General features: G+C 70.5%; 50 protein-coding genes (1 of these 50 cut by a window edge). 29 read left to right on the top strand and 21 right to left on the bottom strand.

Annotation, left to right across the window (positions count from 1 at the left end; translation table 11 throughout):
- Positions 1-401 precede the first annotated feature (401 nt).
- Both BDK63_RS00005 and BDK63_RS00010 read left to right on the top strand, forming a co-directional pair.
- A complete protein-coding gene (locus tag BDK63_RS00005; protein ID WP_183329262.1) occupies positions 402-650 on the top strand; it encodes a hypothetical protein in 249 nt (82 codons plus the stop codon).
- 3 nt (positions 651-653) lie between these two features.
- Entirely contained in the window at positions 654-1613 is a 960-nt protein-coding gene (locus tag BDK63_RS00010) for a zinc metalloprotease HtpX (RefSeq protein WP_183329263.1), read from the top strand.
- Positions 1614-1635: 22 nt separating this feature from the next.
- Here the strand turns inward: BDK63_RS00010 and BDK63_RS00015 are convergent, their stop codons facing one another.
- Together BDK63_RS00015 and BDK63_RS00020 are read right to left on the bottom strand one after the other, a co-directional pair.
- Positions 1636-2865 (bottom strand): DUF4236 domain-containing protein, encoded by a 1230-nt coding sequence (locus BDK63_RS00015; RefSeq protein ID WP_183329264.1) that lies wholly within the window; start codon positions 2863-2865, stop codon positions 1636-1638.
- A gap of 152 nt (positions 2866-3017) precedes the next feature.
- Positions 3018-3485 carry a hypothetical protein gene (locus BDK63_RS00020; RefSeq protein WP_183329265.1) on the bottom strand — a complete coding sequence of 156 codons (468 nt, stop codon included), beginning with the start codon at positions 3483-3485 and terminating at the stop codon, positions 3018-3020.
- A gap of 137 nt (positions 3486-3622) precedes the next feature.
- Here BDK63_RS00020 and nfo point away from each other — a divergent pair, with 137 nt between their 5' ends.
- The 6 genes from nfo to BDK63_RS00050 all read left to right on the top strand — a co-directional run bounded on the left by nfo (position 3623) and on the right by BDK63_RS00050 (position 8140).
- Positions 3623-4474 (top strand): deoxyribonuclease IV, encoded by an 852-nt coding sequence (gene nfo, locus BDK63_RS00025; protein WP_183329266.1) that lies wholly within the window; start codon positions 3623-3625, stop codon positions 4472-4474.
- The gene (locus tag BDK63_RS00030; RefSeq protein WP_183329267.1) at positions 4471-4959 is read left to right on the top strand and encodes a GNAT family N-acetyltransferase; all 489 of its coding nucleotides are present in this window, start codon (positions 4471-4473) and stop codon (positions 4957-4959) included. Before nfo ends, BDK63_RS00030 begins: the two co-directional genes overlap by 4 nt.
- 99 nt (positions 4960-5058) lie before the next feature.
- Complete coding sequence (locus tag BDK63_RS00035) at positions 5059-6054, top strand: TRAP transporter substrate-binding protein (RefSeq protein ID WP_183329268.1); 996 nt, start codon at positions 5059-5061, stop codon at positions 6052-6054.
- Positions 6055-6597, top strand: a complete 543-nt coding sequence (locus tag BDK63_RS00040) for a TRAP transporter small permease subunit (RefSeq protein WP_183329269.1) — start codon at positions 6055-6057, stop codon at positions 6595-6597. It abuts the gene before it with no gap.
- A complete protein-coding gene (locus BDK63_RS00045) occupies positions 6594-7853 on the top strand; it encodes a TRAP transporter large permease (protein ID WP_183329270.1) in 1260 nt (419 codons plus the stop codon). Before BDK63_RS00040 ends, BDK63_RS00045 begins: the two co-directional genes overlap by 4 nt.
- 89 nt (positions 7854-7942) lie before the next feature.
- Positions 7943-8140, top strand: coding sequence for a hypothetical protein (locus BDK63_RS00050; RefSeq protein ID WP_183329271.1), 198 nt, complete (start codon positions 7943-7945; stop codon positions 8138-8140).
- Between the two features lie 31 nt (positions 8141-8171).
- On the opposite strand, the gene BDK63_RS00055 is transcribed toward BDK63_RS00050, so the two are convergent.
- From BDK63_RS00055 to BDK63_RS00070, 4 genes are all read right to left on the bottom strand, one after another.
- Positions 8172-8792 carry a DUF938 domain-containing protein gene (locus tag BDK63_RS00055; protein WP_183329272.1) on the bottom strand — a complete coding sequence of 207 codons (621 nt, stop codon included), beginning with the start codon at positions 8790-8792 and terminating at the stop codon, positions 8172-8174.
- Between the two features lie 50 nt (positions 8793-8842).
- Positions 8843-9919: a 23S rRNA pseudouridine(2604) synthase RluF gene (gene rluF / locus BDK63_RS00060; protein ID WP_183329273.1), complete on the bottom strand. Its 1077-nt coding sequence runs from the start codon at positions 9917-9919 to the stop codon at positions 8843-8845.
- Between the two features lie 151 nt (positions 9920-10070).
- The gene (locus tag BDK63_RS00065; protein ID WP_221202416.1) at positions 10071-10487 is read right to left on the bottom strand and encodes a DUF2703 domain-containing protein; all 417 of its coding nucleotides are present in this window, start codon (positions 10485-10487) and stop codon (positions 10071-10073) included.
- A gap of 25 nt (positions 10488-10512) precedes the next feature.
- On the bottom strand, positions 10513-10974 hold the full coding sequence (locus BDK63_RS00070) for a YchJ family protein (RefSeq protein ID WP_183329274.1): 462 nt from the start codon (positions 10972-10974) through the stop codon (positions 10513-10515).
- Between the two features lie 181 nt (positions 10975-11155).
- On the opposite strand from BDK63_RS00070, the gene BDK63_RS00075 reads away from it, so the two are divergent.
- Entirely contained in the window at positions 11156-13924 is a 2769-nt protein-coding gene (locus tag BDK63_RS00075) for a cation-translocating P-type ATPase (protein ID WP_183329275.1), read from the top strand.
- A gap of 2 nt (positions 13925-13926) precedes the next feature.
- Here BDK63_RS00075 and hrpB read toward each other — a convergent pair whose 3' ends face one another.
- On the bottom strand, positions 13927-16377 hold the full coding sequence (gene hrpB, locus BDK63_RS00080; protein ID WP_183329276.1) for an ATP-dependent helicase HrpB: 2451 nt from the start codon (positions 16375-16377) through the stop codon (positions 13927-13929).
- 86 nt (positions 16378-16463) lie between these two features.
- Here hrpB and BDK63_RS00085 point away from each other — a divergent pair, with 86 nt between their 5' ends.
- Together BDK63_RS00085 and arsJ are read left to right on the top strand one after the other, a co-directional pair.
- A complete protein-coding gene (locus BDK63_RS00085; protein ID WP_183329277.1) occupies positions 16464-17480 on the top strand; it encodes an ArsJ-associated glyceraldehyde-3-phosphate dehydrogenase in 1017 nt (338 codons plus the stop codon).
- Positions 17477-18694, top strand: a complete 1218-nt coding sequence (arsJ, locus tag BDK63_RS00090; protein ID WP_221202418.1) for an organoarsenical effux MFS transporter ArsJ — start codon at positions 17477-17479, stop codon at positions 18692-18694. Before BDK63_RS00085 ends, arsJ begins: the two co-directional genes overlap by 4 nt.
- Here arsJ and BDK63_RS00095 read toward each other — a convergent pair.
- Positions 18666-19346 (bottom strand): TetR/AcrR family transcriptional regulator, encoded by a 681-nt coding sequence (locus BDK63_RS00095; RefSeq protein WP_183329278.1) that lies wholly within the window; start codon positions 19344-19346, stop codon positions 18666-18668. The two genes, arsJ and BDK63_RS00095, sit on opposite strands and share 29 nt — an antisense overlap.
- Before the next feature lie 198 nt (positions 19347-19544).
- Here BDK63_RS00095 and xdhA point away from each other — a divergent pair, with 198 nt between their 5' ends.
- The 5 genes from xdhA (at position 19545) to BDK63_RS00120 (ending at position 27359) form a co-directional block, all read left to right on the top strand.
- Positions 19545-21032 carry a xanthine dehydrogenase small subunit gene (gene xdhA / locus BDK63_RS00100; protein WP_183329279.1) on the top strand — a complete coding sequence of 496 codons (1488 nt, stop codon included), beginning with the start codon at positions 19545-19547 and terminating at the stop codon, positions 21030-21032.
- The gene (xdhB, locus tag BDK63_RS00105; protein ID WP_183329280.1) at positions 21016-23568 is read left to right on the top strand and encodes a xanthine dehydrogenase molybdopterin binding subunit; all 2553 of its coding nucleotides are present in this window, start codon (positions 21016-21018) and stop codon (positions 23566-23568) included. Before xdhA ends, xdhB begins: the two co-directional genes overlap by 17 nt.
- A complete protein-coding gene (xdhC, locus tag BDK63_RS00110) occupies positions 23565-24449 on the top strand; it encodes a xanthine dehydrogenase accessory protein XdhC (RefSeq protein ID WP_183329281.1) in 885 nt (294 codons plus the stop codon). The genes xdhB and xdhC overlap by 4 nt, the downstream gene beginning before the upstream one ends.
- A 90-nt stretch (positions 24450-24539) precedes the next feature.
- Positions 24540-25865: a guanine deaminase gene (gene guaD / locus BDK63_RS00115; RefSeq protein ID WP_183329282.1), complete on the top strand. Its 1326-nt coding sequence runs from the start codon at positions 24540-24542 to the stop codon at positions 25863-25865.
- Positions 25866-25988: 123 nt separating this feature from the next.
- Complete coding sequence (locus BDK63_RS00120) at positions 25989-27359, top strand: NCS2 family permease (RefSeq protein WP_183329283.1); 1371 nt, start codon at positions 25989-25991, stop codon at positions 27357-27359.
- Between the two features lie 79 nt (positions 27360-27438).
- On the opposite strand, the gene BDK63_RS00125 is transcribed toward BDK63_RS00120, so the two are convergent.
- From BDK63_RS00125 to msrP, 3 genes are read right to left on the bottom strand one after another with little or no spacing between them, the layout of a single operon-like run.
- Positions 27439-27789, bottom strand: a complete 351-nt coding sequence (locus tag BDK63_RS00125; protein WP_183329284.1) for a c-type cytochrome — start codon at positions 27787-27789, stop codon at positions 27439-27441.
- 37 nt (positions 27790-27826) lie between these two features.
- A complete protein-coding gene (locus BDK63_RS00130) occupies positions 27827-28435 on the bottom strand; it encodes a protein-methionine-sulfoxide reductase heme-binding subunit MsrQ (protein WP_183329285.1) in 609 nt (202 codons plus the stop codon).
- 16 nt (positions 28436-28451) lie between these two features.
- A complete protein-coding gene (gene msrP, locus BDK63_RS00135) occupies positions 28452-29417 on the bottom strand; it encodes a protein-methionine-sulfoxide reductase catalytic subunit MsrP (RefSeq protein ID WP_183329286.1) in 966 nt (321 codons plus the stop codon).
- 272 nt (positions 29418-29689) lie between these two features.
- Here msrP and BDK63_RS00140 point away from each other — a divergent pair, with 272 nt between their 5' ends.
- Complete coding sequence (locus BDK63_RS00140; RefSeq protein WP_221202441.1) at positions 29690-30643, top strand: cytochrome-c peroxidase; 954 nt, start codon at positions 29690-29692, stop codon at positions 30641-30643.
- Positions 30644-30751: 108 nt separating this feature from the next.
- On the opposite strand, the gene BDK63_RS00145 is transcribed toward BDK63_RS00140, so the two are convergent.
- The 7 genes from BDK63_RS00145 to BDK63_RS00175 all read right to left on the bottom strand — a co-directional run bounded on the left by BDK63_RS00145 (position 30752) and on the right by BDK63_RS00175 (position 41157).
- Positions 30752-31747, bottom strand: coding sequence for an adenosine deaminase (locus BDK63_RS00145; RefSeq protein WP_183329288.1), 996 nt, complete (start codon positions 31745-31747; stop codon positions 30752-30754).
- A 230-nt stretch (positions 31748-31977) separates the two neighbouring features.
- The gene (locus BDK63_RS00150) at positions 31978-33915 is read right to left on the bottom strand and encodes a DUF4139 domain-containing protein (RefSeq protein WP_183329289.1); all 1938 of its coding nucleotides are present in this window, start codon (positions 33913-33915) and stop codon (positions 31978-31980) included.
- Between the two features lie 114 nt (positions 33916-34029).
- Positions 34030-35772 carry a thiol reductant ABC exporter subunit CydC gene (gene cydC, locus BDK63_RS00155; RefSeq protein WP_183329290.1) on the bottom strand — a complete coding sequence of 581 codons (1743 nt, stop codon included), beginning with the start codon at positions 35770-35772 and terminating at the stop codon, positions 34030-34032.
- A complete protein-coding gene (cydD, locus tag BDK63_RS00160; RefSeq protein ID WP_183329291.1) occupies positions 35765-37447 on the bottom strand; it encodes a thiol reductant ABC exporter subunit CydD in 1683 nt (560 codons plus the stop codon). The genes cydC and cydD overlap by 8 nt, the downstream gene beginning before the upstream one ends.
- 4 nt (positions 37448-37451) lie before the next feature.
- Positions 37452-38453, bottom strand: a complete 1002-nt coding sequence (cydB, locus tag BDK63_RS00165; protein WP_183329292.1) for a cytochrome d ubiquinol oxidase subunit II — start codon at positions 38451-38453, stop codon at positions 37452-37454.
- Positions 38454-38456: 3 nt separating this feature from the next.
- Positions 38457-39875 (bottom strand): cytochrome ubiquinol oxidase subunit I, encoded by a 1419-nt coding sequence (locus tag BDK63_RS00170; RefSeq protein WP_183329293.1) that lies wholly within the window; start codon positions 39873-39875, stop codon positions 38457-38459.
- Between the two features lie 298 nt (positions 39876-40173).
- Positions 40174-41157: a calcium/sodium antiporter gene (locus BDK63_RS00175; RefSeq protein WP_183329294.1), complete on the bottom strand. Its 984-nt coding sequence runs from the start codon at positions 41155-41157 to the stop codon at positions 40174-40176.
- 192 nt (positions 41158-41349) lie between these two features.
- On the opposite strand from BDK63_RS00175, the gene BDK63_RS00180 reads away from it, so the two are divergent.
- The 7 genes from BDK63_RS00180 to BDK63_RS00210 all read left to right on the top strand — a co-directional run bounded on the left by BDK63_RS00180 (position 41350) and on the right by BDK63_RS00210 (position 48952).
- Positions 41350-42705 carry a paraquat-inducible protein A gene (locus BDK63_RS00180; RefSeq protein WP_246385633.1) on the top strand — a complete coding sequence of 452 codons (1356 nt, stop codon included), beginning with the start codon at positions 41350-41352 and terminating at the stop codon, positions 42703-42705.
- Positions 42702-44381, top strand: a complete 1680-nt coding sequence (pqiB, locus tag BDK63_RS00185; protein ID WP_183329296.1) for an intermembrane transport protein PqiB — start codon at positions 42702-42704, stop codon at positions 44379-44381. The genes BDK63_RS00180 and pqiB overlap by 4 nt, the downstream gene beginning before the upstream one ends.
- Positions 44382-44414: 33 nt before the next feature.
- Positions 44415-45017 (top strand): PqiC family protein, encoded by a 603-nt coding sequence (locus tag BDK63_RS00190; RefSeq protein WP_246385624.1) that lies wholly within the window; start codon positions 44415-44417, stop codon positions 45015-45017.
- A 96-nt stretch (positions 45018-45113) separates the two neighbouring features.
- Entirely contained in the window at positions 45114-45641 is a 528-nt protein-coding gene (locus BDK63_RS00195) for a helix-hairpin-helix domain-containing protein (RefSeq protein WP_183329297.1), read from the top strand.
- 151 nt (positions 45642-45792) lie between these two features.
- Positions 45793-47127 (top strand): DEAD/DEAH box helicase, encoded by a 1335-nt coding sequence (locus BDK63_RS00200; protein WP_183329298.1) that lies wholly within the window; start codon positions 45793-45795, stop codon positions 47125-47127.
- 69 nt (positions 47128-47196) lie between these two features.
- On the top strand, positions 47197-47745 hold the full coding sequence (locus BDK63_RS00205) for a hypothetical protein (RefSeq protein ID WP_183329299.1): 549 nt from the start codon (positions 47197-47199) through the stop codon (positions 47743-47745).
- Between the two features lie 46 nt (positions 47746-47791).
- Positions 47792-48952: an MFS transporter gene (locus BDK63_RS00210; protein ID WP_183329461.1), complete on the top strand. Its 1161-nt coding sequence runs from the start codon at positions 47792-47794 to the stop codon at positions 48950-48952.
- Here the strand turns inward: BDK63_RS00210 and BDK63_RS00215 are convergent.
- A complete protein-coding gene (locus tag BDK63_RS00215) occupies positions 48942-49364 on the bottom strand; it encodes an acyl-CoA thioesterase (RefSeq protein ID WP_183329300.1) in 423 nt (140 codons plus the stop codon). The two genes, BDK63_RS00210 and BDK63_RS00215, sit on opposite strands and share 11 nt — an antisense overlap.
- 206 nt (positions 49365-49570) lie before the next feature.
- Between BDK63_RS00215 and BDK63_RS00220 the strand changes: the two genes are divergently transcribed.
- From BDK63_RS00220 to BDK63_RS00240, 5 genes are all read left to right on the top strand, one after another.
- On the top strand, positions 49571-50494 hold the full coding sequence (locus tag BDK63_RS00220; RefSeq protein WP_183329301.1) for a recombination-associated protein RdgC: 924 nt from the start codon (positions 49571-49573) through the stop codon (positions 50492-50494).
- A gap of 5 nt (positions 50495-50499) precedes the next feature.
- Complete coding sequence (locus BDK63_RS00225) at positions 50500-51669, top strand: 1-acyl-sn-glycerol-3-phosphate acyltransferase (RefSeq protein WP_183329302.1); 1170 nt, start codon at positions 50500-50502, stop codon at positions 51667-51669.
- Between the two features lie 17 nt (positions 51670-51686).
- Positions 51687-52871, top strand: a complete 1185-nt coding sequence (locus BDK63_RS00230) for a cation diffusion facilitator family transporter (protein WP_183329303.1) — start codon at positions 51687-51689, stop codon at positions 52869-52871.
- 74 nt (positions 52872-52945) lie between these two features.
- Positions 52946-53653 (top strand): transglutaminase-like cysteine peptidase, encoded by a 708-nt coding sequence (locus BDK63_RS00235; RefSeq protein ID WP_183329304.1) that lies wholly within the window; start codon positions 52946-52948, stop codon positions 53651-53653.
- Between the two features lie 9 nt (positions 53654-53662).
- Positions 53663-55582, top strand: a complete 1920-nt coding sequence (locus BDK63_RS00240; protein ID WP_183329305.1) for an EAL domain-containing protein — start codon at positions 53663-53665, stop codon at positions 55580-55582.
- A 296-nt stretch (positions 55583-55878) separates the two neighbouring features.
- Here BDK63_RS00240 and BDK63_RS00245 read toward each other — a convergent pair whose 3' ends face one another.
- Both BDK63_RS00245 and BDK63_RS00250 read right to left on the bottom strand, forming a co-directional pair.
- On the bottom strand, positions 55879-56217 hold the full coding sequence (locus BDK63_RS00245; RefSeq protein WP_183329306.1) for a tryptophan synthase subunit beta like protein: 339 nt from the start codon (positions 56215-56217) through the stop codon (positions 55879-55881).
- A 134-nt stretch (positions 56218-56351) separates the two neighbouring features.
- The coding region annotated (locus tag BDK63_RS00250; protein ID WP_183329307.1) for a type I secretion C-terminal target domain-containing protein crosses the window boundary (this coding region is incomplete at its 5' end): on the bottom strand, positions 56352-56521 show 170 of its 2275 nt. Its footprint extends 2105 nt past the window's final position.

Consider the following 56521-nt stretch of genomic DNA (forward strand, 5'->3'; position numbering starts at 1 on the left):
AGAGCTACCGGCTGAAGCAGAAGACGCTCAGCTGACGATCACGGGTGGGTCAATTTTGTTGACCGCTGGTGGGTCAGTTCTGATGGCCATTGACAATGGCCTCTCTCGCGGCGTGCTGTGCGATGGCGTAGGCAGCCCAGTGGCTGAGAACTTCGCTATCCAGGGCAACGGTCGGAACGTGGATGGACATGGCGTGTCTCCTCTGTATTGGCATGACCAATTAACCACGAATATCGATTTTTGTCGAGAGTCGCGACAATTTGCCACTTTTGACGCCAGAATCGTCCTGCCGGCAAGGCGCTGGGGCGATCCCTTGACCTGGCACCTCGCCATCCCGGGCCCCGCCTGCGATGCTGAAGGGGAATCCTCGCCGGACGAGGGCATCATCGGAGAGCGCTGCGATGCAGGAACACGAACGGACCCTCATCGCCCTGGACGACCTGGGGCGCGAGTACATCATCGACATGTTCGTCAGCGTGCGCGACATCAGCGACCTGGCCCATGCCGGCGCCGTCGGCGGCGGCGAACCCAGCTTCCGGACCCGCGAGGGGCATGCCGTCACCCATCTGGGCGGCGGGGAGTTCTCGGTGCAGCTGCCGGGGGAGGAGCCAGGGGTGACGGTGCGCACCGACGACCCGGAATTCGTCTGACCCATGCCCAGGGCCGCGCCGAGCCTGCTGCCCAACCGGCTGAAGAATGCCCTGCAGCACCTGCTGATCCTGGCCGGCCTGGCCCTGGTGCTCGCCGTGCCCGGCTACCTGCTGGCCGGCCTGTTCGGCGTGATCTGGTGCTTCGCGCTGGTGGCGCTGACCCTCTACCTCAGCGGCCGGGTGCCTGCCCGGGTGGTGCTGGCCAACGCCAGCGCCGGGCTGCTGCGCCGCCACCAGGCACCCGAGCTCTACCGGGTGCTCGATGCGCTCTATCGCCATGCCGGGCTGACGGCCGAGCCGCTGCTGTTCTATTCGCCCTCCCCGGGGCTGAATGCCTTCGCCGTGGGCGATCGCCATGACGGCGGCATCGCCATCACCGAGGGCCTGATCCGTACCCTCAACCTGCGCCAGCTCGGCGGGGTGCTGGCCCACGAGGTGAGCCACCTGCGCCATGGCGACACCCGGGTGATGTCCATGGCGGCCACCATGACCCGGCTGACCATCTGGGGCGCCTTCCTGGTGCAGCTCGGCCTGGTGATGATGCTGCCGCTGGTGATGGCCGGGGAGATCGACATGCCGTGGCGGGAGCTGCTGGTGGTCGGCCTGACGCCCACGCTGAGCACCCTGCTGCAGCTGGCCCTGTCGCGAAACCGCGAGTACACCGCGGACCTGGAGGCCGTGGCGCTGACCCACGACCCCCGGGGGCTGGCCTCGGCGCTGGCCGTGCTGGAGCGCCACGACAGCCTGTGGCTGACGGCCATCTTCGGCCGGCAGCCTCCCACCTGGCTGCGCTACCTGCAGACCCACCCGCCCACCCGCGAACGCATCCGCCGCCTGCTGGCCCTGGACGGGACAGCCGCGGACAGCCCGGCCCCTCGGCGCGAGCCGTCGCCGGAGGCGCCGGTGGTCATCTCGCGCCCCGATGCCCAGGGCCGACGCTACTGGATCCTCAGGCGCCGCTGAAGCGCCGCCCGATGCCAGGCGCCTAGATCAGCTTGAACGGCTCGATATCGCGGAAGATGCCGGTGCGGGTCATGTCGCGGCGCAGGGTGAAGGCCGCCAGGGCCTGGACCGGGTCCACCTCGTCGAGGCGGTCGAAGTGGATCTGCTCCCACTGGCGGCGGCTCACCTTGGCGCTGAACAGGTACTGGTCGCGCTCGCCGCCGGTGGCGGGATCGGTGACCTGGCGATACCCGGAGATCCTCGCCTCCTCGACCCGCGGCAGCCGGGCGAAGACGGCACCCAGCACCCGGAAGGCGATGCCGTGGACGTGGTCGCGGTAGAGCTTGCGCTGGCGGGTCGCGCTGAGCCGTCGCGACGAGAGCCTGAGCCGGGTCGCGGGCAGCCGCCAGAGCCGGTCGGGCATCTCTTCCTCCCCCGGCAGGTCGATGTCCACGGCGATGGTCCGAGCGTCCTCTCCCAGGTCGAAATCGACCAGCGTCTCGCGGGGCCAGTCGATCTCGGCGAGGCGCTCGGCCAGGGTCTGTTCCATGGCCGCCGGGTCTTGCCAGACGCCCTCGCCCTCGCGCTTCTCGCGCGCGAACTCGCGGGCGTCGAAGTCGGCCTTCTGCCACTCCCACTGCCGGTAGGCCTCGCCGTGGGCGGCACGTCGCTGACGGTTCTGCGCCTCGTGGCGCTGGCGGGCCGGCGGCCACAGGCGGTGCCACCAGGCAGCCTCCGGGAGGACCAGCGGCGCAGGAGGGGCCTCGGGAAAGTGACGGGCCTCGTAGCCCTGCTCGTCGGGGGACGGGGTCTGCTCATGCAGCCGGCCCAGGCGTTCGATGTCGGCATTGAGCCGTTCGCAGTGGGCCGCAAGCTCCGCCCGCAGCGCCGGCTCGGCATGGCGGCGCAGCACCCGCACCTCGTCGCGGCTCATCGGGGTGCCGTCGGCGTGGCGGTAGCGGACCTCCCCCGACGCCTCGATCTCGAGCTGCAGGGCCAGCTCGCCCCCATCGGCCAGGTGGGCCTCGAGACCGGAGGCGCCGCCGCCGTCGGTCGTGCCACCATCGGCCGAGGCACCGGGCGGCGAGGCGCGATCGAGCCTCTCGCGCCAGGCCAGGCCGGTGCCGGGAATGCCGCCATGGGCCTGGACGCCCCGCGCCCCGACGCTCAGGCTGGCGCCACGCGGCCCCACCGAGAGGCCCAGGCCCCGCTTGCTCAGGTTGAGCCTGACGCCCGGCGCAAGGCGAATGCGACGCTGGAAACGAAATCCCACGCTGACCTCCCCTGTCGAAGATGCTGTCCTGATCGCCAGCCTAGCACGGACGGCGTTCGCGGGCGCCGAGGCCAGACGCAGGAGGGCGGCGCCCGTCACCGGACGCCGCCCTCCTGGTTCCCGGGCGGCCGCCTGCCGCCCGAGGGCCCCGCCTACTGGGCGGGCTGCTGCTGTTGCTGCATCTGCTGCTGCATCTGGCGCATCTGCTCCTGACGCTCCTGGACCTGACGCTCGAGCTCGTCGCGCTGTGCCTGGGTCAGGGTCGCCTGGAGGCGAGACTGCATCAGCACGCTCTCGGCGGTCATCTCGCCGGTCAGCTCGCCGAGACGCTCGGCATCCTGGCGGATGGCGGCCTCGTCGTAGTCGTGGCCGATGCTCTGCTGCAGCTGCATCTGCACCGACTGGGCGTCGGCCTGCAGCGACTGGATGCGCTCCTGGGAGTCGGTCAGCAGTGCCACCAGCTCCTGCTCCTGGCCGGCCTCCAGCTCGATCAGCTCGCCCAGCTGGGCCACCTGATCCTGGGCGCTCGGCGGCCCGCCCTGGGGCATCTGCTGGGCCAGGGCCGGGGCCGCCAGGGCCACGGTCAGCGTTGCGACGGCAAGGGACTTCGCGAAGGACATGCAATCTCCTGATAACTCATTGGGGTGACACGACCCTAGCACGCCGCCGGGGGAGAATGGCACCCACCGGCCGGCAACGACTTGCGCTAGAATCGCAGGCCACCATCCGTGACAGCCAGGGAGCCATCGCGTTCACCATGAAATACCTCGGAGCCCATGTCAGTGCCGCCGGCGGCGTCGACCAGGCGGTGCTGCGCGCCGTGGAGATCGGCGCCGACGCCTTCGCGCTGTTCACCAGGAACCAGCGCCAGTGGAAGGCCAAGCCGCTGGATGACGCCACCATCGAGGCCTTCCGCACCGCCTGCCGCCGCCACGGCTTCGGCCCGGGGCAGATTCTTCCCCACGACAGCTACCTGATCAACCTGGGCCATCCCCAGGCCGAGGGCCTCGCGAAGTCCCGGGCGGCCTTCCTGGACGAGATGCAGCGCTGCGAGCAGCTGGGCCTGACACTGCTCAACTTCCACCCCGGCAGCCACCTCAAGGCCATCGACGAGGCCGACTGCCTGTCGCGCATCGCCGAGTCGATCAACGAGGCGCTGAGCCGCACCCGGGGCGTGACCGCGGTGATCGAGAACACCGCCGGCCAGGGCAGCAACCTGGGCTGGCGCTTCGAGCACCTGGCCGCGATCATCGAGCAGGTGGACGACCGCTCCCGCGTCGGCGTCTGCCTCGATACCTGCCACGCCTTCGCCGCCGGCTATGACCTGCGCACCGCCGAGGCCACCACCGCCACCCTGGACGAGTTCGATGCCGTGGTGGGGCTCGACTACCTGCGCGGCATGCACCTCAACGACGCCAAGAGCAAGCTCGGCAGCCGAGTCGACCGCCACCACAGCCTGGGTCAGGGCAACATCGGCCTGGCCTGCTTCACCACCCTGATGCGCGACCCGCGCATCGACGGGATCCCCATGGTGCTCGAGACCATCGACCCGTCGATCTGGGCCGAGGAGATCGCCTGGCTGCGCGCCCAGCAGGAGGTCACCCCATGATCCGCATCCGTCCCTTCCAGCCCGAGGACTGGCCGGCCCTGTGGGCCTTCATGGAACCCGTGTTCCGGGCCGGCGAGACCTACGCCGTGCCCCGCGACATCACCGAGCAGGACGCCCACCGCATGTGGATCGAGCTCCCCCGGTCGGTGCGCGTCGCCGTGGACGGGCACGGCACGCCCCTCGGCACCTACTATCTCAAGGCCAACCAGGCCGGCCCCGGCGACCATGTGGCCAACTGCGGCTATATCGTCGCGCCGGCCGCCCGCGGCCAGGGCGTCGCCGCCCGGCTCTGCGAGGACTCCCTGGCGCTGGCCCGGGAACTCGGCTTCTCGGCCATGCAGTACAACCTGGTGGTGTCGACCAACGAGACCGCGGTGCGCCTGTGGCAGGCCCATGGCTTCGCCATCGCCGGTACCCTGGCCGGGGCCTTCCGCCATCCGGCCCTGGGCCCGGTGGATGCCCATGTGATGTACCGGCGGCTGTAAGCCGGCGCCCCGGGGGCGATTGACGCTACCGACGGGCTGGGGCATGCTCGATCGCTGTTGGACACCACAAGCCGTTGACACCAATAAGGAAACAGAAAAATGAAAGGCTTACTACGCAGCACGCTGGCACTCTCCGTCTCGCTGGCCCTGGCCACCACCGCCCAGGCCTCCGAGTTCGCCGACATGGATCCGGTCACCCTGCGCCTGGCCCACGTGGTCAACGAGCAGGACGGCTTCCATATCGCCGCGGTCAAGTTCCAGGAACTGGTCGCCGAGCGCACCGAGGGCGCGGTCAGCGTCGACATCTACCCCAACGCCTCCCTGGGCGACGAGCGCACCCTGCTCGAGGGGATGCAGATCGGCACCGTGGACATGGGGGTGATCACCAATGGCCCGGTGGCCAACTTCGTCGAGGAGATGGCCGTCTTCGAACTGCCCTTCCTCTTCCCCTCCCCCGAGGCCGCCTACGCGGTGCTCGACGGCAAGATCGGCCAGGAGCTGCTCGACAAGCTGGCGGACGTCAACCTCAAGGGCCTGGCCTACGCCGAGCGCGGCTTCCGCAACCTGACCAACAGCGAGCGGCCGGTGAACTCGCCGGAGGACATGGACGGCCTGCGCATCCGCGTGATGGAGAACCCGGTCTACGTGGACACCTTCCGCGAGCTGGGCGCCAATGCCATCCCCATGGCCTGGACCGAGGCGCTCACCGCCATGCAGCAGGGCACCATCGACGGCCAGGAGAACCCGGTCAACGTCATCCACTCGTTCAAGCTCAACGAGACCCAGACCTACATGACCCTCTCGCGCCACACCTATGCACCGGCGATCTTCGTGATGGGCATGCCGGCCTGGAACCAGCTGCCGGACGCCGCCCAGGAGGTGCTGGTGCAGGCCGCCCGGGAAGCCGCCGAGCACGAGCGTCGGGTGAATGCCGAGATGGAGGCCGAGCAGCTGGCCGAGCTGCGCGCCGCCGGCATGGAGATCATCGATGACGCCGACCTCGAGGCCTTCCAGGCCGCCGTGGCGCCGGTCTACGAGAAGTACGGCGAGCAGTTCGGCGACTACCTGGAGCGCATCCAGGAGGCGCTGCAGTAAGTGCGAGCCCTTTCGCGATCCCTGCTGGGCCTGCTGCAGCGGTGTGAGCGCGCCCTCGACGCCGTCATCCAGCCCGTGGTCTTCGCGGGGATGGCGGCGTTGATCGGCGTGATCACGCTGCAGGTGGTCTCCCGGGTGCTCTTCACCGCCGTGGGCTGGACCGAGGAGGTGGCCCGCTTCCTGCTGGTGTGGATCACCTTCCTCGGCGCCACCCTGGCCTTCCAGCGCGGGCGCCACATCGCCGTGACCTTCGTGGTGGACGCCCTGCCGCTGCGCCTGCAGCAGCTGGCGCGCATCGCCGCCGTGCTGGTGGCGCTGGGCTTCACGGTGGCGCTGATCGTCATCGGCCATCGCTACATGCAGGTGCAGAGCTTCCAGAAGTCCGCCTCGCTGCGCATCTCGATGACCTGGATCTATGCCGTGATCCCGCTGAGCGGGGCCCTGATGAGCTGGTACGCGCTGGTCGACCTGCTCGAACTGATCGTCAAGGGGCCGGCGGGCAGTGACCCGGGCAGCGGCACCGCCGAGGAGCCTCCCGCATGACCGGCCTGCTGTTCGTGCTGTTCTTCGTCTTCATGCTGCTGGGGGTGCCCATCGCCCTGGCCATCGGCGCCAGCACCCTGCTGGCCCTGAATGCCCAGGGCGTGCCGCTGATGGTGGTCACCCAGCAGATGTTTCAGGGCATCAACTCCTTCGCCCTGGTGGCGGTACCCATGTTCATCCTGGCCGGCGACCTGATGGCCCAGGGCAAGGTCAGCGAGAAGCTGGTGGACTTCGCCGACTCGCTGTTCGGCTTCCTCAAGGGCGGGCTGTCGATCGTCTCGGTGGGGGCCGGCATGTTCTTCGCCGCGATCTCCGGCTCGGGGGCGGCCACCACCGCCGCGGTGGGCTCGAGCCTGGTACCGGAGCTGCGCAAGAAGGGCTACGACCCCGCCTCGGCGGCCAGCCTGATCGCCGCCAGCGGCACCATCGGGGTGGTGATCCCGCCCTCGGTGCCGATGATCATCTATGCGGTGATCGCCCAGCAGTCGGTCTCCAAGCTGTTCCTCAACGGCTTCCTGCCGGGGCTGGCCATGGGGCTCGGCCTCGCCGCCATCGCCATCGTCCAGGCCTACCGACGCAACTACCCGCGGGGCACCGCCTTCTCGCCGGCCACCATCTGGCGCACCCTGAAGAGCGCCAGCTGGGGCCTGATGACCCCGGTGATCATCCTCGGCGGCATCTTTTCGGGGGTGTTCACGCCCAGCGAAGCGGCCGTGGTGGCAGTCAACTACGCCCTGCTGGTATCGCTGTTCGTGTACCGCGACCTGCGCCTGCCCGACGTCTATCGCATCCTGATCCGCTCGGCGATCACCACCTCGGTGATCATGCTGGTCATCGCCACCTCGGCGGTGCTCAGCTGGACGCTCTCCAGCTGGCAGGTGCCCGGCGCCATCGCCCAGGCGGTACTGTCGCTCTCCACCAACCCCTACGTGATTATGCTGCTGGTGGTGGCGGTGATCCTGCTCACCGGGGTGTTCATCGAGACGGCCAGCGCCCTGATCATCCTCACCCCGGTGCTGCTGCCGCTGGTGACCCAGCTCGGCATCGACCCGGTCCACTTCGGGCTGATCATCGTCGTGGGGCTGGCCATCGGCATGATCACCCCGCCGGTGGCGATCAACCTCTACGTGGCCTCGTCGGTCACCCAGCTGCCGCTGGAACGCATCACCCGCGCTATCCTGCCCTACCTGCTGGGGCTGATCGCGGTGCTGCTGCTGGTGGTCTACGTGCCGATTCTGGCCGGCTGGTCCGGTTGAGCCCGACGCGACTTGACCCGCGAACGGCCAGCCAGCAGGCTGGCCCCACTGCCCTGTGCCATGAATATCATGCCCTCGAGGAAAGCCCCGTGATTCGATCCCGACCCCTGCTGCTGCCCGCCGCCGGCCTGGCCCTTGCCCTGCTGGCCGGCTGCACCACCTACACCTTCCCCGACGGCAGCCGCGAGACCCTGTGGGGCGTACCCACCGAGGACGAGACCAAGACCCGCGAGGAGCGCCAGGCCGAACCGCTCCAGTACCGGGTGCCCGGCGAGATGCCGGAGTGAGGCCTTTTCGGGGTCAGACCCTTAAGCGGATTTAAGGGTCTGACCCCGAACGTGGACCTGAAACGAGAACCACGCAGAGGTTGTTGGCGGGCATCACCACCACGCGCGCCGGCGCCAGGCCATGACGAGCGGCCTCGGCGGTGACCTCGGCCAGGTCGCGGATGCCCCAGCGGGGATCCCGGCGCCTGAGGTCGGCACCGAAGGCCGCATTGCTGGGCGCCGTATGGCGCCCCTCCCGCCGGAACGGCCCGTAGAGCACAAGCACGCCGCCTGGCACCAGGCAGCGCCCCGCCCCCGCCATCAGCGCCTCGGTCGCCGCCCAGGGCGAGATATGCAGCAGGTTGATGGCCACCACGGCGTCGAAGGTCCGCGGCGGCCAGTCGCCTTCCACGTCAAGCGGCACCGGTTCGCGCAGGTTGGGCAGGCCCGCGGACTCGCGCCAGGCGGCGATGGAGGCCAGGGCCCGCGGATGGGGATCGCTGGGCTGCCAGGTCCAGCCCGGCTCGGCGCTCGCGAAGTGGACGGCATGCTCGCCGCTGCCGCTGGCGATCTCCAGCACCCGCGCCCCGTCGGGCAGCACGTCCCGAAGGACCTCGAGGATCGGCCCACGGTTGCGGGCGGCGGCGGGGCTCTGCAGACGGGAATCGGTCATGGGCGCTCCTTGCGGCCGGAACTTCTTTCGGTCGGGACTTCGCCAGGCGGCTACTTGCGGCGGCGGGGCTTGCCGGACGGGCTTCCGCCCCTGGGCCGCCCGGCCTTGCCCGGCTTGGCGCCCGCCGGCTTCGACCTGCCCCCCTTGGCGGACGGCACGGCCTTGCCGCCTCGGGACGTCGCGGACCGGGCCTTGTCAGGCGCAGCCTTGCCGCCCGCCTTGCGCTTCGCCCCCTTCCCCGCGGCGGCCTTGGCGCCCTCGCCCCGACGGCTCGCGCCGGGTTTGCCCGGGGCCGACTTGCCCGAACCTGACTTGCCCGAACCAGACTTGCCGGCACCCGCCCTGGCGCCATTGCCCGCCTTGCGTCGGGCAGCGCGGCGGCCGGGGGCCTGGGCCACGGAGGAGGAGTGCTCGGTCATGGCGAGGATCGTCGACACCTCGGCGGGGGTCAGGTCCCGCCAGTCCCCCTCGGCCAGCCCCTTGAGGGTGACGTTCATGATGCGCAGCCGCTCGAGCTTGACCACCTCGTAGCCGAACACCTCGCACATGCGGCGGATCTGGCGGTTGAGCCCCTGGACCAGGGTGATGTTGAAGACGAACCTGGACTCCTTGACCACCGGGCACTTCCGGGTGACCTCGCCGAGGATCGGCACGCCGCCGCCCATCCCGGCGATGAAGTCGTCGGTGATCGGCTTGTTGACGGTGACCCGGTACTCCTTCTCGTGCTGGTTGCTCGCCCGCAGGATGCGGTTGACCAGGTCGCCGTTGTTGGTCAGGAAGATCAGCCCCTGGGAGTCCTTGTCCAGCCGCCCGATGGGAAAGATGCGTGCGCCGTGGCCGATGAAGTCGACGATGTTGGCCTTCTCGCTCGGCTCGGTGGTGCTGACGATGCCCACCGGCTTGTTGAGGGCGATGAACACCAGGTCCTCTTCTTCCAGCGCCAGGGGCTCGACCACCTGGCCGTTGACCTTGACCACGCTGCCCGGGAAGACCTGGTCGCCGGGGGTGGCGCGGCGGCCGTCGATGCGCACGTTGCCCTGCTCGATGTAGCGGTCGGCCTCCCGCCGCGAGCAGATCCCGCTCTCGCTGATGTACTTGTTGATCCGTTTCGAGAGGGTCTGGGCCATGGGACGCGTCCGGGACGAGGTGAAGAGTGGGCCGATTGGCACGGCGGCATGCCGCGCAGTGTAAGGGCTGGCCCGCCCGTCGGCCAGCCTGGGGCCGGGCGCTCGGCAAGCAGACACTGCCCCTGGCGGGAGCCCGTGTGACGGGAGTCGCTCAGGCCGGCGCCACCGGGTCATCACCACCGAGCCCGCTGGCCGCGGCGATGAGCGCGGCGCGCAGCAGCAGGGTCTCGGGGATGGTCTCGTAGGTCACGCCCTCGACCTCGACGGTGCGACAGGCCTCGTCCCCGCAGACCGAACAGCAGGGGCTTCGACCCACCTCGGCGTCCAGCCAATCCTCCATGGGTCGCCCGGCAATCCAGATGCGATTGGACGCCAGCGGATCGGCACGGAAGGCCGCCTCGTCCAGTTCGCGGATCTCGAGGCGAGGCTCCAGCCCGAGCGGTGCCAGCGCCGCCTCGAGGGTCGCGACGGCCTGCTCCACCTCACGCTGGGTGGCGCGGCAACGATCACAGGTCTCGCCCTTGCTGACCAGGCGCTGCCACACGATAGGAAGGGATCGTTTCATCATGGAATCTCCGTGAATGGGACTCTCGTCAGACGCCTCGGCCGCAGCACGCCTTGAGCTTGCGACCGCTGCCGCAGGGGCAGGCCTCGTTGCGGCCGGTCCTGAGCCGGGTGACCCTGGGGCTACCGTCAAGGTAATACCACCGTCCGGCCTCCCGGCGGAAGCGCGAGCGCTCCTCCAGCGCGCCGAAGCGCCGACCCTCGCGGAAGGTGGCGCGGAAATGCACCTGCCCGTCATCGCCCTCCTCGCCGCTCTCCAGCACCTCGAGGCGCAGCCAGCGAGTGGTCGGGTCCGGGGCCAGCTCGGCCGGGCGGGTGCTCGCGTGCCAGCTCGCCAGCAGGTAGTCGGTGAGGTCCAGGGCGAAGGCGCTGTAGCGCGAGCGCATCAGCGCCTCGGGGGTGGGCGCCGGCTCGCCGGCGTGGAACCGGCCGCAACATCGGGCCAGCGGCTGGCCGCTGCCGCAGGGGCAGGCGGGTCGGACGTGAGTCATCACGGTTCCTCCTGGAGACTAGAGCGCCATGTTAACAGGGGCTTGCGACCGCCTCGACTCCACCCACACCTCCCTTGAGCTCAATGACTTGGCGCGTCAACCTGTCCTGGATCACTGCACTGCAGCATGCTGTATGGTAGTTATCTATCCAGCAGCCCCTGACATGTGCGGAGGAGTAAGGATGACAGCGCCGAGACACAGCGAGCCCACCGCCTGGCATGCCCTGAGCGAAGAGGAATCCCTCGACCGGCTGGAGAGCACCCGGGACGGGCTGAAGGGCGAGGAGGCCCGGCGCCGGCTGGCCGAGCACGGCCCCAACCAGCTGCAGCAGGCCGAGGCGCGTCCCTGGTGGAAACGCCTGCTGGCGCAGTTCAACAACATCCTGATGCTGGTGCTGAACGTCGCCGCCATCGCCAGCCTGGGGCTGGGTCACACCCTGGACGCGGGCGCGATCTTCGGCGTGGTGTTGATCATCGCCCTGATCGGCTTCTTCCAGGAGGGCAAGGCGGAACAGGCCCTGGAGAGCATCCGCCAGATGCTCTCGCCCCAGGCCCAGGTGCTGCGCGACGGCAGGCGCGAGACGATCCCCGCCGAAGAGCTGGTGCCGGGTGACATCGTGCTGGTGGAGAGCGGTGACCGGGTGCCGGCGGACCTGCGGCTGCTGGAGGCCCGGCGCTTTCGCACCGAGGAGGCCTCGCTGACCGGGGAGTCCACGCCGGTGGACAAGGCCAGCGATGCGGTGGCCGAGGACGCCGACCTGGGCGATCGCAGCAGCATGGCCTTCGCCAGCACCATCGTGGTCCAGGGCAACGCCCGGGGCCTGGTGGTGGAAACCGGGGCCAGCACCCAGATCGGCCGCATCTCCGAGATGCTGCGCGGCGTGGAGCAGCTCAAGACCCCGTTGCTGCGCCAGATCGACCGCGCCGGCCAGGTGCTGGCGTTCTTCATCCTGGGCGCCGCGGTGCTTACCGGGGCCTTCGGCGCCCTGGTGCACGGCCAGCCGCTGGGCGACATGTTCATGGCCGCGGTGGGCCTGGCGGTCGCCGCCATCCCCGAGGGCCTGCCGGCCATCGTCACCATCGGCCTGGCGCTGGGCGTGCAGGCCATGGCGCGGCGCAACGCCATCATCCGACGCCTGCCCGCGGTGGAAACCCTGGGCTCCATCTCCACCATCTTCTCGGACAAGACCGGCACCCTGACCCGCAACGAGATGACCGCCCAGGCCATCTGGCTGCCCGGGGGAGAGATTCGCATCGAGGGGATCGGCTTCGCGCCCGAGGGCAGCTTCCACCGCGCCAGCGACGGCGAGGCCGAGCCGGAAGCCCTGGACTTGGACGACGACCACGCCCTGCGCCACTTCCTCAAGGTGGGGGTGCTGTGCAACGACGCCGAACTGGCCGAGGAGGAGGGTCGCTGGCGAATCCACGGCGACCCCACCGAGGGCGCCCTGGTGGTGGCCGCGGCCAAGGCCGGGCTCTCCACCGAGAAGCTGCGCGGCGACCACGATCGCCATGACGCCATCCCCTTCGAGTCCGAGCGCAAGTACATGGCGACCCTCCACGAGGTGGACGGCGAGCCGCTGCTGCTGGTCAAGGGCGCCCCGGATCGCCTGCTGGAGATGTGCCACCGGGTGCGTGACAACGGCGAGGACAGCGAACTGGACGTCGAGCGCTGGGAGGAACGCATCCACGACCTCTCCTCCCGGGGCCTGCGGGTGCTGGCGCTGGCCGAACGGTCGATCCGGGACGTCCACGAGCTGGCCGACGAGCACGCCGAGGAGGAGCTGGTGCTGCTGGGGCTGGTGGGACTGCTCGACCCGCCCCGCGACGAGGCCATCGAGGCGGTCAAGGACTGCCTGGCCGCCGGCATCCGCCCGGTGATGATCACCGGCGATCACGCCGTCACCGCCCTGGCCATCGCCAGGGAGCTCGGCTTCGCCCACACCGAGCGGGCCATCAGCGGCCGCGAGATCGAGGGGATGTCCGATGCCGAGCTCGAGGAGATCATCCTCGAGGTGGACGTCTTCGCCCGCGCCGCGCCGGAGCACAAGCTGCGGCTGGTCCAGGCAATGCAGGCCCGGGGCGGCATCTGCGCCATGACCGGCGACGGGGTCAATGACGGCCCGGCGCTGAAGCGGGCCGACGTGGGCGTGGCCATGGGCATCCAGGGCACCGAGGCCGCCAAGGAGGCCGCCGAGATGGTGCTGGCCGACGACAACTTCGCCACCATCGTCGGCGCCATCCGCGAGGGCCGCAAGGTCTACGACAACATCCGCAAGACCATCACCTTCCTGCTGCCCACCAACGGCGGCCAGGGCCTGGCGATCATGCTGGCGGTGCTGGCCGGCTCCACCCTGCCGGTGACCCCGCTGCAGGCGCTGTGGGTCAACATGGTGGTGGCGGTCACCCTGGGCCTGGCGCTGGCCTTCGAGGCCGCCGAGCCGGACATCATGAGCCGCCAGCCCCGGGACCCGGACGCCTCGCTGCTGGATCTCTTCCTGCTGTGGCGGGTGGTGTTCGTCTCGGTGCTGCTGCTGGTGGGGGTGTTCGGCATGTTCGGCTGGATCCTCCAGCACGGGGGCAGCGAAATGCTGGCCCGCACCGGCGCGGTCAACATGCTGGTGATGGGCAGCGCCGCCTACCTGATCAACAGCCGCTTCCTGCTGCGCAGTACCCTCTCCGTCGATGGCCTCTTCGGCAGCCGCCCGGTATGGGGCTCCATCGCGACCATCGTGGCGCTGCAGCTGGGCTGGACCTACCTGCCCTTCATACAGGTGATCTTCGGCAGCGAGGGGCTCGGCCTCGGCCACTGGGGGGTGATCCTGGCCGGCAGCCTGGCGATCTACCTGATCGTGGAGCTCGAGAAGCGCGTGCTGCGCGCCCGGGGCGTCAGCAGCCAGCCCACCGCCAGCCACGGCGGGCATGATCCCAGGGAGGCCGAGTCCTCCTGATGCTATTTGCGCTTGGTCCGAGCGGTGGCCTCGGCAGTCGTGGGGTCCTCCGGCCAGGGATGTTTCGGGTAGCGGCCGCGCATCTCCTTGCGTACCTCCGGGTAGCCATTGGCCCAGAAGCTCGCCAGGTCCGCGGTGACCTGCAGCGGCCGGCGCGCCGGCGAGAGCAGGTGCAGCAGCACCGCCGCGCGGCCGTCGGCCACCCGCGGCGAGGCCTGCCAGCCGAAGCACTCCTGCAGCTTCACCGCCAGCACCGGCGGCCTGTCCTCCCGGCAGGGCGCATAGTCCACCCGATGGCTGGCGCCGCTGGGCACCGCGAGGCGCTCCGGCGCGAGCTCGTCGAGCCGCGAGCGCAGCGGCCAGTCGAGGGTATCGAGCAGCAGGCGCGCCAGGGGCAGGCGCTCCACCGCGTCAAGCCGGGTGATGCCCTCCAGGTGCGGGGCGAGCCACGCTTCGAGGGTCGCCAGCAGGGCCTCATCGGACCAGTCGGGCCACGGCAGCGCCTCTCCATCGGAACCGAACGTACGACGCAGCAGTGCCACCCTGCCCTGCAGCTGGGTCAGGGCCTCGTCCCGGGGCAGCCCCCGGCGGCGCAGCGCCTCGAGCAGCGCCGCCCTCACCGCCTCGGCCGGCGGCCGGGCCAGGGGCCTTCGCTCCAGCACCACCGCCCCCAGGCCACGCACCTGCTCGCCGACCAGGCGGCCCTCGGCGTCGGACCACTCGAGGCTCGCCCGCCACTCGCCGCACTCGGGATAGATCGCCTCGAGGCGGCCGCGGCCCAGCGCCACGGCACGAAAGATGCGCGCCCCGCTCGCCTCGCCGTCCAGCTCCACCGCCACCAGCAGCCCGGCGTGGGCCAGGGGGTGGTGCTCGGGCAGGGTCGCAAGGCCCCCGCCGGCCAGGCGAAAGCGGCCCGGGGCGTCGAGGCGCTGGGCGATGCGCTCCGGGTAGGCCAGCGCCAGTAGCTCCCCCAGGGGCGAAAGGCTCGCCACCTCCAGTGATACCCCCGCGATGCGCGCCAGGCGCTTGGCGTCATGCTGCCACTGGCGATGGGCACGGGGCTCGCGCAGCCGGGCCTGCAGCGCCCGCTCCAGGTCGCGCTCCTCGTCCAGGCCGCGCCCCTCGAGGAGTGCCACCAGGGCGCAGGCCAGCGGCAGCGCGTCGAGCTCCCGGGCGCGCTCCAGCATCGCCGCCAGGCGCGGATGGGTGGGCCAGCGCCCCGCTCGGCGGCCCAGCTCGGTCAGGTGGTTCTCCCCATCCAGCAGCCCCAGGCGCTTGAGCAGCTGCCGCCCGGCGGCTAGCGCCGTCGCGGGGGGCGGGGTCACCCAGGCGAGGCTTTCGGGGTCGGTCACGCCCCAGCGGGCCAACTCGAAGGCGAGCGGCGCGAGGTCCGCCTGGCAAATCTCCGGCTCGCCGTGGGGGATAAGCGGCTGCTCCTCGGCCCATAGCCTGAGGCAGAGGCCGGGGCCCTGGCGGCCGGCGCGGCCGCGGCGCTGGTCGGCGCTGGCGCGGTTGACGCGGCGGGTCGCGAGGCGAGTCAGGCCGCTGCGGGGCTGGAAGACGGGCACCCGCTCCTGGCCCGCGTCCACCACCAGGCACACCCCATCCACGGTGACGCTGGACTCGGCGATGGCGGTGGCCAGCACCACGCGACGCTGCCCGGAAGGATCGGGACGCAGGGCCCGGCGCTGGGCCTCGAGGGGCAGGCGGCCGTGCAGTTCCATCACGGCAAGCTCCGGCGCCCGGCTGGCAAGCTCCCGGGCCAGGCGGCGGATCTCCGCCACCCCCGGGAGGATCATCAGGGCGTCGCCTTCGTGCTGTGCCATGGCGTCGAGCAGCGCCCGGGCCTGCTGGGGCGCGGTGTCCTCCCGGGCGTTGAGGGCACGGTAGCGGGTCGCCACGGGAAAGGTGCGCCCGGGGCAGTCGATCACCGGGGTGCCCTCGCCCAGCACGCCGAGCAGGGCCTCGACGTCCAGGGTGGCCGACATCACCAGCAGGCGCAGATCGTCGCGCACCGACTGGGCGTCCAGGGCCAGCGCCAGGCCGAGGTCCGCCTCCAGGCTGCGCTCATGGAACTCGTCGAAGAGGATGCCGGCCACCCCCTCCAGCAGCGGGTCCTCCTGGAGCATGCGGGTGAGCACCCCCTGGGTGACCACCTCGAGGCGCGTGGCGGGCCCCACCCGGCTCTCGCCGCGCATTCGGTAGCCGACGCTTTCCCCCACGCGCTCACCCAGGGTATCCGCCATGAAACCGGCGGCGAGCCGCGCCGCCACCCGCCGAGGCTCCAGCAGCAGCAGCCTGCCCTCGGCGGCCCAGGGCACCCCGAGCAGCGCCAAGGGCACCCGGGTGGTCTTGCCGGCGCCGGGCTCGGCCACCAGCAGCGCCCGGGGGTGTGCCGCCAGGGCGGCCTGGATGGCATCGAGCCGCGCCTCGATGGGCAGCGTCGCCGTCATCGAACTGTCATCCTGTTTCATATACGATTTGCCAGATATATTGACGCTTCCTTCCATGCACCCGCGACACCCCACAGGAGTTTCCCATGACGGTCAGGATCGGCATCAACGGCTTCGGCCGCATCGGCCGCCTGGCGCTTCGCGCCGGCTGGACGAACCCGGACCTCGAGTTCGTGCGGATCAACGACCCGGGCGGCGACGTCGCCACCTTCGCCCACCTGCTGCAGTTCGACTCGGTGCACGGCCAGTGGACCGGCGGCGGCGATGATATCACGGCGGTCGACAGCGCCCTGACGGTGGCCGGCCGGCGCATCGCCTTCACGGCGAACCACGAGGTCGAGGCCACCGACTGGTCCGGCTGTGACGTGGTGATCGAGGCCTCCGGCACGATGAAGACCACCGACAAGCTCCAGGCCTATCTGGACCAGGGGGTCAAGCGGGTGGTGGTGAGCGCCCCGGTGAAGGACGAGGGCGCGCTCAACCTGGTGGTGGGCGTCAACGACCACCTTTTCGACCCGGCCCGGCACCGCATCATCACCGCGGCCAGCTGCACCACCAACTGCCTGGCGCCGGTGGTCAAGGTGATCCACGAGGCGCTCGGCATCCGCCACGGCTCCATGACCACCATCCACGACATCACCAACACGCAGGTGATTCTGGATGCCCCCCACAAGGATCTCCGGCGCGCCCGGGCCTGCGGAATGAGCCTGATCCCGACAACCACCGGCTCGGCCAAGGCGATCACCGCCATCTTCCCGGAGCTGACCGGCAAGCTGAACGGCCACGCCGTGCGGGTGCCCCTGGCCAACGCCTCGCTCACCGACATGGTCTTCGAGGTCGCCCGCGAGACCACCGAGGAGGAGGTCAACGCCCTGCTCAAGGCCGCCGCAGAGGGCCCGCTTGCCGGCATCCTCGGCTACGAGGAGCGCCCGCTGGTCTCCATCGACTATCGCACCGACCCGCGCAGCTCCATCGTCGACGCGCTCTCCACCATGGTGGTGGCCGGCACCCAGGTGAAGCTCTACGCTTGGTACGACAACGAATACGGCTATGCCTGCCGCACCGCGGAGCTGGCCGCCAAGGTGGGGATGGCCGACGCATGATCGCCCGCGTCGCCGCCCTGCCCCGGGAGATCCGCCAGTACCTGCTGGTCACCGGCAACTACTGGGCCTTCACCCTTACCGATGGCGCCCTGCGCATGCTGGTGGTGCTCTACTTCTACGGGCTCGGCTACTCGGCCCTCGAGGTGGCGCTGCTGTTCCTCTTCTACGAGTTCTTCGGGGTGGTGACCAACCTGGTGGGGGGCTGGCTGGGGGCGCGACTGGGGCTCAACCGCACCATGAACCTGGGCCTCGGCCTGCAGGTGGTGGCGCTTTCCATGCTGCTGGTGCCGGTGGCCTGGCTCTCGGTGCCCTGGGTGATGGCCGCCCAGGCGCTCTCGGGCATCGCCAAGGACCTCAACAAGATGAGCGCCAAGAGCGCCATCAAGACCCTGGTGCCGGCCGGCGACGCCGGCCATCAGTCACTCTACCGCTGGGTGGCGCTGCTCACCGGCTCCAAGAACGCGCTGAAGGGGGTGGGCTTCTTCCTGGGGGGCCTGCTGCTGACCCTGATCGGCTTCCAGGGAGCGATACTCGCCATGGCGGTGATGCTCGCCGGGGTGCTGGCGCTGTCGCTTGCGCGCCTGGACGGCGACCTCGGCCGGGCCAAGGCCAAGCCGAAGTTTCGCGAGATGCTCTCCAAGAGCCGAGCCATCAATATCCTCTCGGCGGCGCGGATGTGCCTGTTCGGCGCCCGGGACGTCTGGTTCGTGGTGGCCCTGCCGGTCTTCCTGGCCACCCAGTTCGGCTGGGACAGCTGGCGGGTGGGGGGCTTCCTGGCGCTGTGGGTGATCGGTTACGGCGCGGTGCAGGCGGTCGCGCCGCGGATCACCGGGGGCACGGCGGGGCGCGGGGCGGCCATCGCCTGGGCCGGGGCGCTTACCGCCCTGCCGGCGCTGATCGCCCTGGGTCTTGAAGGACAGCTCCTGGAGGTGCAGCCGCAGGTGGTGCTGCTCGGGGGGCTTCTGCTGTTCGGCGCGGTGTTCGCGGTGAACTCCAGCCTGCACAGCTTTTTGATCGTACGCATGGCGCGCTCGGACGGGGTCTCGCTGGACGTGGGCTTCTACTACATGGCCAACGCCATGGGGCGGCTGATCGGCACCCTGCTCTCCGGCTGGCTCTACCTCGCCGGCGGGCTCGTCGCCACCCTCTGGGTCTCCAGCGCCCTGCTCGCCGCCACCGTGCTGATCAGCCTGGCGCTGCCGAAGGAGGCGTGAGCCCGCACCCCTTGAGGATCACCCGGGTGAGGAAGGCGGTGATCTGCTCCACGTCGGCGTCACCGAGCTCGCCCTTGCCGGTGATGCCCAGCACCTGGGCCTCGAAGTCGGCATAGTGCTGGGTGGCGGACCAGATCAGGAAGATCAGCCAGACGGGGTCGACGGGGTCCATCAGGCCACGCTCGGCCCACTGCTCGAAGATCCGCGCCCGGGCCTGGACCCAGCGGCGCAGCTCGCCGCTCAGGTATTCCTGCAGGAAGGGGGCCCCGCCGAGGATCTCGGCGGCGAACAGTCGGGAGCCCTCGGGATGGCGCCGCGACAGCTGCATCTTGCTGTGGATGAAGGCCTCGAGCACCTCGGCCGGATCATCGTCCACCGAGATATCGTCCAGTAGGGCGTTCCAGCGCATCATCATGCGCTCCAGCAGGCGCACGTAGAGGTCACCCTTGCTGCCCATGTAGTAGAGCACGTTGGACTTCGGCAGCCCGGCTTCCTCGGCGATCGCCTGCAGGCTGGCCCCGCGATAGCCGTGGCGGGCGAAGACCCGCTCCGCCGCCGCCAGGATCTCCCGCTCGTTGCGCTGGCGCGTGACGCCGTTCGCCTCGCCCTTCTCTCGCGTGCCTCTCGCCGACACCGCTTGCGGCTGCCTCATCCTTCCCCCTGTGCCCCATCATGGACCGACGTCAGGATAGTGCCCCAGCGCGGTGCGGGCTGCAAACGGGCTTGCAAAGCGACAGATTCTGACCCATGCTGAAATTATCCTGACCAAACGGTCAAGAACCGGACATCCCCCTGACCGATGTCATCCGGAAGCCAACACCTTCGGTAGCCAACAACAGAGACAAAGGCGATGATCGACTTCCATCTCAACGGGCAGCCCCGCCACTGCGAGGCGTCGCCCGATACCAGCGTGCTCGACCTGCTTCGCGAGGCGCTCGGCCAGACCGGCACCAAGGAGGGGTGCGCCTCGGGTGACTGCGGCGCCTGCACCGTGGCCATCGGCGAGGCCGGCCCCGACGGCCGGGTGCGCTACCACAGTGCCAACGCCTGCATCACCCCTGCCCACCAGCTCCAGGGCCGCCAACTGGTCACCGTGGAGGGGCTCGCCCGAGGCGACCGACTGCACCCCGCCCAGGCCGCCATGGTCGACTGCCATGCCAGCCAGTGCGGCTTCTGCACCCCGGGCATCGTGATGTCGCTCTTCACCCTGCACGAGGCGCAGCGGCGCTCGCCCGCCCCCCTGACGCCCGAGCGGCTCGAGGCGGCGCTGGGCGGCAATCTGTGCCGCTGCACCGGCTATCGCCCGATCCGCGACGCGGCACTCTCCATGGGGGAGCACCCTTACGCGCGTCCCGAGTGGCTGGACCTGGCCATCGACGCCGCCGCACCGCAGCAGGAACACGCGGCCGACGCCGCCTTCTTGCAGCCCGCCACCCTGTCCGAGCTGATCGATGCCCGCCGCCGCCACCCCGAGGCGCCCATCGTCGCCGGCGGCACCGACCTCTGGCTGGAGGTGACCCAGCGCCTGCAGCGTTTCGAACGCCTGGTGGACGTCACCCGGGTCGCCGAGCTCAATGCCATCGAGGCGACCACCCTGGACGATGGCCGCGAGGGCTGGTGGATCGGTGGCGCGGTCACCTACGCGCGCATCGAACCGCTGCTCGAAGAGCACTACCCGGCCTTCGCCCACCTGCTGCACCGCCTGGGCTCCGCCCAGGTGCGCAACCGCGGCACCCTGGGCGGCAACATCGCCAACGCCTCGCCCATCGGCGACACCCCGCCGGTGCTGCTGGCGCTGGGCTCGCGACTGTGGCTGGCCGGGCCCGAAGAAGGTGCTGGAGAGGCTGAACGGGAGCTGCCCCTCGACGACTACTTCCTGGACTACAAGAAGACTGCCCTGCGCGAGGGCGAGGTGATTCGCGCCGTCTTCCTGCCGCGCCCCGAACCGGCACGACACCTCAGGGTCTGGAAACTGTCCAAGCGGCGTGAGGACGACATCTCGGCGGTGCTGGGCGCCTTCTCCTGGCGGCTGGAGGAGGGCGTGCTGCGCGACGTGCGCCTGGCCTTCGGCGGCATGGCGGCCACGCCGGCACGTGCCGCCGCCGCCGAGGCGGCCCTGGAGGGCAAGGCACCGGATCTGGCCGCCTTCCAGGCCGCCAGACTGGCCCTGCAGCAGGACTTCTCGCCCATGAGCGACGTGCGCGGCAGCGCCCACTACCGCGAGCTTTCCGCCGCCAACCTGCTGGAGCGGCTGCGCCTGGTGCTCATGATGGAAGACCAGGGACAGACCGACACCGCAAGCTCCCCGGAGGTGATGCTCCATGCGTACGCTCACTAAGCTTTCCAAGGCGCCCGGTGCCGCGCCGGCTCAGGCGCCCGGTGCCGCGCCGGCCAGGGAGCCCGACACCGCGACGGACCTCTCCGCCGATGCCGCCCGGGCCCGCCAGGCGCAGCATGACCGCATCAAGGGCGATGGTCCCCTGGCCCGGGAGATCGCTCAGGCTGCCAGCCATGGCCATGCCGGCAGCGCCCGGGCCCACGAGAGCGCGGTCAAGCACGTCACCGGCCGCGCCGCCTATATCGACGACCTCAAGGCACCGGCGGACTGCCTGCACCTGGCGCTGGCCCTCTCGCCGGTGGCCCACGGTCGCCTGACCCGCCTCGACCTCGACAGGGTCCGCGCGCTGCCCGGCGTGGTGGATGCCGTGGGCTTTGATGACGTGCCCGGCCATACCGATATCGGCCCGGTGTTCCCCGGCGACCCGATCTTCGTCGAGGACGAGATCAGCTATGCCGGGCAGGTGCTCTTCGCCGTGGCCGCCGAGAGCCATGCTGCCGCCCGGGACGCGGTGAAGGCCGCAATGGAGGCCGGCGTCGTCGAGATTGACGAGCAGCCGGCGAGCCTCGACCCGGTGGCCGCTGCCGATCGCGGCGAGTTCGTGCGCCCCACCCACATCCAGCAGGGCGGCGACTGGGAGGCCACGCTGGCAGGCGCCAGCCGGGTCGTGGAGGGCGAGCAGTTCGTCGGCGGCCAGGAGCACTTCTACCTGGAGGGCCAGGCCTGCCTGGTCACCCCCACCGAGGACGAGGGCGTGGTGGTGCATACCTCCAACCAGCACCCCAGCGAGACCCAGAAGCTGGTGGCCGAGGTGCTGGGCATCCCCTTCCACGCCGTGACCGTGGAGGTGCGGCGCATGGGCGGCGGCTTCGGCGGCAAGGAGACCCAGGCCTCGCCCTGGGCCTGCATCGCCGCCCTCGTGGCCCGGCGCACCGGCCGCGCCGCCCGGCTGCGCCTGCCCCGGGCCGAGGACATGCGGGTCACCGGCAAGCGCCACCCCTTCCACAACCGCTACCGGCTGGCCGTGGACGAGCACGGCGTGATCCAGGGCGGCGAGATCACGGTGATCGGCGACTGCGGCTACTCGCCGGACCTGTCGGATGCCATCGTCGACCGTGCCATGTTCCACGCCGACAACGCCTACTCGCTGGGGGCGGCCCGGGTCACCGGCCACCGTGCGCGCACCCATACCGCCTCCAATACCGCCTTCCGCGGCTTCGGCGGGCCCCAGGGGATGATGGTGATCGAGGCGGCCATGGACGACATCGCCCGCCGGGTGGGCGAGGATCCTCTCACCGTGCGCAAGCGCAACCTCTATCGCCAGGGACGCGACGTCACTCACTATGGCCAGACCGTGGAGCAGCTCGGCCTGCTGCACGAGCTGGTCGAGCGGCTGGAGGCGAGCAGCGACTACTGGGCGCGGCGCGAGGCGATCACCGCCTTCAACGCCAGGAGCCCCGTGATCAAGCGCGGCCTTGCGCTGACCCCGGTGAAGTTCGGCATCTCCTTCACCGCCAAGCACCTCAACCAGGCCGGCGCCCTGCTCCACGTCTATACCGACGGCAGCGTGCAGATCAACCACGGCGGCACCGAGATGGGCCAGGGGCTGCACACCAAGATCTGCCAGGTGGTGGCCCGGGAACTTTCGCTGGACATGGAGGCGGTGCGCATCACCGCCACCCGCACCGACAAGGTACCCAACACCTCGCCCACCGCCGCCTCGAGCGGCGCGGACCTCAACGGCATGGCCGCCCGCGACGCCTGCCTGACCCTCAAGGCGCGGCTCTTCGACTTCGCCGCCGAGCACTTTTATCAAGGGCATGCCCTCGACCGCGAAGGCATGCGCCTGGAAGACGGCCACCTGGTGGCAGGCGAAGGCGAGAGCGAGCGGCGCATCCCCTGGGGCGAGCTGGTCCAGGCGGCCTATCTCGGGCGCGTCTCGCTCTCCGAGAAGGGCTTCTACGCCACCCCGCTGATCCACTACGACCGCGGCTCCGGCCAGGGGCGCCCCTTCTACTACTACGCCTTCGGGGCCGCGGTGGCCGAGGTGAGCGTCGACACCCTGAGCGGCGAGTACCAGGTGGACCGGGTCGACATCCTGCATGACGTGGGCGACTCCCTGAACCCGGCCATCGACATCGGCCAGGTGGAGGGCGGCTTCATCCAGGGCATGGGCTGGCTGACCAGCGAGGAGCTGAAGTGGAACGAGGCCGGCCGGCTGATCTCCGACGGCCCCGCCACCTACAAGATCCCCACCTACGGCGACCTGCCGCCGGTGTTCAACGTCGAACTGATGGAGGGCCACCCCAACTCCATGGCCAGCATCTACCGCTCCAAGGCCGTCGGCGAGCCCCCCTTCATGCTGGGCATCTCGGTGTGGTCGGCGCTGCGCGACGCCCTGGCGAGCCTCGCCGACTACCGCGAGGCGCCGCGGCTTGACACCCCGGCCACGCCCGAGCGGGTGCTGCTGGCCGCCGAGGCGCTGCGCTCGCGCCACAGCGACTGGCCGCCGGCCTTCGAGGAGCCATTGCCGTGACCCGCGCCGTCGACCATCGCCCCGAGAGCTGGCACGCCGCCCTGGACCGCCTGCAGCGGGACGGCCTGCCCCACGCCCTGGCCACCCAGGTGACCGGCGCCGGCTCCACGCCCCGGGAGCCCGGGGCGCGGATGGTGATCACCGCCGATGGCGTCTTCGACACCCTGGGCGGCGGCACCTTCGAGTACCAGGTGATCGAGGCCGCCCGGGCGAGGCTCGCCGGGAAGGATGGCAGTGCCGAGGGCGGAATGAGCCTCGAAGCCTTCTCCCTGGGCGGGCGCAGCGGCCAGTGCTGCGGCGGCTTCGTCAACGTGCTGATCGAGGTCTTCCCCGGCAGCGCCACGACCCTGGCGATCTTCGGCGCGGGCCACGTGGGCACCGAGCTCGTGCGTCTGGCCGCGCCGCTGCCCTGGCGAGTGCACTGGCACGACAGCCGCCCGGGGGTCTTCCCCGACTGGGCGGCAGAGCAGCCTCGGCTGGAGTGCCGCCACGCCCCCGACCCGACCGCCGCCGTGGCCGCCCTGCCCGCCGGCGCCCATGCCCTGGTGCTGACCCACGACCACGCCGAGGACCGCGCCCTGATGGATGCCCTGCTCGCCCGTGGCGACGTCGCCTCCCTGGGCCTGATCGGCTCGAAGAGCAAGTGGGCCAGCTTCCGCTCGCGGCTGCGCGATGCCGGCCACGGGGAGGCGGCGCTCGCGAGGGTGCGCTGCCCCATCGGCATGGCGGCGGGTGGCACCGGGGGGGACAAGACCCCCTACGCCATCGCCCTGGCCACCCTGGCCGAGCTCTTGCCGCTGACGGCCAGCGCCGAACGCCCCGACCAGCGCGGCCTGGAGCCCGCCGAGCTGAGGGCCATCTTCAACAGGTCTACCCCCTGAACCTAGGGGCGCCGGGGGCATGCCGAAGAGGGGAAAGGAGGCCTGTCGCCGGATCAGCCCCGGTGACACCAAATGATGAGCTTGACGACAATGACGACGACCGATTCGCGCCTGCTGCGCGCCGAACTGCTGAGCTTCGATGCCGACCCCGGCGACGACGACACCCCTACCCCGGGCAGCGTTGTCCACTACCCGGACGGCGCCCTGTGGATCGAGAACGGTCGCATCAGGGCGATCGGCGACTACGCCACCCTGGCCGCCGCCGAGCTGCCGCCTGGCCTGGAGGTGATCGACCATCGCGGCAAGCTGATCACCCCCGGCTTTATCGACAGCCACGTCCACTACGTGCAGCTCGAGATCATGGCCTCCTACGGGCGCCAGCTGCTCGACTGGCTCAACGACTACACCTTCCCCGAGGAGCTCAGGTTCACCAGCCGCGAGCACGCAGACGCCCTCTCCGAGGCCTTCCTCGACGAGATGCTGCGGGTCGGCACCACCACCGCCCAGGTGTTCTGCTCGAGCCACCCGGTGTCGGTGGACGCCTTCTTCGCGGCCAGTCAGCGCCGCGGGCTCTGCATGCTGGCCGGCAAGGTGCTCATGGACCGCCACGCCCCCGAGGGGCTCACCGACGATGTCGTGGGCGGCATCCGCGACAGCGAGCGGCTGATCGCCGACTGGCACGGCAAGGGGCGGCTCGGCTACAGCCTGACGCCGCGCTTCGCCCCCACCTCCACCCGCGCCCAGCTCGACGCCACCGGCGCCCTCCTGAGAAGCGACGCGAGCCTGTGGCTGCAGACCCACCTGGCGGAGAACACCGGCGAGCTCGACTGGGTGGCGGAGCTCTTCCCGGGCAGCCGCGACTACCTCGCGGTGTACGAGCAGTCGGGCCTGGTCGGACCGCGCAGCACCTTCGCCCACGGCATCCACCTGGACCGGGAGATGCGCGCTCGCCTCGCCGAGCGCGGCGCCAACCTGGCCTTCTGCCCGAGCTCCAACCTCTTCCTGGGCAGCGGGCTCTTCGACCGCCAGGCGGCCCGGGAGATGGCACTCAACGTCACCTACGCCAGCGACGTGGGCGGCGGCACCGACCTCTCGGGACTGGCCACGCTGAAGGCCGCCTACCAGGTGGGCCAGCTGCGCGGCCAGCCGCTCACCGCCTGGCAGGGCTTCTTCGGGCTGACCCTGGGCAACGCCCGGGCGCTCTCGCTGGATGAGCGCATCGGCCGCCTGGCACCCGGCATGGACGCCGATTTCGTGGTCCTCGACCCGGCGGCCACCCCGCTGCTGGCCCGGCGCACGGCGCGAAGTCGAACGCTAGCCGAGACGCTCTTCGCACTGATGATGCTGGGCGACGACCGCAGCGTGGCCGAGACCTGGGCCGCGGGGCGCCTGCAGCACCGCCGCACTCCCACCTGAGCTCCATGGAGCGTTGACTGACCGGCCAGACAGCAGGTTTGTCCGATCGGTCAGTCAGCGTAGGCTCGGTACGGCCTGATATTGACCGATTGGTCAGAAACCCACAACAACAACGGGATGCCCATGAAAACCCACGACTCCTCCCTGGCCGACGCGCCGGTGCGCGGCTCCTCCTCGACGGATCGCCACTGGCTGGATCACTACTTCGGTGTCTCGCGGCGCGGCTCGTCCCTGCGCACCGAGTTCCTCGCCGGGATCGCCACCTTCCTGGCCTCGATGTACATCATCGTGGTCAACCCGGCGATCCTGAGCGATGCCGGGATTCCCTTCTCGGCGGCACTCTCCGCCACCGTACTGATCAGCTTCATGAGCAGCCTGGCGATGGGCCTCTACGCCCGGAACCCGATCCTCGTCGCCCCCGGCATGGGCATGAACGCGCTGTTCACCTACACCCTGGTGCACGGGGCGGGACTCTCCTGGGAGGTGGCGCTGGGGTGCGTGTTCTGGTCGGGCGTGCTGTTCGCCACCCTGGCCATGTTCAACGTGCGCAAGGCGATCATCGAGGCCATTCCGCCCTCGCTGCGCTATGCGATTACCTGCGGCATCGGGCTGTTCATCACCTTCATCGGCTTCAAGAATGCCGGCTTCATCGTCGGCAGTGACGCCACCCTGGTGACCCTGGGCAGCATGGACCCCGGCCTGATCACCTTCTTCATCGGCATGATGGCCACCGCGATCCTGGTGATCCTGCGCTTCAACGGCGCCCTGATCCTCGGCATCGCCCTGACCACCCTCCTGGCCACCCCCATGGGGCGCCTGTGGGGCGGTGACGTGGTGGTGGAGTGGAGCGGCCTGGCCGCCTGGCCCGACTTCGGCGCGGTGATGCAGGTGGACATCTGGGGCGCGCTGAAGGTGGCCTACCTGCCGTTCATCTTCGTGATGCTCTTCACCAACTTCTTCGACGCCCTCTCCTGCTTCATGGCGCTGTCCGAGTCGGCGGACCTCAAGGACAAGGACGGCAACCCGCGCAACCTCAAGCGCTCCATGACGGTGGATGCCTTCGCCTCGATGATCGCCGCCCCGCTGGGCACCAGCGCGGCCCAGACCTTCATCGAGTCCGGCGCCGGCGTCGCCCAGGGGGGCCGCACCGGCCTGGTGGCGGTGACCATCGCCCTGCTGTTCCTGCCCTTCCTGTTCCTGTCGCCGCTGCTGTCGCTGGTGCCGGGCATCGCCACGGCCCCCGCCCTGGTGCTGGTGGGCCTGTTCATGCTGGCCCCCATCGGCAAGATCGACTGGACGCGCTTCGAACAGGCCTTCCCGGCCTTCCTGGCGATCATCCTGATGCCGCTGACCTACTCGATCACCCTGGGGATCGCCTTCGGTTTCCTCAGCTTCGTGCTGATCAAGCTGTGCACCGGGCGCCTCCAGGACATCCGCCCGGCCATGTGGGTCTCGGCCGCGCTTAGCGTGGTGATGCTGGTCACCACCCAGTGACCACCGGGGCCGCCAGGGACGGCGGCCCTCGCCCCCGCTCCCGGCTGGAGCGGAGGCGGGGTGCTACTGAGCGGCGCTGCTAGTCGGCGGTTTCGTCGCGGGCGTCGAGGGTGAGCAGCCAGCTCACCAGTCGCTCGATGTCCTCCTCGGCGACGCGCCGGTTGGGGGTCATGCGCTCTTCGCCCCAGTTGCCGCTGCCGCCGTCGCGCACCGTGGCCACCAGGCGCCCGAGCGCCTCGTCGTCGTCCCGGTAGCGCTCGGCCACGTCACGCCAGGCGGGCCCACGAAGGGTCTTGTCCAGGTCGTGGCAGTTGAAGCAGCCGCTGTCCCAGGCCAGGTCGATCATCGCCTCGTCCTCCTCGACCGCATCGGCCTGGGCCGGGCCCGAAGCCAGCAAGGCGGCCAGCAGGCTCGCCGCCAGACCGTTCATCGTCCCCCTACTCACCGTACCCCTACTCACCGTCCCCCTACGCATCTCGCTTTCCTCCCAGCAGGGCATCCCCCACGCGGAACACCGTCAGGACCGCCAGCGCGGCGGCGAAGAGCATCGGCATGCGGTAGTCGGCCCGGGTCAGGATCCACAGGTGGGTCACGCCCAGCGCCGCCGCCACGTAGACCAGCCGATGCAGCCAGTGCCAGGCAGTGTAGCCCATGGCCTTCTGCATGCGCCGGAAGGAGGTGAGCGCCAGCGGCACCAGCAGCAGCAGCGCCGCCGCCCCGTAGCGGATGTAGGGCAGGTCGACCATCTCCCGGCGGATCCAGGGCCAGTCCCAGAACTGGTCGAGGCCCATCCAGGCCAGCATGTGGGCCACCAGCCAGAAGAAGGCCCAGAGGCCGATCTGGCGCCGCGCGATCATGATCCCGACCCAGCCGGTCAGGCGGAATGCCGGGCTGAAGGCAATCGTCACCAGCAGCAGGATCAGGCCGGTGCGGCCGGTGAAGTGGACCACCGCCTCGGCGGGTACCGCCCCCAGGTCGCCGAAGTACCACTGCCAGGCCAGCCACACCGCGGGCAGGCTGCCGGCCAGCAGCACCAGCAGGCGGAAGGCGAGGATTCGCTGTGATGCATCCGGCATCGGAGTTTCCCTGGGGTCAGAAGTGCTTGTTCAGGTCCATGCCGGCATAGAGCTCGGCCACCTCGTCGGCGTAACCGTTGAACATCAGCGTCTCGCGCCGCCCGTTTTCGCCGATGCGCCGCTCCCGGGCCTGGGACCAGCGGGGATGGTCCACCTCGGGATTCACGTTGGCGTAGAAGCCGTACTCCTCGGGGTTCTGGTCGATCCAGGAGGTGGTGGGTTGCTCCTCCACCAGGCGTATCTTCACCACCGACTTGATGCTCTTGAAGCCGTACTTCCAGGGCACCACCAGGCGGATCGGCGCGCCGTTCTGGTTGGGCATCCGCTCGCCGTACATGCCCACCGCCATGAGGGTGAGCGGATGCATGGCCTCGTCGATGCGCAGCGCCTCGCGGTAGGGCCACTCGATGATCGAGCGGCGCTGACCGCGCAGGTTGTCCGGGTCGAGGATCGACTCGAAGACCACGTACCTGGCCCGGGAGGTAGGCGCATGGCGCTTGAGCAGCTCAGCCAGTGGGAAGCCGATCCAGGGAATCACCATGGACCAGGCCTCCACGCAGCGCAGGCGATAGATGCGCTCCTCGAGGTCCTGGCCGGCGAGGACATCCTCCAGGGCGAAGGTGCCGGCCTTCTCCACCTCGCCCTCGATGGCCACCGACCAGGGGGCGGTGACCAGGCGGTGGGCGTAGACCTCCGGGTCGCTCTTGCGGGTGCCGAACTCGTAGAAGTTGTTGTAGGTGGTGGCGTCCTTGACGTCGGTGAGCGCCTCGCCGTCGGCCAGCGACCGGCTCGGCAGCTCGCCCTCGAGCTGCCTGGCCAGGGTCGCCTGCCAGGCCCGGGCAGGAGGCGTGAAGAGCAGCCCCGGGGCGGCCGCCGCCACGGCCAGCGCGGCACCGCGTTTCAGGAAGCGCCGGCGCTGCTCGAAGAGTTCCCAGGGCGTCACCTCGGACTCGGGGATGGGGGGATAGCGGTAACGTGACATGTCGATCGTCTCTGGCCAAGGGATCGCAGTGACTCCAGCTTCACCCGATGGGCCCGGGGGCGTCCAGCCGCGATTCTCAACAAGTGTCAAAAATTGACGTGGCTCAAGACACCCTGTTATCCGACGGTTTTACTAGGTTGATTGGCGTCAAGTGGCAGCACTAAGGTGCCGGCAGAAGGTTAAGCGCGGGTTACCCCGCGCCACTGACCCGGATCATCATCACAAGGGGAACTGTCATGATCACCAAACGCCTGCTGGCCTCGGCCATCGCCATGGGCTCCGCCATCGCCATCGCCGCTCCGGCCCTGGCCGACGACGGGCTTGGCGACTATCGCGACCGCTTCGAGCCGCTGCCCCACTTCCCGCCGATCCCCGCCGACAACTCCCTGACCCCGGAGAAGGTGGAGCTCGGCAAGTTCCTGTTCTTCGAGCCGCGCATCTCCTCCAGCGGCGTGATCAGCTGCGCCACCTGCCACAACCCGGCGCTGGGCTGGGCGGACCGCATCCCGCGGGCCACCGGCCACGACGGCCAGATCGGCGAGCGCAACACCCCCACGGTGCTGAATTCGGGCTTCCTGGGGTCCCAGTTCTGGGACGGCCGCGAGCCGGACCTGGAGGGCCAGGCGCTGGGCCCGATCGAGGCCGACGTGGAGATGGCCATGGACCTGGACACCGCGCTCGAGCGCCTCACCGAGTTCGACCTCTACCACGACATGTTCGCCGCGGCCTACCCGAACGACGAGGACCCGATCAGCGCCGACAACCTGGCCAAGGCCATCGCCAGCTTCGAGCGCACCCTGAACACTCCCAACTCGCCCTTCGATCGCTACCTGCGCGGCGACATGGAGGCCCTGAACGATCAGGAGAAGGACGGCATGGTGGCCTTCGTGGACAACGGCTGCATCGCCTGCCACCGCGGGCCGGCACTGACCGACAGCCAGTTCCACCGCATCCAGGTGCCGGGCTCCAGCGACGTGGGCCGCTTCGAGGTCACCGGGGACGAGGCGGACAAGTACAAGTTCCGCACCCCGACGCTGCGCAACGTGGCCGTCACCTATCCCTACATGAACAACGGCGCCACCGAGACCCTCGAGGAATCCGTCGCCATCATGGGCAGGGAGATGCTGGGTCGCGATTTCGAGGAGCAGACCGTCGCCGACATCACCGCCTTCCTGCACACCCTGACCGGCGAGATGCCCGCCTTCGAGGTGCCGGCCCTGCCGTGACCCGAGGCCCTGCCGGAAAGGCAACCCGCAAGGAGAACCCCCGGCCCGGCCGGGGGTTCTGCGCTTTGGGGTAAGGAGCTAGGTTGCGGAGTCAATGCCTTGTCGGCGTCAGACGCTGTCCGCCAGCTGCCGACGCAGCGCCAGGCGGCGCCGATCGCTGACGAAGGCCGACTCGATGGCCGTGCCGGCCAGTTGGATGAAGATCTCCTCGGACCAGCCGAAGGCCTCGTGGCAGGCGAGATAGTTGGTGAGCAGGCCGCCGCCGAAGTAGGCCGGGTCGTCGGAGTTGAGGGTGACGCGCAGCCCGGCCTCCAGCAGCTGCGGGAGGGGGTGGTCCGCGAGGCGCTCCACCACCCTGAGACGCACGTTGGAGAGCGGGCAGACGGTCAGCACCATGCCCTCGTCACGCAGCCGTGTCACCAGCTCGGGGTCCTCCAGGCAGCGCACGCCGTGGTCGATGCGGCAGACGTCGAGCAGGTCCAGTGCCTCGCGGATGTACTCGGGCGGCCCCTCCTCTCCGGCGTGGGCGACCCGCGGGATCCCCAGTCGCGCGGCACGCTCGAACACCTCGACGAACTTCGCGGGGGGATTGCCGCGCTCGGCGCTGTCCAGCCCCACGGCGTCGAGCATTTCCCAGTAGGGGGCGGCCTGCTCCAGCACGGCCATCGCCTCGGCGGCATTCCGGTCGCGCAGGAAGGCCATGATCAGCGCCGTGGAGAGCCCCAGCTCGCGCTCGGCATGGCGCCGCGCCAGGCTGAGCCCCTCCATCACCACCGGCAGTTCGATGCCGCGCACCAGGTGGGCCTGGGGATCGAAGTGCATCTCGACATGCACCACGCCCTCGGCATGGGCGCGACGGAAGTAGTCCATGGCCAGGTCATGGAAGTCCTCGGCGGTGCGCAGCACGCCCATGCCCTGGTAATAGAGGTTCAGGAAGGACTGCAGGTCCTGGAAATCGTAGGCGGCACGGACCTCCTCCACCGAGGCATAGGGCAGCGCGACCCCGTTGCGCTCGGCCAGCGCGAACATCAGCTCGGGCTCCAGCGACCCCTCGATATGCAGGTGCAACTCGGCCTTGGGCAGACGCTTGAGGAAATCACGCATGGTTCATCTCGCTCCGGTGGTTTACCTCATCCTGATAGAGAATCGGCGAATGCGCAAAGCCTCCGCCTAGGAGCCTGTCGGGCTTGACCGATCGTAGCGAGAGATTCGGGTTTCGAGACAAGTTTATCGATCTGTTGAGGCGAATAGCGCGCTATTTAACGAAACAGATCGAATGAAATTGGCCGAAAAGCCGGATTTCGCAGTAGATTAGCGTTAAGTCCGACAGGCTCCTACAGCCCACGGATGAAGGCCGCCAGGGCCTCGCGCCGATCGGCCAGCCGCGCCTCGGCCTCCTCGCGCTGTGCCTCGAGGCGAGAGATGCGCGCTTCCTGCTCTTCCAGGTCGGCCAGGTAGCGCTGTCCGGGCTCGCTGTCGAGCCCCACGGCGGCAAGGTTGTCGCGGATCCGGGCCTGGTGGTCGGCCGCCCGCTCGAGGCCCCGCGCCAGCGCGTTCAGCTCGGCCTCCACCTCCGCGACGCCTCGGCGGCGTTCGATCAGGGTCGCCATGGCCTCGGCGGCCTGGGGGTCGGCGGCATCGCTCCACTGCAGCAGCAGCTCGGTGTCGGCCTGTGCCAGGGCCACGGTCTGGCTGCGGGTCAGCTCCTCGCGCGCCTCCAGCGTCGCGCTCTCCCCGGCCCCCAGGCTGACCCTGAGTCGCCGGTGGGTGGGCGTGGACTCGACCAGCGACTCGGCCTCGAACCGCCACCCGGCGCGCGCCGGGTGCTCGATCACCACCTCACGGGGGCGGCGCGCATCGCTCTGCAGGGTGTAGCGGGTGGTCACCCGCGACAGCCGGGTGGCCCTCAGGGTGCCGTCGACCAGGGTCACCCGCTCCAGCTGCTCCTCGGGCGTCGACTCGGTGTCGATGCGCACCTGGCGATCCGCCGCGAAGCTCGCCAGCCGCGACTCCCCGGCGGGAATGCCCGGCAGGCTGACGTCGCCCACATGGCCCACCTCCGCCGCATAGACGGTGACGAGCCCGGGCGGCAGCCAGGTGTCGGTGGCGTTCTCCAGCCGCACCGCGGCCACCGGGTGCCGTTCGCCCCGCTCGGGCTGGAACAGCGAGAGCCGCTCGGCCGGCAGTTCGGCATCCACATAGGGAACCGACAGGGTGCGACCGGCCTCGAGGTCGACGGGGTCGGGCAACGTCCAGGTGGCGGCGGTGTCGCCCTGGGCCGCCGTGGCCTGGCGAAGGGGGCCGGAGAATCCACCCGCGGCATCGGCCGCCAGCGCCGCGGGGGCCGCCACCTCCCGTTCTGCCAGGGCGCGCTGGCGTCCCATGACGCCCTCGTCGGGGCGCACCGGGGCGATGCTGTCGGCGGTGACCGGTACCTCGGTGCGCTGCGGCCAGTAGCGTTCCAGCAGGCGCTGGGTGAGGGTCACCGGCGCCCCGCTGGAGAGCGTGACGGCCACCTGCTCCCAGTCGCTGCCGCTGGCGTTCTCGATCACCGCCCAGGCCTGCAGCCGGGCGGGCGCCTCATCCTCTTCCAGCAGCAGCCGGTAGGCGGTCTTCCAGACCGGCGCGGCCACCACGTAGTAGAGCCCCACGTCACGCTCGCCCTCCCCGGCCAGCTCGATAGCGATGCGCCGCACCTCGTCGGTACGGCCGCGGCCGCTGACCTGTGCCGCCTGGCGCAGGCGCTCGCGCAGGCCAGCGTCGAGGATCTCGAGGCGCGCGTCGGTGTCGAGGCGCAGGGTCATGACCACCCCCTCGTCATCCAGCACCGACAGGGTACGCTGCGTCTCCTGGCCGTCGCCGGCCGGCAGCTCGTCGACGCCCAGCAGCAATCCCTCGACGCTGCGCCCGGCCGAGGCGACACGCACCGGCACGCCCTGAAGGGTCGCCGCCAGGCGCGACACCGAGCCCATCTCGCCGGGGCCGAAGGGCAGCCGGCGGAAGGTCTCCGCCACGGCCGAGAGGCCGTCCAGGCGCATGCCCACCAGCCGTCCCGCCGGGTCGCGCACGACCAGGCTCTTGAGGATATCGTCCACCTGCTCCAGGGGCACCTCGAGGTAGACCACCCCGCTGCCGGAGAGCGGCGCGGCCTGCTGGTAGGCCGCCAGACCGCCCGAAGAGAGCGTCACCGCCTCGACCCGCGACTCGGCGACCGCCGGCCCTACCGCGCCGAGGGTCACGCCCAGCAGCAGTGCCGCCGCGACCCTCACCATCCCCCTCTCCCGTCGTCCTCTCCCGCGGAACACGCTCATGGCCACCTCCCCTGTCTCGACGCGGCGCGAGGGAGCATCAGCACCCGCACGCCAGGAACCCTTCAGCGCATCAGGCTAACAGGTATAGCGCTCGAGGCGCCCCTCCACCAGCGTCAATCGGCGCTGCACCCCGGGCGGGTCGAAGGGGCCGCCGTCGAGCTGGTGCACCAGGAAGATCACGCTGCGCCCGGCCAGCCAGGCGTCGAGCCTCGGCGCCAGCCGCGACACGGTACCGGCATCCAGGCCGGCGAAGGGCTCGTCGAGCAGCACCAGGCCGGGATCGCGCAGCCACAGCCGCGCCAGGGCCAGCCGCCGCGCCTGCCCACCGGAGAGGCGCCGCCCGCCCTCGCCGACCCGGGTGGCGAGGCCCGACGGGAGCGACATGGCCCACGCCTCGAGCTCGACCCAGGCCAGCGCCTGCCACAGCGCCTCGTCGTCGGCCTCGGGCGCGGCCAGGCGCAGGTTGGCCGCCAGGCTGTCGTCGAAGAGGTCGATCCGCTGGGTCAGCGCCGCCACCCGCTCGCGCAGGGCCGCCTCGGGCCAGGCCGCCAGGGGCTGCCCATCGAGCAGCACCTCTCCGCCCTCCGGCACCAGCTGGCGCAGCAGCAGGGCCGCCACGCTGGACTTGCCGGCCCCCGAGGCGCCGCACAGCGCCACCCGCTCGCCGGGCGCCAGGGTAAAGGAGACCTCCGCCAGTGCCGGGGTGAGCGCACCGGGGTAGCGCAGGCTGACCGAGGAGAGGGACGCCGACAGCGCCGTCGACTGGCGGGACGGAGGCGCCGCCTCGGGCGCCTCCGCGGCCATCGGCGTCCGGGCCCGCGCCTCAAGGGCATTGAGCCGCTCCGCCGCCCCGCGGGTCGCCCCCAGCCAGGTGAAGGCGGCCGGCAGCGAGGCCAGCGCCTCGCTCATGGCCAGCATGGCCAGCGGCATCATCACCATCAGTGGGCCCGACAGCCGCCCCGCCCCGAAGGCCTGGGCGGCCAGCCACAGCGCCAGCAGCGCGCCCAGGCCCACGAAGAGCGCGGCCAGCGCGTTGCCCAGGGCCACCCGGGCACCGAGGCGTCGCTGGTCCCGGTAGAGTCGGGCCTCCACCTCTTCCAGCTGCCGACGATGGGCCGCCAGGCTGCCATAGGCCTCCAGCTCGGCCAGGCCCTGCAGCTGCTCGACCAGCCGCGCCCGCAGCGCCTCCAGGTCGTCCACCTGGCGTCGGCTGGCCGCCATGCCCAGGCGAGCCTGGCCCAGGGTGAGCCAGCACCAGCCGGCCAGCAGCCAGGCACCGCTGACCAGCCCCACCGTCGGGGCCCAAATCGCCAGGAAGCCGGCCAGGGCGAGGATCGCCAGCAGCCCCACCCCCGCCGGGGCCAGCAGGCGCAGGTAGAGGCTGTCCAGGGTGTCGATGTCCGCGGTCAGCCGGTTGAGCCAGTCGCTGGCCCGGCGCCGCGACAGGGCGTGACCGTCGAGTTCCGCCAGCACGCCGAACAGCCGGGCGCGCAGGTCCGCCAGCAGGCGCAGCACGGTGTCGTGGTTGTAGAGGCGCTCCAGGTAGCGAGACACGGTCCGCGACACCGCGAAGAAGCGGATGCCGCCCCCCGGCACGTAGACGTCCAGGGAGGCGGCAACGCCGGCGGCCAGCAGCAGGCCGGTCAGCCCGGTGGCGGTGATGAACCACCCCGAGAGCGCCAGCAGGCCGATCGCCGAGGCCAGGGTCAGCCCCAGCAGCGCGGCCCCGGCCAGCAGCCGGCCGCGGCGGCGGTCCAGCAGGCGTAGCCAGGGACGCAGGGAGCCGATCAGGGACGCCGAGCCATGACGATCACGCATCATTGCCCTCCCCGGTTTGGCCGGCGTCCAGCGCCAGGTGCCGGGTGGCCAGCGCCATCAGCGCCGGATGGTGGGTGGCGATCACCAGGGTGCGGCCCTCCCGGGCGAGCTCGGCGAGGGCCTCCACCACCCGGGCCTCACTCTCGGCATCCAGACTCGCGGTGGGCTCATCGAGCAGCACCAGCGGCGCCCGGGAGAGGAAGACCCGGGCCAGGGCCAGGCGCTGGGCCTGCCCCCCGGAGAGCCCCACACCGCGCTCGCCCAGCGGGGTCTCGAGCTCGTCCGGCAGCTGCAGCAGCAGCTCGCCCAGGCCGGCTCGAAGCAGCGCCCGGCGCATCCGCTCGGGGCATGCCTCGGGCGCGGCCAGGCGCAGGTTGTCGGCGAGGGTGCCCTGCACCAGCAGGGGGCGCTGGTCCATCCAGGCAAGGGTCAACCCGTCCGCCACGCGGCGTTCCCCCTCGCCCGGCCCGGCGAACCCCGCCAGCAGCTGCAGCAGGGTCGACTTGCCGGCACCGGAGGGCCCCGTGACCACCAGCACCTCGCCCGGGACGAGGCGCAGGCTCAGCGGCCCCAGCACCCGCCCGCGGCCCGGGTGGCTGACGCAGGCGGCCTCGAGCTCGACCAGCGCTCCCGGAGCCGCCGCCGGTGCCGCCTCGACCCGCACCGGATCCGGCGTCTCCTCGAGCAGGCCCAGCAGGCCCTCGGTGGCGCCCAGGGCGGCGGCCCGGTCATGGTAGTGCTGCGACAGGGTGCGCAGCGGCTGGAAGAACTCCGGTGCCAGCAGCAGCACCAGCAGCCCGCTGAACAGCGTCAGTTCGGGCGAGGGGCCGTAGGTGATGTAGCCGAGCAGGCCGAAGCCCACGTAGATGGCCACCACGGCGATGGCCACGGCGGAGAAGAACTCGAGCACCGCCGAGGAGAGGAAGGCCACCCGCAGGGTCCGCATGCTGCGCCGGCGGTAGTCGTCGGCGGCGGCGTGCACCTCGCCGGTGGCGGCGGCGGTGCGGCCGAACAGCTGCAGGGTGGTGATACCGCGCACGCGATCGATGAAGTGCCCGGAGAGCCGGGCCACGGCGGCAAACTGGTCGCGATTGAGCCGCTCGGCGCCCATGCCGACCAGCGCCATGAACAGCGGGATCAGCGGCGCGGCCAGCAGCAGAAAGAGCGCGGCGAGCCAGTCCAGCCACAGCACCAGCAGCAGCACCGCCAAGGGGTTGAGAACGGACAGCAGGAGCTGTGGGCGGAACCGGGCGAAGTAGCCGTCCAGGGCCTCGACCTGCTCCACCAGCTGGCTGGCCAGCGAGGCGGAGTGCCGCGACGCCAGCCTCACCGGTCCCAGCCGGGCCAGGTGGTCGAGCAGCTCGCCGCGCACGGCCCGGCGGATCCGCAGGCTGGCGGCCTGGCCGAGGGTCTCCTGGGCGTGCTGGGCCAGGGAGCGCAGCACCAGCAGCAGGGCCATGCCGGCCAGGGCCGGCATGGCCTCCGCGAGGGGCGCCCGATCGACGACCAGGCGGCTCACCGCCCAGGCCAGCAGGGCCAGCTGCCCCAGGGTCGCGATGCCGGCGAGGAGGCCTGCCAGCACCGCCAGCCCCAGGCGGCGGCGCTCCCCCCTGGCCCTGTGCGCCAGCCAGCGACGGGGCGCCCTGCCGGCGCCCCCCTTCTCCGCGGGGCTCATGGGCTCAGTGATAGCCCTCGCCCACCTTGACCTTGCCGCGGAAGACCCAGTAGGTCCAGGCGGTGTAGGCCAGCACGATGGGAATCACGAACAGTACGCCGATCAGCAGGAAGAGCTGCGACTCCGGCGCCGAGGCGGCATCCCAGATGGTGTAGTCGGGCGGCACGATCACCGGCCACTTGCTCGCCACCAGGCCCAGGTAGGTGAAGATGAACATGCCCAGGGTGGCGATGAAGGGCTGGCCCTCGCTGCGCCGACGCACCGCGCGCCACAGCCAGACGGCACAGGCCAGTGCCAGGGCCGGCAGCACCCAGATCAGCTGGATGTGGTCGAACCAGCGCGACCAGACCGCCGGGTTGACGAAGGGTGTCCACAGGCTGATGGCCACGAACACCGCCAGCACCGCCGCCAGCAGCGCCGGGGTGATGCGGTAGGCCCACGCCTGGACGTGCCCCTCGGACTTGAGGATCAGCCAGGTGGCGCCGAGCAGCGCATAGCCCGTCATCAGCCCCAGGCCGGTCAGCACGGTGAAGGGAGTGAGCCAGTCCAGGGCGCCCCCCACGTAGACGAAGTCCTCCACGGCGAAGCCCTGGATGTAGGCGCCCACCACGGCCCCCTGGGCGAAGGCCGCTACTGCCGAGCCCCAACAGAAGGCCCGGTTCCACCAGTGGCGATTGCGCCGCGACTTGAAGCGGAACTCGAAGGCCACGCCGCGGAAGATCAGCCCGGCCAGCATCAGGAAGACCCCGATGTAGAGCGCCGGCAGGAACACCGAGTAGACCAGCGGGAAGGCGCCGAGCAGGCCCGCACCGCCCAGCACCAGCCAGGTCTCGTTGCCGTCCCAGACCGGGGCCACGGAGTTCATCATCACGTCGCGGGACGCCTCGTCCGGAGCAAAGGGATAGAGGATCCCGAGGCCCAGGTCGAAGCCGTCCATGATCACGTACATGATCACCCCGAAGCCGATGATCACGGCCCAGATCATTGAAAGATCGAGAAATTCCATGGTTCATCTCCTCCAGGTCGGGGCCGCATCGTTCTCGAAGGTGGCATGTACCGCGGAGAGCGGGCGCTTGGGACGGTGCACCGCGCCGTCGACGGTATCGCGCTCCTCCTCGGGCAGCATGCCCTGGCGGACCACCCGGGTGAGGTAGTAGACCCCGGCCCAGAACACCACGGCATAGACCGCGACGTAGCCGATCAGGGTGAACAGCGCCATGCCGCCGGTCAGCGACGGGGTCAGCCCCTCGGCGTGGGTCATGATGCCGTAGACCAGCCAGGGCGCGCGCCCCACCTCGGTGACGATCCAGCCGGCCAGCACCGCGATGAAGGGGGTCACGCTCATCAGCCGCAGGGTCTGGAGGAAGCCGCGATGCTCATAGACCCGGCCGCCGCGGCGCAGCCACAGCCCGGCCACGGCCACCGCGATCATCAGCAGCCCGATGCCGACCATGACCCGGAAGGACCAGAAGACGATCCACACCGGCGGCTGCTCCTCGGGCGGCACAGCGCTGATGCCGGGCACCTCACCGGCCGGATCATGCGTGAGGATCAGGCTGGCCAGGCTGGGAATGCCGACCTCGAAGCGGTTGGCCTGGGCCTCCTGGTCGGGCAGCGCAAACAGCAGCAGCGGCACGTTGCCCCGGGTCTCCCAGTTGCCCTCCATGGCGGCCACCTTGGTGGGCTGATGCTCGAGGGTGTTCAGGCCATGGAAGTCGCCGATCACCGCCTGGGTCGGGGTCAGCACCAGCAGCAGCCACAGGCACATGGAGAGCGCACGGCGGTTGGCCTCCACATCGCGGCGAATCAGCAGGTACCAGGCGCTGACGCCGGCCACCACGAAGCCCCCGGTGATGAAGGAGGCCATCACCATGTGGGCAAAGCGGTACCAGAAGGAGGGGTTGAAGATCGCCTCGCTCCAGGCCACCACGTGGAAGGCGCCGTCGCGCAGTTCCACGCCGGCGGGGGTCTGCATCCAGCTGTTGGCCGAGAGGATCCAGAACGAGGAGATGAAGGTGCCGATGGCCACCATGATGGCGGCGAACAGGTGGACGCCCTGGGGCACCTTGCCGCGCCCGAAGAGCAGCACCCCCAGGAAGGCCGCCTCGAGGAAGAAGGCCGTGACCACCTCGTAGCTGAGCATAGGACCGAGGAAGTTGGCCGAGGCCTGGGCGAAGTTGCTCCAGTTGGTGCCGAACTGGAACGACATCACGATGCCCGACACCACGCCCATGCCGAACACCACGGCGAAGACCTTGGTCCAGAACGCCGCGAGGCGATCCCAGGCGGGATTTTCCGTTCGGTAGAAGAGGCCGTGGAGCACGGCGATGTAGGACGCCAGCCCGATGGTGAAGACCGGGAAGATGGCGTGAAAGGAGACCACGAAGGCGAATTGCAATCGCGACAGCAGCAGGGGATCCAGTTCCATGACGCAAGCCTCATGACGGCGATGGACGCGGGGTCGTCGCAAGGGATGCGGATGCACGCTCCGGTGCGTGTTGTGCCTTCGGCAGGCCCCTGACAGGCTCGCCGTGACGCATTCCACCTGGACACCAGTGACAGGGTCAGCCTAGCAGCCAGGAAACCGGGCAGCGCCGGAAATCGCCACCAAAAATAACCTGACAATCTAAGCTTATTCCGCCATTGTCGTTATCCTACTATTAAGGACACGGACTCTTGAGGAAAGTTGACCCGAGTCCGTGTGTCGCGATGTCGCAGGCGCTCGCTCAGGCCGCACCGCCACGCAGCACCAGGTGGACCAGCCAGGCGGTATAGCCGAGGTACATGGCCAGCAGGACCGCCCCCTCCAGGCGATTGATACGCCCCTCCCGGCCGCGCCAGCCCAGGGCGAAGACCGCCATCAGCACGGTCATGGCGGCCATCAGGCTCCAGTCGCGCAGCAGCACCTCGGCACCGACCTGGATGGGGTGGATCACCGCGGCGAGCCCCACCACCCCCAGGGTATTGAAGAGGTTCGAGCCCACCACGTTGCCCAGCACCAGGTCATGCTCGCGACGCCGCAGGGCGCTGATCGAGGAGGCCAGTTCCGGCAGCGAGGTGCCCACCGCCACCACCGTGAGGCCGATGATCAGGTCGCTGACGCCGAACCCCTGGGCGATGGCCACCGCGCCCCATACCAGGATCCGCGAGCTGACCACCAGCAGCACCAGGCCGATGCCGGTCCAGGCCAGGCCGGCCGCCAGCGACATCGGATGCTCCGCCAGGCTCTCCTGAGTATCCACGGCGAGGGCGTCGGCGCCCTCCCGGCGGGCACGCAGGATGCTGGTACCGATGAAGGCGGCCAGCAGGACCAGCAGCAGGGCCCCCTCGAGCCTGCCGATCACCCCGCCCCACATCAGCAGGGCCGAGAGCAGGGTCACGCCGCCGAGGATCGGCAGCTCGCGTCGCACCACGGTAGAGTGCACCGCCAGGGGGGAGATCAGCGCGACCAGGCCCAGGATCAGGCCGATGTTGGCGACGTTGGAGCCGTAGGCATTGCCCAGCGCCAGGCCGGGATTGCCCTGCCCCGCCGCCAGCGCCGAGACGACCAGCTCCGGTGCGGAGGTGCCGAAGCCGATCACCAGCATGCCGATCAGCAGCGGCGAGAGCCCGAGCCGCGCCGAGGTGGCGGCCGCCCCGCCGACGAAGCGCTCCGCGCTCCAGACGAGCAGGACCAGGCCCGCCACGACGGCCACTGCAGGAAGCATCATGGGGTTCCCTCGTGAACATTCAGGGGTGAATGTTTGACTATGGTGTGCCTGCCGTCAACGTGTCACACTTTCCGGCAAGGGGCCGGGCGGCAGTCGCGGCGCAGTGTACGCCTTTTTCCGGCCTCGTGGATGTCCCGTTACAAGGTGGTAGACCTCACAGTGGCCCAGCGTCCCTCTCGATTCCTCGCCCGTCTGCCCTCGCTGCCCGCCGAGGCGCCGCGGGTGGACCGCACCCCGCCGGAGGCGCGGGCGCGACGGCGGCTGCGCGCCTGCGGGGAGTGCGACTGGGTGGTGGCCCTGCCCCCGCTGCGCGCCGGCGAGAAGGCCGACTGCCCGCGCTGCGGCCATACCCTGGTCAAGCGCCACTTCCGCCCGGCCCAGCGCAGCATGGCGCTGGCGCTGTCGGCGCTGCTGGCGCTGGCCATGGCGCTCTCCTTTCCCTTCGTCAGCTTTACCGTGGGCGGCATCGGCAACCGGATCGAGCTCTCCCAGACCGCCACCACCCTGATCGGCTTCCACCAGCCGGTGGTGGCCATCGCGGTGATCCTGACGATCATCGTGCTGCCGGCGGTCTACCTGCTCGGGGTGATCTGGCTGCAGCTCGGCCTGCTGCGGGATGAGCCGCTGCCGGCCAGTCGCACCATCGCCCGCTCGCTGGCCCAGCTCAACCCCTGGATGATGGCGGACGTCTTCATCATCGGCGCCCTGGTGAGCCTCATCAAGGTGGCGGGCATGGCCCAGATCGAGCTCGGCGCCTCCTTCTGGGCCTTCTGCGTCTTCGCCCTCCTGCTGCTGCTCACCACCCAGTCCATCGATGCCGACTGGATGTGGTTCTCGCTGGCCGGCGAGCCGCGCGCCCCGGAGGGCACCCGCACCGGCGAGACCGCCGCGCCCCAGGGCCTGGCCGGCTGCGCCACCTGTGGCCTGGTCAACCGGCTCGACCCCGGAGGGCGCGGACGCTGCCGACGCTGCGGCGAACGGCTGCGCCCGCGGCTGCCCCACAGCCTGCAGCGCACCTGGGCGCTGCTCGCCGCGGCCGCGGTGATGTACGTGCCGGCCAACGTCTACCCGATCATGACCACCACCAGCCTCGGCCAGAGCTCCCCCTCCACCATCATCGGCGGCGTGGTGGAGCTGATCCAGATGGGCTCCTGGCCGGTGGCCGCGGTGATCTTCGTCGCCAGCGTGATCGTGCCGGTAGGCAAGCTGGTCGCCCTGGCCTGGCTCTGCCTGGTGGTCAACCGCAGCAGCGAGCTCAACGCCGCGACCCGTACCCGCCTCTATCGCCTCACCGAGTTCATCGGCCGCTGGTCGATGATCGACGTCTTCGTGGTGGCGATCCTGGTGGCGCTGATCCGCGCCGGTTCGCTGATGTCGATCACCCCCGGCCCCGCCGCCCTGGCCTTCGGCGCGGTGGTGGTGATCACCATGCTGGCCGCCATGACCTTCGACCCCCGGCTGATCTGGGACACCCCGCTGCCCCGCCGCTCCCGCCGCCCGACCGGCGCCGGCCCCCATGACCGTCACCCAGAAGGAACTCCCGGATGAGCGATGCCTCGCGCGTCGACGACGCTCCCGAGCGCGACCTGCACCGTGCCAAGGCCTCGCCCCAGGCACGCTTCTCGCCGATCTGGATCGTGCCCATCGTGGCGATCCTGATCGGCGCCTGGCTGGTCTACGACAACTACCGCAGCCGCGGCCCCCAGGTCACCCTGGTGATGAGCAACGCCGAGGGCATCGAGGCCGGCAGCACCCTGATCAAGACCCGCAACGTGGAGGTCGGCCGGGTTGAGCGGGTCAACCTCTCGGAGGACCTGTCGACGGCGGTGATCACCGCACGGATGAGCCCCGACACCGACGCCATGCTGGTCGAGGACAGCCGCTTCTGGGTGGTCAAGCCCCGGGTCGGGCGCGAGGGGATCAGCGGGCTGGGCACCGTGCTCTCCGGGGCCTTCATCCAGCTGGAGCCGGGCAGCAGCGACACCGCCTCCCGGGAGTTCGAGGTCAGCGACCAGCCCCCGGTGGCCCCGGCCGGGGCCGCCGGGCTGCGCATCAACCTGGTCAGCCAGCTCGGCAATTCGCTGCGGGTCGGCGACCCGGTCACCTACCAGGGCTACACCGTGGGCCGCGTCGAGGACGCCACCTTCGACGCCCAGACCCGCCGCATGCAGCACCGCGTGTTCATCGAGGCGCCCTACGACACCCTGGTCACCGACAGCACCCGCTTCTGGTCGGCCAGCGGCATCGACCTGCGCCTCGACTCCGAGGGGTTCCGGGTCAACGTCGAGTCCTTCGAGGCGCTGCTGGGCGGCGGCGTCACCTTCGGCGTGCCCGAGGACCTGCCGCTCGGCCGCCAGGTGGAGGCCGATGTCACCTTCAACCTCTATCCCGACGAGGACAGCGCCCGCCAGGGCACCTTCAACCGCTACCTGGAGTACGTGCTGCTGGTGGACGACTCGGTGCGCGGCCTCTCCCGCGGCGCCCCCGTGGAGTTTCGCGGCGTGCGGGTGGGCACCGTGGCGGCGGTGCCCTGGAACTTCAACGCGCCCCAGCCCGAGGGCCGCTCGGGCTTCTCGATCCCGGTGCTGATCCGCATCGAGCCCCAGCGGCTGGGCATCGAGAACCAGGAGATCCAGCTCGCCGAGTGGCGCGAGCGCTTCGACCGGCTGTTCGGGCTGGGCCTGCGCGCCTCGCTGAAGAGCGGCAACCTGCTGACCGGGGCGCTGTTCGTCGACCTCAACTTCCAGCGCGACCTGGCCGACCAGCACGTGGCCGAGACCTTCGCCGAGAAGACCGTGTTCCCCACCACCTCCGGGGGCTTCGCGCTGATCGAGGCCCAGGTCACCGACCTGCTGGCCAAGCTCAACGGCCTGGAGATCGAACCGCTGCTGGCGGGGATGGACCGCAACCTGGCCGCCTCCGAGGCGATGCTCGGCGAGGTGCGCGCGCTGTCCGCCTCTCTGCAGGGAATGCTCGAGGACCCGGCGACCCGCGAGGTGCCCGGTAACCTCAATGCCACCCTGCAGGAGCTGCAGGGCACCCTGCAGGGGCTATCGCCCGAATCCGCCGCCTACCAGGAGCTGACGACGGCCGTGGGCCGCCTCGAGCGGCTGATGCGCGACCTCCAGCCGGTGGCCAGGACGCTCTCCGACAACCCCCGCGCCCTGCTGTTCGACAGCCTGGACACCGAGGATCCCCAGCCGCGCGCCCCGCGCCGCGACTGACCCGGCAAGGACACCGATGAAGGAGCCACGACGATGATGGCAAGGAGAGGAATCGGCGCCGCCCTGGCGGCCCTGCTGATCACCGCGACGCTGGCGGGCTGCGCCAGCCCCGGCCCGGCCCCCCAGCGCTATGCGCTGCCCGACGCCGTCGACCCGGCGGGGCCCGCGGCAGGGGCCGAGGCGGAGCACCTGCTGCTGCTGCGCTCTCCCCGGCTGGCCCACTACCTGGACGTGGAGGGCCTGGTGATGCAGGTCGACGACATCACCCTGGTGGAGGCCCGTGGCCACCAGTGGGCGGAGGCGCTGGGCCGCCAGCTGGAGCGCGGCCTGCGCGCGCGCCTGGCGGCACGCCTGCCCGATACCCGGGTGATGCTCGACGAGGTCGGCGTACGCGAGCCCGGTGCCCTCGCCCTGCGCCTGGAGCTGGACCGTTTCCAGGGCCGCCACGACGGCCTGGCCGTGATCGGCGGCCTGTGGCAGCTGCGCGACGCCGAGGGCCGCCTGCTGGCCATGGCCCCCCTGCAGGTGGAGACCGAGCTCGACGACGACGGCTACCCCGCCCTGGTGCGCGCCCTGGGCCGCGGCTGGGACAGCGCGGCCGATGAGCTCGCCGAGGCGGTGCGCCGTGCGCGCTGAGCCCGGCAGGCAGAACGGCCGGGGCTGGGCTATGGTCAGCTCAGGCCTCCCGAGGCGCCTCCCATCGACAGACTTCCCATCGACAGGGACGACACCATGCATGACGACCTGACCCGGGAGCTCGCCGAACGCGAGTTCCGCCACGCCATCGCCCTCGAGCTCCGCGAGATGGCCAGGCGCGCCCGCCGCGCCCTGCTGATCGCGCTGGCCAGCGACACCCACGGCGAGGACGCCCTGGCCGAGCTGGAGCAGGCCGACCGGGCCCTGGCCGAGCTCGACGCCCTGGCCGCCCGGCACGCCTTCGTGGCGCTGCCGATGCTTGGCGACGTGCGCCGCGGCGTCGACCGGCTGGCCTGCCAGCTCTATCAGGATGGCGCCTGCGACAGCCTCGACGAGGACGCCCACGAGGCCTTCCTCAACCGCCATGCCCGCGGGCTGACCGCCCTGGACGGCATCGGCCCGGTCACGGCCCGGCGCCTGTTCGCCCACGGCATCAGCGACCTCGACCAGCTGCGCGCGCTAGGCCCCGAGGGCCTCGACGCGATCACCGGCCTCAACGCCGCCACCCTGGCCCGCATCCGCGCCAGCCTCGCGGCGGACGCCCCGGCGGCGGACGCTAAGTAGCTGCACAGGCGCGCAGGTTCTGGCATAATGCCCTTCGCGGCACATCATCGAGTCCCTCCTGCCGCGCCCTGAACCCGAATTTCTCACGCCCCGGCCCGGGACTGGCCACGCGTCATTGCGTGGCGCGGCCGTGGTGTTCTGCGGAGACCGCATGACCTTTTCCGAACTCGGCCTGCGTGCCGAACTGCTCCGTGCCGTCGAGGCGCAGGGCTACACCACCCCGACCCCGATCCAGCGCCAGGCCATCCCCGCCGTCCTCGAGGGCGGTGACCTGCTGGCCAGCGCCCAGACCGGCACCGGCAAGACCGCCGGCTTCACCCTGCCGATGCTCCAGCGCCTGGCCGGCGGCCCGCGCCCCGGGCGGCGCGAGGTGCGCGCCCTGGTGCTGACCCCGACCCGCGAGCTGGCCGCCCAGGTCGGCGAGAGCGTGGCCGACTATGGCCGCCACCTGACCCTGAAGAGCCACGTGATCTTCGGCGGCGTGGGCCAGCAGCCCCAGGTGGATGCCATCCGCCCGGGCCTGGATGTGCTCGTCGCCACCCCGGGTCGTCTGCTCGACCTGCAGCAGCAGAAGCATGTCGACCTCTCCAAGGTCGAGATCCTGGTGCTCGACGAAGCCGACCGCATGCTCGACATGGGCTTCATCCACGACATCAGGAAGATCCTCCGGGTGCTCCCCGAGAAACGCCAGAACCTGCTGTTCTCGGCGACCTTCTCCGACGAGATCCAGGCGCTGGCCAACAAGCTGCTGGACCGCCCGGCGATGATCGAGGTGGCGCGTCGCAACACCACCGCGGAACTCGTCGACCAGGCGATCTACCGCGTGGATCGCGAGAAGAAGCGTGAGCTGCTCGCCCACCTGATCACCGAGCATGACTGGCACCAGGTGCTGGTCTTCACCCGCACCAAGCACGGCGCCAACCGCCTGGCCGAGCAGCTCAGCAAGCAGGACATCCCGGCCATGGCGATCCATGGCAACAAGAGCCAGTCGGCCCGCACCAAGGCCCTGGCCGCCTTCAAGACTGGCGACCTGCAGGTGCTGGTGGCCACCGATATCGCGGCCCGCGGCCTCGACATCAGCGAGCTGCCCCACGTGGTCAACTTCGAGCTGCCCAACGTGGCCGAGGACTATGTCCACCGCATCGGCCGCACCGGCCGCGCCGGCAGCGAGGGCCAGGCCGTATCGCTGGTCTGCGTCGACGAGCATGGCCTGCTCAAGGGGATCGAGCGGCTGATCAAGCGCGACCTGGAGAAGCGCATCGAGCCCGGCTTCGAGCCCGACCCCAATGCCAAGCCCGAGCCCATCGAGAACGGCCGCAACCGGCGCGGCGGTGGCGGCGGCCGGGGTGGCCAGCGCCAGGACGGCCAGCGGCGTGGCGGCCAGTCCGCGCGCGGCGGCAACGCCGGCGGCCAGCGCAGCGGGGGCGACGAGGCACGCGCCCCGCGCCGCCGTAGGCGCGGCGGCCAGGGCTCGCGTCAGGCCTGACCGGCTGGCGGGCTAGTTCGGAATATGCGAATGTAGCCCGCTCTTATCGACGAGTGATGCGACACCACCATGTTGAAGCGACTGCTGGGCAAGACGCCCATCGACGTCTGGGTGATCAAGCAGGTCGATACCGACCTGCTCCACCTGTGTGGACGCGCCACCCTGGAGGCGAAGCCGAACCGCAAGGCGGTACTGGCAGCGCTTGAGGGCGGTCACTTCTCGGGCCCCGTGAGGATGGCTGCCGGCGGCGTGATGCTCAATGCCCGCCTGTTCGCCGCCCTGGTGCCCGCCGAGGCGCTGCAGCTGCTGCCCGATGACCAGGCCCGCTGGCAGGGACGCGACTGGAGCATTGCCCAGGTGCCGCAGCGCTGCTGGACCTTCCAGGGCCGGCTCACCGTCCAGCCGAACCCCGCCGCGGGCCCCCATGCCCTGGTGAGCATCGAGGATGTCACCGACATCCGCCAGCGGGTGGAGGGGACCACGCCCCGGCGACCGGGCGAAGTGGTCTTCCGGGCCGAGAACGCCAACGAGGACGACCCGCTGCTGGCGCCGAAGCGCGAAGCCTCCCGGGGCCCGCGGCTCGGGGCCGGCCGGGAGTGGCGACGTGACGGTGACTGATGCCCCGCGAGCCGACCGTCGCGCGCTGCTAGTCTTCATCGGCCTGATGGTGCTGGTGGGGCTCAACCTGCGTCCTGCCCTCTCAAGCCTGGCCCCGGTGCTGACCCGCATCCAGCAGGACATGGGGCTCTCGGCCCTGTCCATCGGGGCCCTCACCACCCTGCCGGTGCTCTGCCTCGGCCTCTTCGCCCCCCTGGCGCCCTGGCTGGCCAAGCGCCTGGGCCCCGAGACCACCCTCTCCGCCGCCCTGCTGCTGCTGGCCAGCGGCCTGCTGCTGCGCGGCATTGCGGCCACCACGGCGCTGTTCATCGGCACCCTGATGGTGGGAGCGGCGATCGGCATTGCCGGCACCCTGCTCCCGGCCCTGGTCAAGCGCGAACTGCCCGCCGGTGCGGACCTGATGACCGGCGTCTACACCATGGCGCTCTGCCTGGGGGGCGCCCTGGGCGCCGGGCTGAGCATTCCCCTGGCCGACGCCCTGGGTGGCTGGTCCGCCGGGCTGGCCAGCTGGTCCGCCCTTGCGGCCCTGGGCCTGGTGGCCTGGCTGACCCTGATGCCGCGCCACGACGGCGCCACGGCGCTGCCGGGCGGCGGCGGTTCCACCCGCGAACTGCTCGGCCAGCCGCTGGCCTGGCAGGTGATGCTGTTCATGGGCAGCCAGTCGTCGCTGGCCTACATCGTCTTCGGCTGGCTGCCCACCCTGCTGGTGGCGCGGGGCTACAGCGAGGCCGAGGCCGGCTGGATGATGGGGGCCTCGGTGATGGTGCAGCTGATCTCCGCGCTGTCGGCCCCCTGGCTGGCCAGGCTCGGCCGCGACCAGCGACCCGCCCTGCTGATCGTGCTGGGCTGCGTCGGCGCGGGCTTCTGGCTGCTGCTGCAGGCGCCGGCGGCCTGGCGCTGGCCCGGGGTGGTGCTGCTGGGACTGGGCCAGGGCGGTGGCTTCAGCCTGGCATTGACGCTGATCGTGCTGCGCACCGGCAACTCGCGGCTGGCCGGCAAGCTGTCGGGAATCGCCCAGGGCGGGGGCTATACCCTGGCCGCCATGGGCCCGCTGGGCATCGGTGTGATGCTGCAGTTCGGGGTCGGCCTGCCCAGCGTCACCCTGGTGCTGCTGGGCATCGTCGCCACCAGCATGGGCTTCGCCCTGTTCGCCGGCCGCAATCGCCGACTGGAGGTCGACGCGGCAGGAGGCCTCGTCACTCGCTGAGCACCAGCGGGGCGAGCAGGTCGCGTACCTCGCCCTCGATGGGGATTGCCCGGTTGGCGGCCACGTCGAGCAGCACGAAGGTCAGGGTGGCGTCGCTGACCAGGGCCCCATCCCTGACGCGCCGGATCTCCTGGCGCATCCTGGCGCTGCGGGTGCCCAGCTCGGCCAGGCGGGTCAGCACCTCGAGGTCATCGCCGGCTACCGCCGCTTCGCGATAGTCGATGTTGAGGTTGACCGCCACGAAGGCCACGTCGCCGCGCTGCAGGCGGCGTGCCACCTCGGGGCGGTCATCGAAGTAGCCCCAGCGCCCCTCCTCGAGGAACTCGAGATAGCGGGCGTTGTTGACGTGGCCGTAGCCGTCCAGGTGGTAGCCGCGCACGCGCAGGGCGGTGCGGGAGATGCGGGAGTCCATGCCATGCCTCCTAGTGGTGTGAGTCTTGGGGTGAGGGCCCGATTCTAGCCAGCCGACCGGCCGACAATCAAACGATCGTTTTATCTCGGCGTATCCCCCGCTGCCGATTGCCGTCTCGCCGGCACGCCACTAGCAGGGGCCGACACGCTGGTACCCCCGCCCCCCTTCGGGGATAATGGCGGTCCTTTTCGCTCGGGAAATGCTTCATGTGGTTCAAGCACTTGCACCTGTATCGCCTGCACGACGCACCGCAGCTGGATGCGGCCACCCTCGAGGAGGCCCTGGCCGAGCACGCCGCGCGCCCCCTGGGCAGCCGTGATCCGCGCCGGATGGGCTGGACCGCCCCCGCCGGCCGGGCCGGCACCGCGCGGCTGCATGACCTGCAGGGCCAGCGGCTGATCAGCGCCCTGCGCCAGGAGCGCCTGCTGCCCGCCGCCGTGGTGCGCGAGGAGGTGGAAGAGCGCGCCGCCGAGGTGGAGGCCCGCGAGGGCCGCAAGCTGCGCCGCCAGGAGAAGATCACCCTGAAGGAGCAGGTGGTCGAGGAGCTGCTGCCCCGCGCCTTCGTGCGCAGCCAGAGGATCGACCTGTGGTGGGACACCCGCCGCGGGCTGATCGGCATCAACGCCAGCTCCCGCACCCGCGCCGAGGAGGTGCTGGACCTGCTGCGCGAGACCCTGGGCAGTCTCAAGGTCACGCCGCTGGCCAGCCAGACCCTGCCGGTCCGCGCCATGACCCAGTGGCTGACCGACCCCGGCTCGCGGCCCGCCGACCTGGTGCTGGGCGACCAGGTGGAGCTCAAGGCCAAGGGCGACGACGGCGTGCTGCGCGCCCGCCAGGTGGACCTGGACAGCGACGAGATCCAGCAGCTGCTGGAGAGCGGCCGCCAGGCCAGCAAGCTGGCCCTGGAACTCGAGGGGCGGCTAAGCTTCGTGCTGCATGACGACCTGGCCCTCAAGTCCCTGCGCTTCGGCGACGCCCTGATCGAGGAGGCCAACCAGTCCGACGACGGCGACGACGCCCTGATGCGGCTGGAGACCGACTTCGTGCTGATGGCCCAGGCCCTGGGCGAAAGCATCGAGCGCCTGATCGCCTGGCTGGGCGGTGAGGCCGGTACCGCGAGCAACGTGTGAGTTCCATGACCGAGAAACGACCCGACGCCTCCACGGATCCCTGGGCGGAGATCCGCCCCTATCAGGATGACGAGGTCGCCGAGGTGCTGTCGCGCCTGGCCCACGACCCCGAACTGCTGGATGCCCTGACCCGCTTCCGCCTGCCGCGGCTGTCGCGGTTCATGCCCAGCCTGTCGCGCACCCTGGCCAGCCTGGCGATCCGCCGCGAGGTGCGCGGCGTGTCCAGCGTCCACGACTTCCAGATGCGCATCGCCCACTACATGGAGCGGATGATCCGCACCACCACCGACGACTTCCGTGCCGACGGCCTGGAGGCGCTGGATGACGACACCGCCTACCTGTTCATCGGCAACCACCGCGACATCTCGCTGGACCCGGCCTTCGTCAACTATGCCCTCTACCTGGCCGGCCGGGCGACGGTGCGCATCGCCATCGGCGACAACCTGCTCAAGAAGCCCTATGTCACCGACCTGATGCGCCTCAACAAGAGCTTCATCGTGCCGCGCAGCGCCCGCGGCAAGCGCGCCATGCTGGCGGCCTACCAGCGGCTCTCCGGCTACATCCGCCACTCCATCACCGAGGACAACCACTCGATCTGGATGGCCCAGCGCGAGGGGCGCGCCAAGGATGGCATCGACCGCACCGACCCGGCCATCATCAAGATGATGACCATGTCGCGCCGCGCCGAGGACCGCGAGGTCGGCGTCGGCGAGGCCATCCGCGAGCTGCGCCTGGTGCCGGTGTCGATCAGCTACGAGTATGACCCCTGCGACGTGCAGAAGGCCCGCGAGCTCCACGCCCTGCACACCAGCGGTAACTACGCGAAGGGCCAGTTCGAGGACATCCAGTCCATCGTGGCGGGCATCACCGGCCACAAGGGCCGCGTCCGGCTGACCTTCGGCACGCCGCTGGCCGCCGACTTCGACGGGGCCGAGGCGGTGGCCGCCGAGATCGACCGCCAGGTGCTGGCCGGCTACCACCTCTTCCCCAGCCACTACCTGGCCCTGGAGGCCCTGGGCGATGCCCCGGAGCTGGTGGACCCGAGCGGCATCACCGACGCGGACCGCGCCCGTTTCCGGGCCAGGCTCCAGCAGGTACCGGCCGAGCTGCGCGACTGGTGGCTGGCCCAGTACGCCAACCCGGTGCGCAACAAGGCCGGACGGATCGGCGACTGACCCACGACGAGGGCACCATGGGCCACTCCCACGCACACCACCCCCTTCCCCCGGACCGCGGCGCCCAGACCCGCGAGGCCCACAAGGTCACGCTGATCGGGGCGCTGGTCGACTTCGTGGTGGGCGTGGCCAAGATGGTCGCCGGCTTCATGGTCGGCTCGGCGGCCCTGGTAGCCGACGGCATCCACTCCTTCTCCGACATCCTCACCGATGTCTTCGTGCTGGCGGCCACCCACTTCGGCCGCCAGGCACCCGACAGCAACCACCCCTATGGCCACGGCCGCATCGAGACCCTGGCCACCCTGTGGCTGGGCAGCGTACTGATCTTCGTCGCCGGGGGCATCGCCTGGGCCAGCGTGACGCGACTGATTGCCGGCGAGCCGATTCCCGCGCCCGGCCTCTGGGCCATCGGCATCGCCGTGATCGCCCTGGGGGCCAAGGAGTGGATCTTCCGCTACACGATGCGCGTGGCCAGGCGGGTGAATTCCCGGCTGCTGGAGGCCAACGCCTGGCACTCCCGCTCCGATGCCCTCTCCACCGTGGTGGTGCTGGTCGGCCTGGTCGCCGCCCAGTTCGGCGCCGGCTGGATGGATGCGGTGGCCGCGGTCATCGTCGGCGTGATGGTCGGCCAGGTCGGGGGGCGGCTGCTGTGGGAGTCGAGCCAGGAGCTCATCGATACCGCCCTGCCCGGGGAGGAGCGCCGCGAGATGCAGGCGGTGGCCGAGCGGGTGCCCGGGGTCAGGGGAGTACACGACCTGCGTACCCGCACCCTGGGCAGCCACGCCCTGCTCGACCTGCACATCGTCGTGCCCCCGCGAGTGACGGTCTCCGAGGCCCACGAGATCGGCAACGCCGTGACCCGCCGGCTGCGCGAGGCCTTCCCCCGCCTGTCCGATGTCACCTTCCATATCGACCCCGAGGATGACTCGGGGGAGACGGAGCACAGCCTGCGCCCCGGCCTGCCGCTGCGCGGCGATGTGGAGGGGATGCTCGACGAGACCTGGCGCAACGTAAGCGTCTGGCATGCCCGGGTCGCCCTGGACCTGCACTACCTGGACAACCAGGTGGACGTCTCGATCTTCGTCAACGCGCTGCCGGACGGCCAGAGTCTGGACGAGGCCGCCGACGAGCTGCGCCGGGCCGCCCTCCCGCTCGGCTGGGTCGGCCGGCTGCGCGTCTGGCAGGGGCCCGGCAAGGGATGAGACGCCTCAGGCATTCGCATGAGGCGCCCGCTGCGCCTAAACTTTAGTCATTGCCGAACCAGCCGAGCTTCCGGATGCCACGACCGCCACCGCATCACCCCGTGTCGCCCGGCCGCCGCCGTTTCCTGGTGGGGCTGGGCGGCCTGCTGCTGGCGACCGGGCTGGGGCTACGCCCGGGCCTCGTCGATGCCAACCTCGACCCCTCGCGCCTTCGCCAGAGCATGCAGCGCCGCTACGGCCAGGGTGGCCTCGCCGTGCTGGAGGAGTGGTTCGCGCTGCTCGACCGCCTGCGGGGCGCCGACCTGCAGACCCGGCTGCGCGAGGTCAACGCCTTCTTCAATCGCCGCGTGCGCTGGGTGGACGACATCGACAACTGGGGCGCCGAAGACCACTGGGCGACCCCCCTGGAGACCATGGGCCAGGGCCAGGGGGACTGCGAGGACTACTCCATCGCCAAGTACGTGACCCTCAAGCAGCTCGGCGTGCCCGGCCAGCAGCTGCGCATGATCTACGTGCGCGCGCGCATCGGCCGCAGCCAGATCACCCAGGCCCACATGGTGCTGGGCTACTACGAGACGCCGGGGGCCGAGCCGCTGATCCTCGACAACCTGGTGCCCTCGATCACGCCGGCCTCCCAGCGCACCGACCTCGACCCGCTGTTCAGTTTCAACAGCCAAGGCCTCTGGGCGGGGGGCAGCGAGCAGTCCCGGGCCGACCCGCTGGCCCGGCTGTCGCGGTGGCGCAGCGTGATCGAGCGCATGCGTGAACAGGGATTCATCTAGGAGACGACCATGTCGCTAATCAAGCAGCTCTGGCTGACCATCGTGGTACTGCTGTTGCTGGCCTTCGGCGGCAGCCTGTTCATCGGCGTGAGCACCAGCCGCCACTACATCGAGCAGGAAGTGCAGATCAAGAACGCCGACAACGCCAACGCCCTGGCGCTGTCGATGAGCCAGCTCGACAAGGACCCGGTGACCATCGGCCTGCTGATGGCGGCCCAGTTCGACACCGGCCACTACCGGCTGATCGAGCTGCGCGACCCCGCGGGCGAGATCATCGATCGGCGCGAGGGCAGTGAGCGGGTGGAGGACGTGCCCAGCTGGTTCGTCGACCTGGTGCGCTTCGAGGTCCCGCCCGGCCGTGCGGTGATCCAGGACGGCTGGCGGCAGTACGGCACCCTGGCCCTGCAGAGCCAGCACAGCTTCGCCTACCAGTCGCTGTGGCAGAGCACCCTGGCGCTGCTCGGCTGGTTCGCCCTGGCCGGGGCGATCAGCCTGCTGCTGGCCGCCTGGATCGTGCGCACCATCCGCCGGCCGCTGAAGGCGGTGGTCCAGCAGGCCCGGGATATCGGCGACCGGCGCTTCACCACCTCCGAGGAGCCCCGCACCCGCGAGCTCAAGGAGGTGGTCCAGGCCATGAACCAGCTCTCCGGCAGCGTGCGCGACATGCTGGGGCGCGAGAGCGAACGACTCGACCAGCTGCGCCGCCGGCTGCAGCACGATGCCGTGACCGGCGTGCTCAACCGCGAGGCCTTCCTCGGCCAGCTGCGCAACGGGCTGGAGAGCAGCGGCCGCCAGGCCAGCGGCACCCTGGCGCTGGTGCGCCTGGCGCGGCTGGGCGAGATCAGCGAGCAGCTCGGCCACGCCGATACCGACGCCCTGCTCAAGTCCCTGGCCGACAGCCTCGACCAGCTGGGCAAGGTGCGCGGCGACGGCGTGGCCGGCCGCCTGGGCGGCGGCGACTTCGCCCTGCTGCTGCCCGGCAACCTCGACCCGGCGACGGTCGGCCGCGACATCACCCAGCGCCTCCAGCTCCTGAAGCAGGACGAGTCGCGCGTGAGCCTGGGGCTGCCCTCGGCGCTGATCGCCTACTCCCAGGGCGACCGGGCCAGCGCGCTGATGGCCAGCCTCGACGGGGCGCTGGCCACCGCCGAGAACCGTGGCGACCTCGCCCAGCTGGTCGCCGAGGGCCCCGAGCGCCTGCCGCTGTTCACCAGCCATGCGGAGTGGCGTCGGGCCCTGGAGGACGCCATGCAGACCGGTGTCTACCTGGGCCGCTTCCCGGTGCTGGACGGCCAGGGCCGCCTGCTGCACCTGGAGTGCCCCTCCCGGCTACGCCTCAAGGGCGAGTGGCGAAACGCCGGGGTGTTCATGCCGTGGATCTCGCGGCTGGAGCTCGACGCGGCGCTGGACATGGCGGTGGCCCGGGCCACCCTCAAGGAGATCGCCCGCCACGGCAAGCCGCTGGGCATCAACCTCTCGCCGGCCTCGGTGCGCAACGCCCGCTTCGTGCTGGACCTGCGTGCGCTGATGCACAGCCAGCGGGAGGCCGCCGCCAAGCTGTGGCTCGAGGTGCCGGAGTCCATGGTCATCCACGACCTGGAGAGCTTCCGCAGCCTGTGCCGCGAGCTGCAGCCCTTCGGCTGCCGGCTTGGCCTGGAGCACGTCGGCCGCGAGTTCCGGCGCATCTCCGACCTACAGGACCTGGGCCTCGCCTACCTCAAGATCGACGCCTCCCTGGTGCGCGGCGTGGACGCAAGCCCCGAGCAGCAGACCATCCTGCGCGGCATGGCCACGCTCTGCCACTCCATCGGCATCCTGGCCATCGCCGAAGGCGTCGACAGCCTGCAGGAGTCCGAGCTGCTCTATGAACTGGGCATGGACGGCGTCACCGGGCCGGGCGTTCGCCAGCACGACCGCCCCGGCGGCTAAGAACCTGTCTCCATGACGAAAAGCGCCGCCTGGCAATCAGCCAGGCGGCGCTGTTATGAACCTTCTTGTTGCAGGCGACGCTATTGTGAATCTTCTTGTTGCAGACGACGCTGTTTGTAGGAGGGAGACTCTGTCTCGCGACTGGAGGCCGAAGGCCTCCCGGGTAGCCATGGCACACACAAATATCATAAAACGAGTTGGCAGTCGGAGAGCCACCAAGGGTTTAGGCTACTGGTGGGAGCTGGGCTTTGCCCGGCGAATGGCGCCGAAGGCGCCCAAGCGGATAGCCCCCCTCCTCAGATCACCCCGCCCTCCTCGTCCTCGCCACTCACCAGGCGCAGGCCGTTCAGGCGCCGACGCAGCGACTGTCGCTCCATCACCTTCTGCTGGGCGGGCTCGGGCAGGTCGGTGAAGCTGATCACCCCCTTGTCCATCAGCACCTCGATGACGTCCTCCAGCACCCGCACGAAGGCGAGATCCGAGGCCTGGAAGTGCGCCTGCCCCTTTCCCGTCTCGCCTTCCATCAGGAAGGCCAGCAGCTCCGGCGAATCCGCCGCCAGGAATTCGCGGCAGTCCGGCGTTGCGTCCCGGCTGACCAGTTCGATGCGACCGTCGTCGTCGCGCTTGATGTACATGAAGGCTCTCTCTTCTGGCTATACCGTGCATGCTAGGCCAGATCGTCCAGCCGTGCAGCATGGTTGTCATGGTGCCGCATGGTGTGAAAGCAAGCGCCCGGCAATGCCGGGCGCTTCGTGGGAGTGGAAAGGGATTAGTCGATATCGAGCTGGCCGTTTTCGATGAGAGAGTTCAGATAATCGCTCGCGGAAAGGCCACCTGTATCAACGTTATTCAGAAGTATGGTTTGATCTGCTCCTGTAATCTCCCCATCCCCACCAAGAGACAGGCCCCCTGATGTGCTGATATGAAGCAGGATACCGC

This window comes from Halomonas campaniensis, from assembly GCF_014193375.1.
GTDB lineage: Bacteria > Pseudomonadota > Gammaproteobacteria > Pseudomonadales > Halomonadaceae > Halomonas > Halomonas campaniensis.

Bases quoted from the DNA above. Each gene is read 5' to 3' on its own strand.
- BDK63_RS00075 (WP_183329275.1), top strand. From the start codon at position 11,156: ATGACAGCGCCGAGACACAGCGAGCCCACCGCCTGGCATGCCCTGAGC.
- BDK63_RS00125 (WP_183329284.1), bottom strand. From the start codon at position 27,789: ATGAACGGTCTGGCGGCGAGCCTGCTGGCCGCCTTGCTGGCTTCGGGC.
- xdhA (WP_183329279.1), top strand. From the start codon at position 19,545: ATGATCGACTTCCATCTCAACGGGCAGCCCCGCCACTGCGAGGCGTCG.
- BDK63_RS00195 (WP_183329297.1), top strand. From the start codon at position 45,114: ATGCATGACGACCTGACCCGGGAGCTCGCCGAACGCGAGTTCCGCCAC.
- BDK63_RS00010 (WP_183329263.1), top strand. From the start codon at position 654: ATGCCCAGGGCCGCGCCGAGCCTGCTGCCCAACCGGCTGAAGAATGCC.
- arsJ (WP_221202418.1), top strand. From the start codon at position 17,477: ATGATCGCCCGCGTCGCCGCCCTGCCCCGGGAGATCCGCCAGTACCTG.
- pqiB (WP_183329296.1), top strand. From the start codon at position 42,702: ATGAGCGATGCCTCGCGCGTCGACGACGCTCCCGAGCGCGACCTGCAC.
- BDK63_RS00065 (WP_221202416.1), bottom strand. From the start codon at position 10,487: ATGATGAAACGATCCCTTCCTATCGTGTGGCAGCGCCTGGTCAGCAAG.
- BDK63_RS00175 (WP_183329294.1), bottom strand. From the start codon at position 41,157: ATGATGCTTCCTGCAGTGGCCGTCGTGGCGGGCCTGGTCCTGCTCGTC.
- BDK63_RS00245 (WP_183329306.1), bottom strand. From the start codon at position 56,217: ATGTACATCAAGCGCGACGACGACGGTCGCATCGAACTGGTCAGCCGG.
- BDK63_RS00005 (WP_183329262.1), top strand. From the start codon at position 402: ATGCAGGAACACGAACGGACCCTCATCGCCCTGGACGACCTGGGGCGC.
- rluF (WP_183329273.1), bottom strand. From the start codon at position 9,919: ATGGCCCAGACCCTCTCGAAACGGATCAACAAGTACATCAGCGAGAGC.
- BDK63_RS00045 (WP_183329270.1), top strand. From the start codon at position 6,594: ATGACCGGCCTGCTGTTCGTGCTGTTCTTCGTCTTCATGCTGCTGGGG.
- BDK63_RS00240 (WP_183329305.1), top strand. From the start codon at position 53,663: ATGTCGCTAATCAAGCAGCTCTGGCTGACCATCGTGGTACTGCTGTTG.
- BDK63_RS00220 (WP_183329301.1), top strand. From the start codon at position 49,571: ATGTGGTTCAAGCACTTGCACCTGTATCGCCTGCACGACGCACCGCAG.
- BDK63_RS00205 (WP_183329299.1), top strand. From the start codon at position 47,197: ATGTTGAAGCGACTGCTGGGCAAGACGCCCATCGACGTCTGGGTGATC.
- cydD (WP_183329291.1), bottom strand. From the start codon at position 37,447: ATGAGCCCCGCGGAGAAGGGGGGCGCCGGCAGGGCGCCCCGTCGCTGG.
- msrP (WP_183329286.1), bottom strand. From the start codon at position 29,417: ATGTCACGTTACCGCTATCCCCCCATCCCCGAGTCCGAGGTGACGCCC.
- BDK63_RS00225 (WP_183329302.1), top strand. From the start codon at position 50,500: ATGACCGAGAAACGACCCGACGCCTCCACGGATCCCTGGGCGGAGATC.
- BDK63_RS00020 (WP_183329265.1), bottom strand. From the start codon at position 3,485: ATGTCCTTCGCGAAGTCCCTTGCCGTCGCAACGCTGACCGTGGCCCTG.
- BDK63_RS00145 (WP_183329288.1), bottom strand. From the start codon at position 31,747: ATGCGTGATTTCCTCAAGCGTCTGCCCAAGGCCGAGTTGCACCTGCAT.
- BDK63_RS00035 (WP_183329268.1), top strand. From the start codon at position 5,059: ATGAAAGGCTTACTACGCAGCACGCTGGCACTCTCCGTCTCGCTGGCC.
- BDK63_RS00030 (WP_183329267.1), top strand. From the start codon at position 4,471: ATGATCCGCATCCGTCCCTTCCAGCCCGAGGACTGGCCGGCCCTGTGG.
- BDK63_RS00070 (WP_183329274.1), bottom strand. From the start codon at position 10,974: ATGACTCACGTCCGACCCGCCTGCCCCTGCGGCAGCGGCCAGCCGCTG.
- hrpB (WP_183329276.1), bottom strand. From the start codon at position 16,377: ATGACGGCGACGCTGCCCATCGAGGCGCGGCTCGATGCCATCCAGGCC.
- xdhB (WP_183329280.1), top strand. From the start codon at position 21,016: ATGCGTACGCTCACTAAGCTTTCCAAGGCGCCCGGTGCCGCGCCGGCT.
- cydB (WP_183329292.1), bottom strand. From the start codon at position 38,453: ATGGAATTTCTCGATCTTTCAATGATCTGGGCCGTGATCATCGGCTTC.
- BDK63_RS00210 (WP_183329461.1), top strand. From the start codon at position 47,792: ATGGTGCTGGTGGGGCTCAACCTGCGTCCTGCCCTCTCAAGCCTGGCC.
- cydC (WP_183329290.1), bottom strand. From the start codon at position 35,772: ATGCGTGATCGTCATGGCTCGGCGTCCCTGATCGGCTCCCTGCGTCCC.
- BDK63_RS00215 (WP_183329300.1), bottom strand. From the start codon at position 49,364: ATGGACTCCCGCATCTCCCGCACCGCCCTGCGCGTGCGCGGCTACCAC.
- BDK63_RS00190 (WP_246385624.1), top strand. From the start codon at position 44,415: ATGATGGCAAGGAGAGGAATCGGCGCCGCCCTGGCGGCCCTGCTGATC.
- BDK63_RS00140 (WP_221202441.1), top strand. From the start codon at position 29,690: ATGGGCTCCGCCATCGCCATCGCCGCTCCGGCCCTGGCCGACGACGGG.
- BDK63_RS00150 (WP_183329289.1), bottom strand. From the start codon at position 33,915: ATGGTGAGGGTCGCGGCGGCACTGCTGCTGGGCGTGACCCTCGGCGCG.
- nfo (WP_183329266.1), top strand. From the start codon at position 3,623: ATGAAATACCTCGGAGCCCATGTCAGTGCCGCCGGCGGCGTCGACCAG.
- BDK63_RS00055 (WP_183329272.1), bottom strand. From the start codon at position 8,792: ATGACCGATTCCCGTCTGCAGAGCCCCGCCGCCGCCCGCAACCGTGGG.
- BDK63_RS00095 (WP_183329278.1), bottom strand. From the start codon at position 19,346: ATGAGGCAGCCGCAAGCGGTGTCGGCGAGAGGCACGCGAGAGAAGGGC.
- BDK63_RS00235 (WP_183329304.1), top strand. From the start codon at position 52,946: ATGCCACGACCGCCACCGCATCACCCCGTGTCGCCCGGCCGCCGCCGT.
- BDK63_RS00120 (WP_183329283.1), top strand. From the start codon at position 25,989: ATGAAAACCCACGACTCCTCCCTGGCCGACGCGCCGGTGCGCGGCTCC.
- BDK63_RS00130 (WP_183329285.1), bottom strand. From the start codon at position 28,435: ATGCCGGATGCATCACAGCGAATCCTCGCCTTCCGCCTGCTGGTGCTG.
- BDK63_RS00170 (WP_183329293.1), bottom strand. From the start codon at position 39,875: ATGGAACTGGATCCCCTGCTGCTGTCGCGATTGCAATTCGCCTTCGTG.
- BDK63_RS00200 (WP_183329298.1), top strand. From the start codon at position 45,793: ATGACCTTTTCCGAACTCGGCCTGCGTGCCGAACTGCTCCGTGCCGTC.
- guaD (WP_183329282.1), top strand. From the start codon at position 24,540: ATGACGACGACCGATTCGCGCCTGCTGCGCGCCGAACTGCTGAGCTTC.
- BDK63_RS00085 (WP_183329277.1), top strand. From the start codon at position 16,464: ATGACGGTCAGGATCGGCATCAACGGCTTCGGCCGCATCGGCCGCCTG.
- BDK63_RS00230 (WP_183329303.1), top strand. From the start codon at position 51,687: ATGGGCCACTCCCACGCACACCACCCCCTTCCCCCGGACCGCGGCGCC.